The sequence below is a fragment of the Nonomuraea sp. 3N208 genome (assembly GCF_052245935.1).
Lineage (GTDB): Bacteria > Actinomycetota > Actinomycetes > Streptosporangiales > Streptosporangiaceae > Nonomuraea.
This window is the reverse complement of record NZ_JBQQBR010000020.1, coordinates 1-57,671: the sequence shown is the minus strand read 5'-3', so window position 1 is coordinate 57,671 and position 57,671 is coordinate 1. Positions and strand designations below refer to the sequence as shown.

Genomic DNA, 57,671 nt, shown 5'->3' with positions numbered 1-57,671 from the left:
GATCCCACCCTGGGGTCGAGATCGTCTGCCGCGACGGGTCGGGCGCGTACGGTGAGGCGGTTCGACGTGCTCTGCCGGATGCAGTGCAGGTCGGGGACAGGTGGCACCTGTGGGCGAATTTCTGCGACAAGACCCTCGCCGAGGTTCGCTCCCACAGCGCCTGCTGGGCCACGGTCAACCCGCCCCGGCCCGCCGGCGTCCACGAACAGACCACCCGTGAACGCTGGCAGCAGATCCACGACCTGCTGGACAAGGGCGTCGGCCTCCTGGAATGCGCCCGCCGCCTGAACCTGTCCCTGGGCACCGTCAAACGCTACGCCCGCACTCGCGAACCTGATGCCCTGCGCCGCGCTCCGCGCTACCGGCCCACTCTTGTCGATCCTTATCGCGATCACCTGCGAGAACGGCGCGCCGCCGACCCGGCCGTTCCTGTCCTGCAGTTGTTCCGCGAAATTAAAGAGCTCGGCTACACCGGCAGCCTCAACCTGCTCTACCGCTACATCACCCAAGGCCGAGCCGAAGGAGAACGGCCCGTCACCACCCCGCGCCGCCTGGCCCGTCTCCTGCTCACCCACCCCGACCGGTTACGCGAGAGCGACACCCAGCTGGTGCAGGAGCTCACGGCCGCCTGCCCCGAACTGACCGCCCTTGCCCGCCTGTCCGCGACTTCGCCGCACTCCTCACCCCAGCCGAAGGCAATGACGCCAAGCTCACCACCTGGATCACCACCGTCCGAGCCGAGGATCTGCCCCATCTGCATGGCTTCGCAGGCGGCCTCGAACTCGACCGCGACGCCGTGAACGCCGCCCTCACCCTCCCGCACCACAACGGCCGAACCGAAGGCGTCAACACCCGCACGAAGAGGATCATGCGCCAGATGCACGGCCGCGCCGGGTTCGACCTTCTGCGCCACCGCATCCTGCTTCAGTGAAGATCACTCAACGCCACCACCGATTACGGGCCAGAGCCGATCACTGGACAGACCCTGGTGTGGACCGACGAACGGGTCGCCCAGTTCACTACGGATCTGCAGCAGCAGCTGACCCTGGAACGGCAGCGGCGTGCTGGCGATCTCGGCCGCGCCGCCGAGGTCAACGTCTATGTGGCCACGCCCCGGCCGTCCCCGGTGATGGTCTGGACGCCTGCCCAGACCTCGGCCTTCCTCGCGCGCGCAGCATCACACCGGTTGTTCGCGCTGTACCGGCTGATCGCCTTGCGAGGACTGCGCCGAGGCGAAGGCGCCGGGCTGCGCTGGAGAGACGTCGATCTCGATGCCGGAAGTTCCGGAGTGCACTGGCAGATCACCCAACTCGGCTGGGAGACGATCCAAGGCAAGCCGAAGACCGACGCCAGCGACCGCGTCATTGCTCTCGACGCCGACACCGTCGCCGTCCTACGCGCACACAGGCGGAGCCAAGCGGCCGAACGGCTGGCGGCAGGGGAGGCGTGGGCCGACAGCGGCTTCGTCTTCACGGACAAGTCCGGCCAGCCGCTGCACCCTCAGCACATCAGCGATCAGTTCTATCGGCTGGCGTACGAGGCGGAATTGCCCCCGGTGCGATTGCACGACCTACGCCATGGAGCGGCTTCATTGATGCTGGCCGCTGGAGTCGACCTGAGAGTCGTCCAAGAGACTCTCGGGCACGTCTCGTCCACCTTCACCCGAGACACCTATACCAGCGTCTACCCGGAAGTGGCGCGGGCCGCTGCCGAGTCCACTGCCGCCCTCATAGAACCACGCCCACCAACCTTCGCCAGGCCCGGCTGATCACATTGCACGGCCGAAGCGCTCACACCGGCCTCTCGAACTGACGAGCCTGTCTGATCAGCAGTGTCGATGAACGACACACCGGGTCAACGTCGGCTGGGAAGCGGCATGGACATACGCCTCCTGATCCAGTCATGTCCCCCGCAGGACCACTCTTAATCAGCGGGTCCGGGGTTCGAGTCCCTGGCGGCGCACCACACAAAACCCCAGTTCCGGGCATCCGGGCTGGGGTTCTTTGTTTGTTGCCTCAACGTATTGGGCCCACCCTGCGGGCGCGCGGCAATTGGCCGCATCAGAACAGTACGAGCATCTCGGCCGCTTAGCTACGGCCCCGCGGTGGACGGACTCGACGCCGATCTCGCGTGTGCACTATCAAGGAGTCCGATCGCTGGATTCAGTGGAGCCACTCGTCATTCTGAACCGGGTGATACGGCTGATGGCTCACGTGGAGACCGGTCCCATCCGGCACGTGCACCTCCGGGTGGCCGCCGCTCTCCGCCTCGGCCTCGCGCAGTGACGCCCAGGAATCGTGGTACTTATGTGGAAATTATCCACCGTGCTCGTCGTCGGGGTCGGTCTCATCGGCACCTCGATCGCGCTCGCCCTGCGCGGCCACGGCGTGACGGTCGCGCTCTCCGACGTGGATGAGGATGCCGTACGCCTCGCACGGGAGCTCGGCGCCGGGCAGCCGTGGCGGGGTGAGCCCGCCGACCTTGGGGTGCTCGCGGTGCCTCCGGACCTGATCGCCGAGGTCCTCGCCGACCTGCAGAAGCGGGGCGCGGCCCGCGCGTACACCGACGTGGCCAGCGTCAAGGCGGAGCCAACGGCTGCGGCGGCCCGGCTCGGGTGTGATCTGACCACATTCGTCCCAGGTCATCCGCTGGCCGGGCGGGAGCGCTCCGGCCCGGCCGCCGCCCGCGCCGACCTCTTCTTGGGCCGTCCCTGGGCGCTCTGCCCGGGGCCGGAGACCTCCGCCGAGGCCGTACGGCTGGCGCGCGAGCTGATCTCACTGTGCGGCGGTCAGGAGATCGACGTCGGAGCGCGGGAGCACGACGAGGCGGTGGCCTTGGTGTCGCACGCCCCGCACGTCGTGTCCGCCGCCGTGGCCGCGGCGCTTGAGGGTGCGGGCGGGCAGGAGCCCGATCACCCCCGCGAGCGGTCCGTCGCCATGGAGCTGGCCGGCCAAGGGCTGCGCGACGTGACCCGGATCGCGGGCGGCGACGTGCGGCTGTGGCGGGCCATCCTCGCCGGGAACGCTCTCCCGGTCGCCGAAGCGGTCGATGGAATCGCCCAAGACCTCACCCTTGCGGCGGTCGCCCTGCGCATCGGTGACCTGGATGCGATAACCGACCTGTTGCAGCGGGGGATCTCCGGGCGGGGGAGGATCCCCGGCAAGCACGGCGGACCCGCCCGCGACTATGCCGTGCTCCAGGTGGTCCTGCAGGACCGCCCGGGCGAGCTTGGCCGGCTGTTCAACGCCTCAGGGCTCGCCGAGGTGAACATCGAAGACGTCCGCCTCGAGCACTCGCCCGGCTTGCCCGTCGCGGTGGCCGAGATCTCCGTGCGGCCGCAGGACTCCGAGCGCCTGACCGACGCGCTGCGGTTCCACGGCTGGCACGTGTCGGCGTTGTGGCCGGGTCGCTGTGACCTCGTTGTGACTGACGCCGGAGCAGGATAGAGCGATATGCGCGTGCTCGTTGTGGAAGATCAGGCCGAGCTGGCGGATTCGGTGGCCCGGGTGCTGCGCCGGGAGGGCATGGCAGTCGACGTCAGCTACGACGGTGACGATGCGCACGAGCGCCTCTTCGTGGTTGATTACGACGTGGTGGTCCTGGACCGGGACATCCCGGGAATGCACGGCGACGACCTGTGCCAAGAGCTCGCCGCGAGAGCCCGGCGGACGCGGGTGCTGATGCTCACCGCCTCCGGCACGATCGCCGACCGGGTCGCCGGTTTGAGCCTGGGCGCTGACGACTACCTGCCCAAGCCCTTCGCCTTCGCCGAGCTCGTGGCGCGGATCCGCGCGCTGGGCAGACGGGCCGCGCCGCCCACGCCGCCCATCCTGGTCAACGGCGATCTGCGGCTCGATCCGGCCGGGCGGGTGGCGACGAGAGCCGGCATGCGGCTGCCGCTGACCCCGAAGGAACTGGCCGTGCTGGAGTATCTGCTCGCCGCCCGCGGTCGCGTCGTACCGGCCGAAGAGCTGCTGGAACGGGTGTGGGACGAGGAGGCCGACCCGTTCACCACCACCGTCAAGGCGACGATCAACCGGCTTCGGTCGAAGCTGGGGCCGCCCCCGCTGATCGAGACCGTCCCCCGCGTGGGCTACCGGATCTGATCGTCGCTGACTGGCCGGTGCGTCACACCACGGTCACAACACGCCTGACGCCCCTGTCACCGCCCCTCCCGTAGACAGGTGCCGAGAAGCTCACCAGACAGGAGAAAGGCACCATGCGGACGGCAATCGTGGCACTGGCGGCGCTCGGCCTGATCATCGCAGGCTGCTCGACCGGAGCGGACCCACAGGACGCTGCCGGCGGGAATGGGACCGGCGCCGCCGACGGACAGGCGAAGGCGGTGAAGTTCGCCGAGTGCATGCGCAGCAACGGCCTCAAGGACTTCCCCGACCCGGTCGACGGTCAGTTCAACACCAACTTCAGGCGCGGCACCGTCCTGGACCCGAATTCGCCGCAGTGGAAGGCGGCCCTGGACAAGTGCAAGGATCTGCAGCCCGCCGGGTTCCTGGGCGGCGGTGGTCAGATGTCCGCCGAGCAGCAGCAGAAAATGATCAAGTATGCCGAGTGCATGCGGAAGAACGGCGTCCCGGATTTCCCCGACCCCGAAGGCGGCGCCCTGCTGAGCGGGAACGTCGATCAGAACTCACCGGAGTACAGAGCCGCGGCGGAAGCCTGCCGCAAGCTCAACCCCGGCGGGCTGATTGGCGGTCAGTGAATGCGGAGATCCCGGATCACAGGTCTCGCGGTGGCCGCCGCGGCCATCGTCGCCGCGGGGGTGGTCCTCCTGCCCATTCCCGATGGCACTACGTCGAGCGCGCGGGCCCTCCCACCGGAGATGGCGACGGTGACGAAGGGGCAGCTTGATTCCCAGATCACCGACGACGGGACGCTCGGGTACCGCAGGCGCCCCGACGGCTCGCCGTACTCCGCGATCAACCAGGCCCGCGGGATCTACACCCAGCTGCCGCAGGAAGGTGACAAGGTCGGCTGCGGGGAGACGTTCTACCGCGTCGACGATCGCCCGGTGCTGCTGCTGTGCGGGGACACGCCGGCCTACCGCGACCTGTCGATCGGCGCGAAGGGCAAGGACGTCCGGCAGCTCAATCAGAACCTGAAGGTGAGCGGCGACCGGTTCACCGCGAAAACGGCGCGGGCGCTGCGGAAGCTGCAGAAGCAGCGAGGGATGACAGTGACCGGCAAGCTCCCCCTGGGCGATGCGATCTTCATGCCCGTCTCCATCCGGGTGATCGGGGTCGCCGGCCGGCTCGGCACCATTGCCCGCGCCGGCGCCGAGGTCGTGCAGGCCTCGCTGGCGGAGCGCCAGGTGAGCGTCGACCTCAACGCCGCCCAGCAAAGCCTGGTCGAGGTGGGAGATCGTGTTCAGATCACGCTGCCGGACAACACGACGACCTCGGGCAAGGTCATCTGGGTCGGCGCCGTCGCCAGGCGGGGGGAGGGCGCGGGGTCCGGAACCACCGACACCACGATCCCGGTCCTCATCGCCTTGGACCGGCCGCAGGACGTGCGGAAGCTGGACAACGCCCCGGTCCGGGTGGAGATCACGGTCGGCGAGGTGAAGGACGCGCTGATCGTGCCGGTGACCTCGGTGATCGGCAGGGCCGCCGGCGGGTTCGCGGTGGAGCGGGTGCGCGCCGACGGGCGGCGGGAGATCGTCCCCGTGGAGCTCGGCCTGTTCGACAACGTCAGCGGGCGTGTCCAGGTCCAGGGGGCACTCACCGAGGGCGACAGAGTGGTGGTGCCGTCGATATGAGGCGCTCTGCCGATCCCGCTGCGCAAAACTCCTCCTCGGCCGCGCATCGGGACGAGGTCCTGGAGCTTGAGGAGGTCACCAAGGTCTACGGTGAGCAGCCGCCGGTGCCCGCACTGCGGGGGGTGAGTTTCACCGTGCGCCGCGGCGAGCTGACGGCGATCGTCGGCCCGTCCGGCTCGGGCAAGTCCACACTGTTGCATGTGATGGGGACGCTGGAGCGGCCCAGCGGCGGCACCGTGCGGATCGACGGCGTCGATGTGGCCGGGCTGTCCGACACGGAGCTGTCCCTCCTGCGGGCGCACCGCATCGGCTTCGTCTTCCAGCAGTTCTTCCTCTCCGAGTACGCCACCGTGGCGGAGAACGTCGCCGACGGGTTGTTGTACACCGGAGCCGGCCTGACCGAGCGCCGTGCGCGGGCCGAGGAGGCGCTCAAGCGGGTCGGCCTGGCGCACCGGGCAGGGTTCCGGCCGCCCAAGCTCTCCGGCGGTGAACGGCAGCGGGTGGCCATCGCCCGCGCCTTGATCGGCCGGCCGGCGATCGTCCTCGCCGACGAGCCGACCGGCAACCTGGACAGTGTCACCGGCACGTCGATCGTGGAGCTCCTGCACGAGCTGCATGCCGAAGGGGCGACGATCATCGTGGTCACGCACGATTTGGAGCTCGCCGCCGCCCTGCCGCGCCAGATCCGGATGCTCGACGGCCAGGTGATCTACGACTCGGCGGTGGGCAGCACGAACAGGACGGGGTCAGATGAGTACGGCAACGCATGAACGCCCCGGCGTCGGCCGCCGGGTCCGGCTGTCCTTCCGGGACAGCGCGAGGGTCGCCAACGTGGGGCTGCGCACGCGGCCGCTGCGTGCCGCCCTGTCGGCGCTGGGAATCGCCATCGGCACGGCCGCCATCGTCGGAGTTCTGGGTCTGTCCTCATCCTCACAGGCGGGCCTCCTCGCGGAGATCGACAGGCTCGGGACCAACCTGCTCAAGGTCGAGGCCGGGCGGAGCTTCGGCGGCCAGACCGCGGACCTCCCGATCGAGGCGCCCGCGCGGGTGTCGCACGTCCCCTACGTCCAGCACGTCGGGCACGCGGGATTGATCAAGGATGCGAAGGTGTACCGGAGCCCCATGGTCCCCCAGGCCAAGACGGGGGCCCTGCAGATTCGGGCGGCCAGTCTCAACCTGCCCTCGGTCCTGACCATCGGGGTGGATCGGGGGAGCTGGCTGAACGCGGGCACCGCCGCGGGCCCCGTCGCGGTGCTGGGGTCGGTGGCGGCGCAGCGGCTGGGGATCGACCGCGTCCATCCCGGCCTGCGTATCTGGGCCGGTGGCCAGTGGTTCCACATCGCGGGCATCCTGAAGCCGGCCACGCTGGCCCCGGAGATCGACGTAAGCGTGCTGATCGGCTACGAGGCGGCCCGCAAGTATCTGGGACACGTGAGCGTCTTCCGGGGTGAGCCGGCGGATGGCCCGCCCACCACGCTCTATGTGCGCGCGGATACCGATCACGTCGAGGAGGTCCAGGCCGTGCTGGCGCGGACCGCCAATCCCCAGGCCGCCAACGAGGTGAACGTCAGCCAGCCGTCCGACGCGCTGACCGCCCGGGCCGCGGCCGAAGGGGCGTTCAACAGCCTCTTCCTCGGCCTCGGAGCCGTGGCACTGGTGGTGGGCGCCGTCGGCGTCGCCAACATCATGATCATCTCGGTGCTTGAACGCCGCTCGGAGATCGGTCTGCGCCGCGCCCTCGGCGCCACAAAGGGGCAGATCCGCATGCAGTTCCTCGGTGAGGCGATTCTGCTCGCGGCACTCGGCGGCGTCGCGGGCGTGGCCGCCGGAGCGCTGGCCACGGCGGTCTACGCGGCCGGCCGGGGCTGGGCCGTCGTCATCCCCGTGCAGGCGTGGACGGGGGGCATCGCCGCCGCGCTGCTGATCGGCGCGGTCTCCGGGCTGCTGCCGGCCCTCCGCGCGGCCCGGATGTCGCCGACCGCCGCCCTCCGCACGGTGTGACCGGCAGCACCTTCATGCTCCATTCCGTGCGGCCAGGCCGGTCGCGAGGGGGAAGGAGACACGCACCGACAACCCGCCATCGGGCCGGGCCAGCGCGGAGAGCAGGGCGTCGTGGGCGGCGGCGATGGCGCGCACGATGGACAGGCCCAGCCCGTGGTGGCCGTTGCCGCGGACGGTGCGATCCAGTCGCTGGAAGGGCTGGAGCAGGCGTTCCACCTGGTCGGGCGGAATCACCGGCCCGGTGTTCAGCACCGAGACGACGGCCCAGCCATCGGTGATGCCGGTGGCGACCTCGACCCGGCCGCCGGGCACGTTGTACCGCACCGCGTTGTCGACGAGGTTGGCCACGAGGCGTTCGATCAACGCCGGGTCCCCCGAAGCCAGGGCGGGCGAGAGAGCAGGCAGGAGCCGCAGGTCGCCGGCGGCGGTCGCGCGTACCACCCGGTCGGCGACCGCCGCCAGATCGACGGGCTGCCGGTGGGCGAGCCCGCCCTCGCTCTCGGCCAGGGTGAGCAGCGACTCCAGCAGGCGCCCCTGCTGCTCGCTGATGGACAGCAGCCTGCCCATCGTGGAGCGCAGGGAGTCGGCGTCGGCGCCGGTGTCGAGCAAGGCCTCTTCCAGCAGCGCGTGCTCCACTGTGAGCGGCGTGCGCAGCTCGTGCGCCGCGTTGGCGACGAAATGCTTGTGCGCGTCCAGCGCGGCGTGCAGCCTGCCGAGCAACCCGTCGACGGTGTCGGCCAGATTCCGCAGCTCGTCGTGGGGACCTTGCAGGGCGAGCCGTTCATGGATGTTCCGTGCGGAGATCCGCCTGATGGTGTCGTTCATCGTGCGCAGCGGCCGCAGGACCCGCCCGGAGATCAGCCAGCCGATCGCGAACGAGATGATCGTCATGATGGCGAACGCGATCAACGACTGGATCAGCAGGTCCTGGATGAGGGCCTCGTTCTGCCGCTGCACGTACTCGCGGGCCTGCTCGGCGACGCTGAGCGGTGGGATGGGCCGGCCGGGCTCCAGGGTGCCGTAGCGCAGCGACGCGGCGTTGCGCCGGGAGTTCCAGACCAGCAGGAAGGTGATGGTGAGGAGCACCGCGCCTGACACGGCGAACAGCGCCCCGTACAGGAGGGTCAGGCGCAGCCGAACCGTCCGGGGGGAGGTGATGAACCGCAGGGAAGCCAGCATTTCCCCCATCGTAGGGACCTGCGGCGGACGACGCCCCGGTCGGGCATGTAGATCGGCTTGCGGGATGAGGACGGCGACACCGCCGTCCTCCAGGCATTCCCCTCCGCCGTCCGCGCGGCAGCGGTGTCCAAGTGCGGCGTCCGTGCGGTTGGACAACTCGTGGACAGAACGCGCTGCCGTGGACGATGGATGACGCCACGGACAACCGGCCATGGGGGGGACATGGGACAGGTCATGATGACGGCGGGACCAGGGGGGGTGATGGTGCGTGGCGGCGACGACGCGGAGACTGCCCGGATTCGCCCCGGGACGGCGCGCCGGATGCTTGCCTACCTGCGGCCATATGGCGGGTCGATCGCTGCCTTCGGCCTCATCGCCGTGGTGGAAGCGGTCATCGTCGTCGCGACGCCGTTGTTGCTGAAGGCGATCGTGGACAACGGGATCTTGAAGAACGACATGGCGGCGGTGGCCCGGCTGGCCGCCGCGGTCGCGGGGCTCGCCCTGATCGAGGCGCTGGCGCAGCTCGTGCTGAGCCGGATCTCCGGCCGGATCGGTCAGGGGGTCAGCCATGACCTGCGGGTTCAGGCCCACGACCACGTGCAGCGGCTGCCGCTGGCCTTCTTCACCCGCACCCAGACCGGGGTCCTGTCCAGCCGGATGCACACCGATATCGTGGTCGCCCAGCACGCGTTCACCCAGGTGCTCATGTCGGCGAGCGCCGCGGTCACGGTCGTTCTCGTGGCGGCCGAGCTGTTCTACCTGTCATGGCTGGTCGCGGTCGTCACCCTGCTGCTCATTCCGATCTTCATGGTGCCGTGGGCCTACGTGGGCCGGCGGCTGCAACGCCACCAGCGGCGGCAGATGGAGCTGCAGAGCGGCCTGGCCGGGCTCATCCACGAGCGGTTCAACGTGCAGGGCGCGATGCTCACCAAGCTCTTCGGCCGGCCCGCCGAGGAGCTGGCCGATTACGCGGACCGGTCCGAGCGGATCCGCCGGATCGGGGTGACCGTCACGGTGTACGGCCGGCTCGCGTTCATCATCATGGCGCTGCTGGCCTCGCTCGCCACCGCGGTGGTTTACGGCGTCGGTGGCGGGCTGGTGCTGGACGGCGCCTTCCAGCTCGGCACCCTGGTGGCGCTCGCCATCCTGCTGGGGCGGCTCTTCGGCCCGATCACCCAGCTCTCCGGCATGCAGGCGGGCGCGCTGAACGTGCTGGTCAGCTTCGACCGGGTGTTCGAGCTGCTCGACCTGAAGCCGTTGATCACCGAACGCCCCGGCGCGATCGCGCTGCCCCCCTCCGGCCCGGCGCCGGACATCGAGTTCGAGGACGTGTGGTTCCGCTACCCCCGGGCCGACGAGGTCTCCCTGGAGTCGCTCGAAGCGAACGCGCATGCCATCGCCGAGCGCGCGGACGACAGCCCGGAGGTGCTGCGCGGGGTCGGCTTCCGGGTTCCGGCCGGTACGGTCACCGCCCTGGTCGGTCCGTCCGGCGCGGGGAAGACCACGCTGACGCACCTGGTGTCCCGGTTGTACGACCCGACGTCGGGTGCCGTTCGCCTCGGCGGCCACGACGTCCGTGACCTGACCTTCGAATCGCTCCGCCGCACGGTCGGCGTGGTCTCGCAGGACTCCTACCTGTTCCACGACACCATCCGGGAGAACCTCCGCTACGCCCGGCCGGACGCCACCGAGCAGGAACTGGTCGAGGCCTGCGAGCGCGCGCAGATCTGGGATGTGATCAAGTCTCTGCCGCGCGGGCTGGACACCGTGGTCGGGGACCGCGGATACCGCATGTCGGGCGGGGAGAAGCAGCGGCTGGCCATCGCCCGGCTGCTGCTCAAGTCACCGTCGGTGGTCGTCCTCGACGAGGCCACCGCGCATCTGGACTCGGAGTCCGAGGCGGCGGTCCAGCGTGCCCTGGTGGCCGCGCTGCAAAGCCGTACCGCGCTGGTGATCGCGCATCGACTGTCCACCATCCGCGAGGCCGACCAGATCCTCGTCATCGACGACGGCGGGGTCCGCGAGCAGGGCACGCATGACGAGCTGCTCCGGGCCGGCGGTCTCTACGCGGGGCTGTACCACACCCAGCTGAACGGGAACGGGCCGGTGAACCACCAGGCGGTGGCAGTCGAGGAGACACGATGAGCGCGATACCTGTTGACGAGATCGAGGGGGTGCTGGCGGCTCAGCCCGGCGTACGGGAGGCCGCCGTGGGAGTGCGCGAGGGCCGCCTGATCGGTTATGTGGTCGCCCACGCGGAGCTGGATCCGGCACGGCTGCGCGACCGGCTGTCCGAAGTGCTGCCCGGCCACCTGGTTCCCACGGTGATCGTGCCGCTGGAGGTGCTCGATCGGCAGGCACTGCCCGAGCCCGACGCCCCCGGCGGCGGCGCGGCCCCGCAGGCGGCGGACCCGGACGTCGAGCGGGTCTTCCGTGAGCTGTTCGCGGAGGTTCTCGGGGTGCCCGGGATCGGGGCGGGCGAGCGCTTCCTCGAGCTGGGCGGCGACTCGATCCTGGCCATGCGCGTGGCGGCGCGGGCTACCCGGCATGGCCTGATGGTGACGCCGGCCCAGGTGATGACGGAGGGGACGGCGCAGCGACTGGCCGCCGTCGCCGGACGCCGGGAAACGACCCCGGCCGGGGTGCGGCCCCTGATCGAGCTGTCCGCCGAGGATGCGGCGGAGCTGGCGGCCGCCGTGCCCGACCTGGCCGAGCTCTGGCCGCTGTCCCCGTTACAGGAGGGCCTGCTGTTCCACTCCGAGAGCTCCGACGCCTACCAGGGCCAGTGGATCGTGGAGCTGCTCGGGCCCGTCGACGTGCCGCGGCTGCGCGCGTCGTGGGCGGAAGTCTTCGCGCGGCACGCGGCGCTGCGGGTGTCCTTCCACCGCCTGCCATCGGGGAGGGCCGTCCAGGCCGTGGCGGACGGCGTGGTCCCCGACTGGCGTGAGGTGGATCTGACCGGCGTGCGCGATCAGGACGCCGCGGTGGCCGAGGTGATCGCCAGGGAGCAGGCGGAGCTGCTGGACCTGTCGAAGGCGCCGCTGACCCGGCTGGTGCTGATCCGGCTGCGGGAAGATCTGCATCGGCTGCTCGTCGTGCACCATCACATCGTCACCGACGGCTGGTCGGTCGCAGGGGTGCTCAACGAGGCGGCCGAGGTGTACGCGGCCGGCGGCGACGCTTCGCGGCTCGGCCCGGTGACCTCCTACCGCGAGTATCTCGCCTGGCTGGCCGGCCGGGACGCCGACGCCGCACGGGACGCCTGGCGCGCCGAGCTGTCCGGCCTGGACGAGCCCACTCTGGCCGGCACCGGCGGCCCCGGCGGCGAGAGCGTCTACAGCGACATGGTCGTCCCCGCGGCACTGCATTCGGGTCTGCTGGACTTCGCCCGTACCCGCGGGCTCACCCTCGGCGTGATCATGCAAGGCGCCTGGGGGATCGTCCTGTCCCGGCTGGCCGGCCGGAACGACGTGGTCTTCGGCACGGTCGCGGCCATCCGTCCCCCCGAACTCCCCGGCGTGGAAGGGATGCTCGGGCTGATGATGAACACCGTGCCGGTCCGGGTACGGCTGCGCGGCGAGCAGCCAGTCGGCGAGCTGCTCGCGGAGCTGGCGGGACGGCAGGCGCAGCTGATGCCCCACCAGCACTTGGGCCTGGCCGAGGTCCAGCGGGCCGCCGGGCCGGCCGCGGGCTTCGACACCCTGCTGGTCATGGAGAATTACCCGCGCGACTTCACCGGTGCCTACAGGTATCTGGGCACGGTAGAGGCGACCCACTATCCGCTGACCATCGGCGTCGTGCCGGGTGAGGAGCTGACGCTGCGGCTCGCCTACCGAAAGGGGGCGTTCGACGCCGGTGTCGCCGGGTCCCTGCTGGGGCAGCTTCTCGGCGTGCTGGCCGGCATCGTGGCCGAGCCTCTGGTGGGCCGGCTCGGCTTGCCCGGGGCGCAGCCTCTTGATCAGCCGCTTGATGAGCCGCCTGCCGAACAGGCGGCGGCGCCGCTGCCGGTGCTGGTCGGCCGGGCGGTGGAGCGCGACCCCGGTGCGGTGGCCGTGACGGGCCGGGACGGCGAGCTGACCTACGCCGAGCTGTGGGATCGGGCGACGGCGCTGGCGAGGAGCCTGGTGGCGCGGGGAGTGGGCCCGGAGTGCCCGGTGGGCGTGGTCGCCGAGCGATCGCCGGAGCTGGTGGTGGGCCTGCTCGCCGTGGCCCTGGCGGGTGGCGCCTTCGTCCCGGTGGATCCGGAGTATCCGGCGCGGCGGGTGGCGGGCATGCTGGCGGACGTGCCGGTCGTGCTGTGCACCCCGGAGACGAGGGACGTGGTGCCGGCCGGGCCCGAGGTCATCGGGATCTACACTCGCGGGCCGGCTTGGGATGGGCCGCTGCCGCAGGCAGCCGGCGGGAACGCGGCCTACGTCATCTACACCTCCGGGTCGACCGGAACCCCGAAGGGGGTCACTGTCTCGCATGCGAGCCTGTCCCGCTTCATCGCCTTCCGCCGGGAGAGATACCGGATCGACGCGTCGAGCAGGGTGCTGCAGCTCTCGTCGCCGAGCTTCGATGTCGCGATGGGCGACATCTGGCCGACGTTGTGCGCCGGTGCGACCCTCGTGCTCGGGCCGGCCGGCCGGTTCTCCGGAGAGGAGCTCGCCGACGTGATCCGGGAGCGCCGGGTCACGCACGCGATCATGGTGGCCGGCATCCTGGCACAGCTCCCGGACAGCGACATTCCTGACCTGCGGGTCATCGTGATCGGCGGGGAGGGCGCGAGCGACACCGCACTGTGCCAGTGGTCGTCCAGGGTCGAGCTGGTCAACGAGTACGGCGTGACCGAGGCGACCATCACCTCCACGGTCACCGACGCGCTGACCGGTGCGCCCGCACCGCCGATCGGCCGCCCGATCCCGGGTTGCCGGGCCTACGTCCTCGACGCGTTCCTGCGGCCGCTACCCGCCGGGATCACCGGCGAGCTGTACCTTGCGGGGGCCGGTGTCGCCCGGGGTTACCGTGGGCGCGCCGCCCTGACCTCGGAGCGATTCGTGGCGGTGCCGGGCTCGCTTCCCGGGGCGGCCGCGGGTGAGCGGATGTACCGGACCGGGGACCTGGCCCACTGGACCCCGTCGGGCGAGTTGATGCACGCGGGCCGGGCCGACGGCCAGGTCAAGGTGCGCGGGCACCGGGTGGAGCCCGGTGAGATCGAGGCCGCGCTGATGACCCACGAGTCCGTCGGCGCGGCCGTGGTGACGGTGCGGGAGGTCCAGCCCGGCAGGCGGCACGTCATCGGCTACGTCGTCCCGGGGAGCGCGGCGCCGGACCCCGGCCTCCTGCGTGAGCACGTGGCCGGCAGGCTCCCGGAATTCATGATCCCGGCGGCGATCGTCGTGCTGGCCGAGCTGCCGCGGACGGCCAGCGGCAAGGTGGATCGGGAGGCGCTCCCCGCACCGGACTTCACCGGGTCGGCGTCCGGCCGCGAGCCCGCCACCGCGCTCGAACGCCTCCTGTGCCGGCTGTTCGCCGAGGTCCTCGGCCTGTCCAGGGTGGGCCCGGAGGACGGCTTCCTCGAGCTCGGCGGTGATTCGATCACCTCTATGCAGCTCGCGGCGCGCGCCCGCCGCGAGGGTCTCCTCTTCACCTCGGCGCAGGTCTTCACGGCGAAGACCCCGGAACGCCTGGCGCAGTTGATCGACGGCGACCCGTCCACGGCCCCGGCCGCCGAGCCGGCGGGCGCCGATGGTATCGGCGAGATCCCATCGACTCCGGTGATCCGGAGGTTCGGCGACGGAGCGCTGGGAACGAGGTTCGCGCAGTGGGTGGTGCTCGCCGCTCCCGGCGGCCTGACCCTCCCGGTGCTGACCCGCACGGTACGGGCGGTGCTGGCGACGCACGACATGTTGCGGGCCTCGGTGACGGACGGGCGCTTGGTGGTCCCCGCCGTCGGCGCCGTCGACGCGAGCGACCTCATCACCCGGATCGAAGCCGACGGAGATCTCGACGCCCGGACGGCGCAAGCCGTACGGGAGGCCCGCGATCGGCTGGCCCCGGAGCTCGGCCGGATGTTCCAGGTCGTGTGGGTGACGGGCGGACCTTCCCGGAGCAGGCTGGTGCTGGTGGCCCACCATCTGGTGATCGACGGAGTGTCCTGGCGCATTCTGCTGCCGGACCTGGCGGCGGCCTACGAAGCGGCCGCCGCCGGCCGGGAACCGGTGCTCGAGCCGCCGGCCATGTCCTTCCGGACCTGGTCCACCCTGCTGGCGCGGGAGGCGGGCAGTCCGGCGCGGGTGGGGGAGTTGGAGTCGTGGCGCGTCGTTCTCGATCACCCGGCTCCACCCCTGGGCGAGCCGGACGGGGTGAAGGACACCGGGTCGACGATGCGGTCGCGGTCGTGGACGCTTTCGGGAGAACGGGCGGTACGGCTGGCCGATCGCGCGCCGGCGCTCTTCCACTGCGGGATCCACGAAGTGCTGCTGGCCACGCTCGCGGGAGCCGTCGCCCGGTGCTGGGGGTCGTCCTCCGTGGTGCTGGAGGTGGAGGGGCACGGCAGGAAACCGCTCGCCCCCGAAATGGATCTGTCGCGCACGATCGGCTGGTTCACCAGCGTTCATCCGGTGCGGCTGTCGCTGACCGGCATCGACCTGGACGAGGCCGTGGCAGGTGGCCGGGCCGCCGGCCGGTTGTTGCTGACGGCCAAGGAGCAGGCGCGTGCCGTACCCGGCGACGGGCTGGGGTATGGGCTGCTGCGCCACCTCAACCCCGAGACCGCGCCGGTGCTGGCCGCCCTGCCGGCTCCCCGGATCGGCTTCAACTACCTGGGCAGGTTCGGCGGCTCGGGGCCCTGGCAGATGATCGGGGGCATCGGCGGATCCATGGATCCGGACACGCCGCTGCAACATGCGATCGAGGCCAACGTGATCGTACGGGACGGGCCGGAGTTCGACTTCATGGTGAGCTGGGCCGGCCGGCTCCTCGGCGGTGACGAGGTCGAGGCCCTCGGCCGCACCTGGCTCGACCTGCTGTCCGGGCTCGCCGACCACACGCGGGCGCCGGATGCCGGCGGCCGTTCCGCCTCCGACTTCGACCTCATCCCCCTCGACCAGGACGACGTGCGCGAGTTCGAGTCGATCGCGGCACGGCTGACGGGCGAGGCCCGATCCCGGGGCGTCTGCCCAACCGTGCGGAATCCGCAGTTGGACGCCCCGCTTGGTGACGGGGAGTAACTGGACAATTCTTGACGGTTTTGTATGGAGATACCTAATTTCGCGGTGTTTGCCAGCGCGCGACTGTACTGACTAGGGGGGACGTCGATGGCCGCGTCATCACAATCCGCCGGGCCGGCCCTGGCCGAGGTCTGGCCGCTGACACCGATGCAGGAGGGCATGCTCTTCGACAGCGCGCGGACCTCGCACACCGTGCCGGGCGCCGCTCCCGACATCTACGTCATCCAGCAGTCCCAGCTCATCGACGGAACTCTCGACGCGGCCCTGCTGCATATCTCCTGGCAGGCCTTGCTGTCCCGGCACGCGGCACTCCGGGCCTGCTTCCACCGCGGCAAGTCGGGCGCTCCCGCGCAGCTCATCCTGCGGGACGCCGAGCTGCCATGGAGCGAGCGGGACCTGTCCGGACTGCCGGAGGAGGCCGCGCGGGCCGAGGTGGCGGCGCTCGTGGAGAAGGAGCGGAGCGCGGGCTTCGACCTAGAGGTGCCGCCGCTGCTGCGCCTCCTGCTGATCAAGCTCGCTGAAGATCGTCATATCTTGGTGACGACCGGCCACCACCTGCTGATGGACGGCTGGTCGAAGGGCATCTTGCAGGCGGAGCTGCGGGCCGTCTACGAGGCCGGTGGCGATGCTGCGGTCTTGGCCCCGGCCGTGTCGTTCCGGGAGTACCTGGCCTGGCTGGGCCGGCAGGACAAGGAGGCGGCCCGGGCGGCGTGGCGGGCCGAGCTGGCGGGGTTCGACTCCTCGGGCTCCGCCGTGGGCGGCCTGGACGAATGGCCGCGGATGGAGCCGCCGGCCCAGGTGGAGGTACGACTCACGGCCGAGCGGACCGCGGCGCTGACCGAGCTCTCCCGGGCGGGCGGGCTGACGTTGAACACCCTGGTCCAGGGCGCGTGGGCGCTGGTGCTGGCGCGGCTGTCCGGGCGGACGGACGTGGTGTTCGGGACGGCGGTGTCGGGGCGCCCGCCGGAGTTGCCGGGTGTGGAGCGGATGGTGGGGATGTTCGTCACCACCGTGCCGGTGCGGGTGCGGCTGCGCGGCGAGCTCCCGTTCCTGGAGCTCCTGGCCGAGCTGCAGGAACGGCAGCAGGCGCTGTCGCCCCACCATCACCTCGGTCTCGCGGAGGTACAGCGGCTGACCGGAGTCACCATCGACACGCTGGTGGTGTTTGAGAACTACGCCGGTATGAAGGAGGGGCAAGCTCCGGTCGGCTCGCCGGGGTTCAGCTTGCTCGACGTCGATCAGGCCACGCCGTACCCGCTGACGCTGACCGTCCTGCCCGGCGAATGCCTGGAGTTCCAGGTGCAGTACCGGCCCGCCGCGATCGACGGCTCCATCGCGCGCGGCGCCCTCGGTGAGCTCGTCCGGGTCCTGGAGCACTTGGTGACGGATCCGCGTACTCCGGTGGGCCGGGTGGAAGCGATGACCGCTTCGGGCGATGGCGCGGAGAGCCGTGCTGTCGAACCGGCGTCGGTTGTGGAGTTGTTCGAGGATCGGGTGGATCGGGCGCCGGGTGCGGTGGCGGTGAGCTGGCGTGGGGGTTCGCTGACGTATGGGGAGTTGCGGGGGCGGGCGGGCCGGTTGGCGGGGGTGCTGGCGGCGCGGGGGGTGGGTCGCGGGGATCGGGTCGCGGTGGTGATGGATCGGTCGGTGGATCTGCTGGTGGCGTTCTTGGGGGTATGGCTGGCGGGGGCGGCGTATGTGCCGGTGGATCGGGCGTATCCGGCGGATCGGGTGCGGTTCATGCTGGCTGATTCGGGGGTGTCGCTGGCGTTGTGTGACGAGGCGGCGGCCGGGGTGGTGGAGGAGCTGTTGCCGGGGGGTGTGGAGTCGCTGGTCGTGGGCGCTCTTCCGGGTGGCGGCCTTCCGGGTGGCGGCGTGGGTGGGCTGGTGCGGCCGGGGCCGCTGGATGTGGCGTATGTGATGTATACGTCGGGGTCGACGGGGGTGCCGAAGGGGGTGGCGGTTCCGCACGGTGCGGTGGCGGCGCTGGTGGGCGATCCGGGGTTGGAGGTCGGGCCGGGGGATGCGGTGCTGATGCACGCCTCCCACGCCTTCGACGCCTCGCTGCACGATATCTGGGTGCCGCTGGCCTGCGGGGCGCGGGTGGTGATCGCGGAGCCGGGGGTGGTGGACGGCGAGCGGCTGGCCGCCTACGTGGCCGACGGAGTGACCGTGGCACAGCTGACGGCCGGGACCTTCCGCGTGGTGGCCGAGGAGGCGCCGGAGTCGTTCGCCGGCCTCCGCGAGGTCGCCGCAGGTGGTGACGTGGTTCCGCCGGCGGCGGTGGAGCGGGTGCGGGCGGCATGTCCGCAGCTGCGGGTCCGGCATACCTACGGACCCACGGAGTCCACGCTGTACACGACCTGGCACGTGATCGAGCCGGGTGCGGCGGTCGGTCCGGTGTTGCCGATCGGGGGTCCGGTGGCGGGGCGGCGGGCGTTCGTGCTGGATGCGTTTCTGCATCCGGTGCCGCCGGGGGTGGCCGGTGAGTTGTATGTGGCGGGTGCGGGTCTGGCGTTGGGGTATCTGGATCGGCCGGGGTTGACGGCGGAGCGGTTCGTGGCCTGCCCGTGGGGTGGGCGGATGTATCGGACGGGGGATCTGGCGTATTGGACGGCCGATGGTGAGTTGGTGTTCGTCGGGCGGGTCGATGCGCAGGTGAAGATCCGTGGGTATCGGGTGGAGCCGGGTGAGGTGGAGGCGGCCCTGGTGGCGCAGCCCGGGGTGGGTGAGGCGGTGGTGCTGGGGCGAGAGGGCCGGCTGATCGGTTATGTGGTGGCCGGTCGGGAGGTTGATGCGCAGGGGTTGCGTGAGCGGTTGGGGAGGGTGTTGCCGGAGTTCATGGTGCCGGCGGCGGTGGTGGTGCTGGATGAGTTGCCGTTGACGGTGAACGGCAAGGTGGATCGGGAGGCGTTGCCGGATCCGGACTTCGCCGCGGCGGGGGGCGGGCGGGAGCCTCGCAGCGCGGCCGAGCGGTTGTTGTGTGAGTTGTTCGCACAGGTGCTGGGGCTGGATCGGGTGGGGGTGGAGGACGGCTTCTTCGCGTTGGGGGGTGACTCGATCACCTCGATGCAGTTGGCCGCGCGGGCCCGCCGGGCGGGTATCGCGCTGACGCCGCGGCAGATCTTCGAGCAGAAGACCCCGGAACGACTCGCCGCACTGGCGGAGTGGGCGCCGGAGGCGGCACCCGGCCCTGACCCGAGGGACGTGGGTGCGGGTGAGGTGCCCTGGACGCCGGTGATGCTGGCGGCAGGGGAAGGCGCGCTGCGTCCCGGGTTCGCGCAATGGCTGACCGTGCGGGCCCCCACGGGGCTGACGCGCGAGGCACTGGTGAGCGGCCTCCAAGCGGTTCTGGACACGCACGACATGCTGCGGGCCCGGGTGGTCGGCGGGCGGCTGATCGTCGGCGAACGGGGATCGGTGGACGCGGCCGGTCTGGTGCGGATCGGCGAGGAGGCCCCCGGACTGCTGGACCCGATGGCGGGCAAGATGATCGAGATCTCCTGGCTGCCCGGCGAGGAGACCCCGGGGCAGCTGACGGTGGCCGGCCATCATCTGGTCGTCGACGGGGTGTCCTGGCGCATTCTGCTGCCGGATCTCCAGGCCGCCTGGGAGGCGGCCGTGGCCGGACGGCCTCCGGTGCTCGACCCGGTGCCGGCCTCGTTCCGGCGGTGGGCACACCTGCTGGCTGAGGAGGCGGCAAGCCCGCGGCGAGTCGCCGAGCTGGCGGAGTGGACGGCGCTCCTGGACGTCCCCGAGCCGCCGCTGGCGGCCCTCGATCCGGCGCGCGACACCTTCGCCGGCGCCCGCCAGGCTTCGTGGACGTTGCCGCGCCAGACGACCGCGGCGATCCTGGAGCAGGTCGCACCGGCCTACGGGTGCGGCGTCGACGACGTGCTGCTGGCCGCGCTCGCGGCTGCCGTGGCCGCCTGGCGGCCGGGCTGGACCGAACCGCTGGTGGACGTGGAGAGTCACGGCCGCCATGCGATCGGCGGGATGGACCTGACGCGGACGGTGGGCTGGTTCACCAGCGTCCATCCGGTGCGGCTGGACGTCGCCGGCCTCGATCCGGAGCAGGTGGCCGCGGGCGCCCCGGAGGCCGGGCGGCTGCTGAAGCGCGTCAAGGAGCAGGCGCGGGCCGTACCCGGTGATGGGCTGGGCCACGGACTGCTGCGCCACCTCAACCCCGAGACCGCGCAGCGGCTGGCGGCGCTGCACAAGCCGCGGATCGGCTTCAACTATCTCGGTCATTTCGCCGGGCACGGAGAGGTCATCGGCGGCTCCGCCGACCCCGGCATGCCGTTGCCCCATGTGCTGACCGCGGGCGCGGTCGTGTCCGGCCGCGGCGACCGATCCGAGCTGACGCTGGCCCTCACCTGGGCCGGGCGCCTGCTGCAGGACGCCGAGGCGCTCGGCACGGCATGGAAGGACATGCTGACCGGGCTCGCCAGGCACGCTAGTGAGCCTACGGCGGGCGGGCGCACCGCGTCCGACTTCGACCTGCTCACCCTCGACCAGGACGACATCGACGCTTTCGAAGCCGATTTCCCGGCTGACGTCGCTAACGACCGATAGTCCAGAACCGAGCGCAGGAGACATCCATGGTCCGGTCCCGTATGGAAGACGTATGGCCGCTGTCGCCGCTGCAGGAAGGCATGCTGTTCCACGCATCCTTCGACGACGGCGGCCCCGATGTGTACCAGAGCCAGCGGACCCTCGACCTGGACGGGCCACTGGACGCGGCCCGGTTGCGCGCGGCCTGGGAGGCCGTTGTGGCCCGGCACGCGTCGCTGCGGGCGTGCTTCCGGTGGCGCGGGTCCGGGCAGGCCGTGCAGATCATCGTCAGCGACGCCCGGCCGCGGTGGCGCGAGGAGGATCTGTCCGGCCGCGGCTCCGCCGATCAGGTGGCCCGCGCGGTCGAGGAGTTGGCCGCGGGTGAGCGGGAGCAGCGCTTCGACCTGACGCGGGCGCCGCTGCTGCGGCTGCTGCTGATCAGGCTGGCCGAGAACCTGCACGTCCTGGTCATCACGAGCCACCACCTCATCATCGACGGCTGGTCCATGCCGCTGATCTTCAACGAGGTGACCGCCGTCTACTCGGGCGCAGAGCTGCCGCCGGAGCATTCTTTCCGGGAGTACCTGGCCTGGCTGGGTCGGCAGGACAAGGCGGCGAGCCTGGCCGCCTGGCGGGCCGAACTCGCCGGCGCGGAAGAGCCCACCCTGGTCGCCCCGGCCGATCCCGCCCGGGTGGCCGCCTTGCCGGAGAGCGTGATCACAGAGTTGCCGGCGACCCTCGCCAAGCTGCTCGCCGAGCTCTGCCGCACCTTCGACCTGACGCTGAGCACGGTGTTCCAGGCCGCCTGGGCGCTGGTGCTGGCGCGGCTGTCCGGGCGGACGGACGTGGTGTTCGGGACGACCGTCGCGGGTCGGCCCGCGGACCTGCCGGGCGTGGAGCGGATGGTGGGGATGTTCATCAACACCGTCCCGGTGCGGGCTCGGCTCGAGGGCGGCCTCGCGGTGCTGGATCTGCTGAAGAACCTGCAGAAGCAGCAGGTCGCCCTCATGGATCATCAGTACCTCGGCCTGACGGAGATCCAGAAGGCGGCGGGGCAGGGAGCGGTCTTCGACACCCTGGTCGTCTACGAGAACTACCCGCATACCTCCGGCGAGTCCGTGTCGGGCTCCCTCACCGTGCGGGCGAACCCGGGCCTGGAGGTCGCGCACTATCCGCTGACGCTGGTGGTGGCCCCGGTGGAAACGGGCGAGGTGGTGCTCAAGCTCGACCACCTTCCAGAGATATTCAGCCGGGAGACCGCCACCGCCATCCTCGGGCGCTTGACACTAATGCTGGAACAGCTGGCCGACCCCGGGATCACCGTGGGCGCGGTGGGCGGCGTGGCGGCCCCCGAAGAGCTCGAGCGCCTCTCCGGCTGGGCGGGAGACGGCACCGTCGAGACCGGCGCGGCGTCGGTTGTGGAGTTGTTCGAGGATCGGGTGGATCGGGCGCCGGGTGCGGTGGCGGTGAGCTGGCGTGGGGGTTCGCTGACGTATGGGGAGTTGCGGGGGCGGGCGGGCCGGTTGGCGGGGGTGCTGGCGGCGCGGGGGGTGGGTCGCGGGGATCGGGTCGCGGTGGTGATGGATCGGTCGGTGGATCTGCTGGTGGCGTTCTTGGGGGTATGGCTGGCGGGGGCGGCGTATGTGCCGGTGGATCGGGCGTATCCGGCGGATCGGGTGCGGTTCATGCTGGCTGATTCGGGGGTGTCGCTGGCGTTGTGTGACGAGGCGGCGGCCGGGGTGGTGGAGGAGCTGTTGCCGGGGGGTGTGGAGTCGCTGGTCGTGGGCGCTCTTCCGGGTGGCGGCCTTCCGGGTGGCGGCGTGGGTGGGCTGGTGCGGCCGGGGCCGCTGGATGTGGCGTATGTGATGTATACGTCGGGGTCGACGGGGGTGCCGAAGGGGGTGGCGGTTCCGCACGGTGCGGTGGCGGCGCTGGTGGGCGATCCGGGGTTGGAGGTCGGGCCGGGGGATGCGGTGCTGATGCACGCCTCCCACGCCTTCGACGCCTCGCTGCACGATATCTGGGTGCCGCTGGCCTGCGGGGCGCGGGTGGTGATCGCGGAGCCGGGGGTGGTGGACGGCGAGCGGCTGGCCGCCTACGTGGCCGACGGAGTGACCGTGGCACAGCTGACGGCCGGGACCTTCCGCGTGGTGGCCGAGGAGGCGCCGGAGTCGTTCGCCGGCCTCCGCGAGGTCGCCGCAGGTGGTGACGTGGTTCCGCCGGCGGCGGTGGAGCGGGTGCGGGCGGCATGTCCGCAGCTGCGGGTCCGGCATACCTACGGACCCACGGAGTCCACGCTGTACACGACCTGGCACGTGATCGAGCCGGGTGCGGCGGTCGGTCCGGTGTTGCCGATCGGGGGTCCGGTGGCGGGGCGGCGGGCGTTCGTGCTGGATGCGTTTCTGCATCCGGTGCCGCCGGGGGTGGCCGGTGAGTTGTATGTGGCGGGTGCGGGTCTGGCGTTGGGGTATCTGGATCGGCCGGGGTTGACGGCGGAGCGGTTCGTGGCCTGCCCGTGGGGTGGGCGGATGTATCGGACGGGGGATCTGGCGTATTGGACGGCCGATGGTGAGTTGGTGTTCGTCGGGCGGGTCGATGCGCAGGTGAAGATCCGTGGGTATCGGGTGGAGCCGGGTGAGGTGGAGGCGGCCCTGGTGGCGCAGCCCGGGGTGGGTGAGGCGGTGGTGCTGGGGCGAGAGGGCCGGCTGATCGGTTATGTGGTGGCCGGTCGGGAGGTTGATGCGCAGGGGTTGCGTGAGCGGTTGGGGAGGGTGTTGCCGGAGTTCATGGTGCCGGCGGCGGTGGTGGTGCTGGATGAGTTGCCGTTGACGGTGAACGGCAAGGTGGATCGGGAGGCGTTGCCGGATCCGGACTTCGCCGCGGCGGGGGGCGGGCGGGAGCCTCGCAGCGCGGCCGAGCGGTTGTTGTGTGAGTTGTTCGCACAGGTGCTGGGGCTGGATCGGGTGGGGGTGGAGGACGGCTTCTTCGCGTTGGGGGGTGACTCGATCACCTCGATGCAGTTGGCCGCGCGGGCCCGCCGGGCGGGTATCGCGCTGACGCCGCGGCAGATCTTCGAGCAGAAGACCCCGGAACGACTCGCCGCACTGGCCGACGGACCTGCCGGAGAGGCCGCTTGCCCGGGCATCGACGGCGGCGAGATCGCCATCGAGCTGACCGACCGGGATCACGCGCGGCTCAAGGCCTCGGTGCCCGAGCCGACGCACGTCTGGCCGCTCTCCCCCCTTCAGAGCGGCATGTTGTTCCACCGCGCCCTCGACGAGCAGGGCCCGGACGTCTATCAGACCCAGCGCGTCGTGGACCTGGCCGGGCCGCTGGACGAAGCCCGGCTGCGTGACGCCTGGCAGACCGTGCTGGCCAGGCATGACGCGCTCCGGGCGAGCTTCCATCAGGTGGAGTCCGGTCAGACCGTGCAGGTGGTCGCCGCTCACGCCCCGCTGCCATGGCGGACAGCCGACCTGTCGGAGCTCGACGACGGCGACGCGCAGGCCGAGATGGACCGGCTCCTCGCGGCGGATCGTCACGATCGGCTCGACGTCGCCACGGCTCCGCTGCTGCGGCTCCTGCTGATTCGGCTGGGTGACGATCGGCACCGGCTGGTGCTGACCTCCCATCACGCTCTGCTGGACGGCTGGTCGACGCCGATCGTGCTGGGTGAGGCGGCCACGGCCTACGCGGGCGACCAGGCCCTGCCGGCACCGGTCTCCTTCGGCACCTATCTCGCCTGGCTGAGCAGGCAGGACGCGGCGGCCGCGCAGGAGGCGTGGCGGGCCGAGCTCGCCGGGCTGGACGAGCCGACCCTGGTCGCACCCGCGGCGCCGAAGGCCCCGGGGCCGTCCGAGCGCTACGAAGAGTTCCTGGCGCCGGAGACGACGCAGGCGTTGCGGGAATTCGCCCGCCGCCACGAGGTGACGCTCAACACCGTCATGCAGGCCGCGTGGGCCCTGGTCCTGGCGCGGCTCACGGGCCGGCGCGACGTGGTGTTCGGCGCCGCGGTGTCGGGTCGCCCGGCAGAGCTGCCGGACGCCGAGCGCGTGGTGGGGATGTTCCTCAACACCGTTCCGGTGCGGGTACGGCTCCATGGTGCGACGCCGTTCGTCACGCTGCTGGCAGAGCTGCAGGAGCGACAGGCGGCGTTGATGGCGCACCAGCATGCCGGCCTGTCGGAGATTCAGAAGGCGTCGGGTCCCGGCGCGACGTTCGACACCGTCTTGATGGTGGAGAACTACCCGCGCAACGCGCCCTCCTTCGGCGGCGTCACGATCAGCGGCATGGCCACGCGGGCCGGGACGAGCTTTCCGCTGACCCTCGGCGTCGCTCCCGGCGACCGCCTCGGCCTCCGCACGACCTACCGGCCCGACCTGTTCACCCGCGACGAGGCCGCCGAGATCATCCGTCAGCTGATCGGGGTGCTGGAGCGGATACTGGCGGATCCGGCCGTCCCGGTGGGGCGCATCGGCATGCTCGCCGGCGGAGCGGACCTCGGCACCACGGCGGCCGCCACGGCGACGCTCCCGCCGGTCCCCGTGCTGCTCCACCGGCAGGCCGAGCGGCATCCCGACGCCGTGGCGGTGACGGCGGACGGGCGCAGCCTCTCCTACGCCGAGCTCGATGAGTCCGCCGGCCGGCTGGCGGCGTATCTGGCGGGCCGGGGAGTGCGCCGGGGCGATCGGGTCGCGGTGGCGCTCGGGCGCTCGGCGGATCTCGTCGTCGCGTGGCTGGGCGTGTGGCGGGCGGGCGCCGTGTTCGTACCGATCGACCCGGAGTATCCCGCCGCACGCATCGAGTTCATGATCCGGGACTCCCGCCCGGCGGTGGTGCTCTGTTCCGGGCAGACCCGGGACCTGGTGCGGGACCGGGACCCGATCGTCGTGGACGACCCCGCGGTACGGGCGGCCGTCGCGCAGGCCGATCCGCTGTCGGTGCCATGCGGTGGCGACGACCTCGCCTACGTGATGTACACCTCGGGGTCGACGGGAACGCCGAAGGGCGTCGGCGTTTCGCACGGCGCCGTGGCCGCGCTGGTGGGCGAGCCGGGCTGGCACGTGGGGCCGGGCGACACCGTGCTGGCGCACGCTTCGCACTCCTTCGACATCTCCCTGTACGAGATCTGGGTGCCGCTCGCGGCCGCAGCCCGCATCCTGATCGCCGGACCGGGCGTGGTGGACGCGGGGCGGGTGCGTGACGCGGTCGTCCAAGGCGCCACAGCCGTGCACCTGACCGCCGGTGCGTTCCGCGTGCTGGCCGACGCCGCCCCGGACTGCTTCGCCGGCCTTCGCGAGGTCCTGACCGGCGGGGACGTGGTGCCGCTCGAGGCGGTCGAGCGGGTCCGGCTGACATGCCCCGCCGTACGCGTGCGGCACATGTACGGGCCGACGGAGACCACGCTCTGTGCCACCTGGCAGGTGATCGAGCCGGATGCGGAGACCGGCTCCGTGCTGCCGATCGGCAGGCCGCTCGCCGGCCGGCGAGCCGTGGTGCTGGACCCGTTCCTCAACCCGGTGCCGCCGGGCATGATCGGGGAGTTGTACCTCGGAGGCGTCGGCGTGGCCCATGGCTACCTGGGCCGCCCCGGGCTGACCGCCGAGCGGTTCGTCGCGGCCCCCGGCGGCCAGCGGCTGTACCGCACCGGTGACCTGGCGAAATGGACGCGCGGCGGGGAGCTGATCTTCGCGGGCAGGGCCGACGCACAGGTGAAGATCCGTGGCTATCGGGTGGAACCCGGTGAGGTGGAGGCGGTGCTGGCCGCCCACCCGGCCGTGCGCACGGCGGTGGTGGTGGCCGACGACGGCCGGCTGATCGCCTACGTCCTGCCGCGTGACCAGGAGGACTCCCCGATCACAACGGCGCTCCTCGAGCATGCGAGGAGGGAGCTGCCGGAGTACATGGTGCCGGCGGCGGTGGTCGTCCTGGACACCCTGCCGCTGACGGTCAACGGCAAGGTGGACCGCGCCGCGCTGCCCGCCCCCCGCTTCGCCGCGCAGGCCACCGGAGACCTGCCGGGACGCGCGTACGGCAACGAGACCGAGCGGGTGCTCTGCGAGCTGTTCGCCGAGGTCCTGGGCCTGCCCGCGGCGGTGGGAGCCGAGGACAGCTTCTTCACGCTGGGCGGCGACTCGATCACCTCGATGCAGCTCACCGCCCGCGCCCGCCGCGCCGGCCTGCTCCTGCGGGTGGAGGATGTCTTCGAGCACGCGACGCCCGCCGGGATCGCGGCCGCGGCGCGGCGGGCGGACGAGGGGGCCGGCGCCGTCGAGGACGGCGCCGGCGAGATCGCGTGGACCCCGGTGATGCTGGATCTGATGGAGCTCGACAAGGAGTCGGTGCTCCACGGCGAGCTCGCCCAATGGGCGGTCGTGCGGGTGCCGGCCGAGTTGACGCAGGACGTGCTCACCGACGGCTGGCAGGCGGTCCTGGACCGGCATGACATGTTGCGGTCGCGGGTGGAGCCGGACGGGCGGCTGGTGGCCGCGCCCGTGGAGGCGGTGGCCGCCTCGACGCAGATCGAGCGGATCGAGGTGGACGCCGCCGTGACGGGCGACGACCTCGACGCCCATGCGCGCCGGCAGGCCCATGAGGCCACCGGCCGACTGGACCCGGCGGCCGGGGTCATGGCTCAGCTCGTCTGGACCGTGGGTGCGGCGGGGCGGGAAACGCGGCTGGCCATCGCGGTGCATCACCTGGCCGTCGACGGAGTCTCGTGGCAGATTCTGCTGCCCGACCTGCGTGCCGCGTGTGAGTCCCGGCAGGCCGGGCGGGCGCCGGACCTGGCGCCCGTGCCGACGTCGTTCCGCCGGTGGGCCCGGCTGCTGACCGACCAGGCGACCGAACGGGCCGGCGAGCTGGAGGCGTGGCGGTCGATCCTGGCGGACACGGACTCGCCGCTTGGCCGGAGGGCGCCGGAGCCCGGCCGCGACACGGCCGCCACCGCGCGGCGCCACTCGTGGACCGTCTCGGGACCGGAGGCGGTGAGTCTCGTCGACACCGCGACGGCGGCCTTCCACTGCGGCGTCCACGAGGTGCTGCTCGCCGCTTTCGCCGGCGCGGTGGCCATGGTGCGGGGCGCCGCGGTCACGGTGGAGGTGGAGGGGCACGGCCGCCGGCCCGCCGACGAGGCGGACCTGACCAGGACCGTGGGCTGGTTCACCAGCGTGCATCCGGTCCGGCTGGATGCCACCGGCCTCGATTACGGCCAGGCACAGGCCGGGGGCGCGGCGGCCGGGCAGCTGCTGAAGACGGTCAAGGAGCAGGTCCGGGCGTTCCCCGGAGACGGACTGGGATTCGGGCTGCTACGTCACCTGAACCCCGAGACCGCCCCGGTGCTGGCCGCCCTGCCGAGGCCACGGGTCGCGTTCAACTACATGGGACGATCCGCGGCGGCGAAGGCCGGAATGTGGCAGCCGGTGGACGCGATCGGCGGCAACGCCCACCAGGACATGCCCCTCCGGCATGTCCTGGACGTCGGCGCGGCCGTACGGGATGGCGTGGACGGACCCACCATGCACCTCACGTTGACCTGGGCAGGCGACATTTTGGAGGAGGCCGAGGCGCGGGCCCTGGGGCAGGCGTGGCTGAGCCTGCTGTCCGGCATCGCCGCCCACGCGGTCGCCCCGGGCGCCGGCGGGCACACCCCATCCGACTTCACACTGGTCGAGCTGGAGCAGGCCGAGGTGGACGAGGTGAGCGGGCCTGCCCTCGCGGACATCTGGCCGCTCTCGCCGCTGCAGGAGGGCCTGCTCTTTCACGCTGCCTACGACGCGAGCGGACGCGACGTCTACGAGAGCCAGCGGGTGCTGGACCTGACCGGCCCGCTGGACGCCGCCCGGCTGCGGGCGGCCTGGGAGAGCGTCCTGGCCCGGCACGACGCGCTGCGGGCGAGCTTCCATCAGCTCGGCTCCGGTACGGCGGTGCAGGTGGTGGCCGACCGCGTTGAGCTGCCCTGGCGCACCGTGGACGCGGGCAGCCTCGCCGAGGCGGAGCTGGCGGCGGCCGAGGAGCTGACGGAACGGCTCGATCTCGGCAACGCGCCGCTGCTGCGGGTGCTGCTGATCCGCCTGGCCGAACGGTGGCACCGCCTGGTGGTCACCAGCCACCACATCATCGCGGACGGATGGTCGCTGCCCGTGCTCTTCGGCGAGGTCAAGGCGGCCTACGACGATCCGGGTACGGCGCGGCCGGCGGCGTCCTACCGGACGTACCTGGAGTGGCTGGAGCGCCAGGACGTCGAGGCGGCCAGGGCCGCGTGGCGGGACGAGCTCGGGGATCTGGACGAGCCGACCCGCGTCTCGGCCGGCGAGACGGCGACGGTCGCGGCGCGCCCCGAGCGGCTGCGCTACGAGCTGACCGGGGAGCTGTCCGGCGCCATGAGCCGCCTCGCGCAGGCTCAGGGCGTCACCATGAACACCGTCCTGCAGGCGGCGTGGGCGCTGGTGCTGGCTCGGCTGACCCGGCGCACCGACGTGGTGTTCGGGATGACGACCGCCGGCCGCCCGGCGGAGTTGCCGGCAGTGGAACGCATGGTGGGCCTGTTCATCAACATGGTGCCGGTGCGGGTCAGGCTGCGTGGCACGACCACGGTCGCGCGGCTGCTGACGGAGGTGCGGGAGCGGCAGATCGCGCTCATGCCGCACCAGCATCTCGGGCTCGCCGAGATCCAGCGGACCGCGGGTCCCGGCGCGAGCTTCGACAGCACCGTGGTGTATGAGAACTATCCCCGCCCGCCGCTGGACTCTCCCGAACCGGACGGTCTGACGATGCGGCCGGCCGGCGTGCCGGAGGACGCCGGGCATTACCCGCTGACGCTGGTGGCCGCCTTCGACGACGGGCGGGTGGTCGGCGACCTGATCTACCGCCCGGACGCGTTCGGCCGGGAGCGTGCCGAGCTGGTCATGACGGCGCTGGTGCGGGTCTTGGAGCAGATGACCGCCGATCCGGCCGGCGCGGTGAGCCGGATCGGCCTGGACGGGCCGGGCGTGGATCCCGCCTGGACCTCGGGCGGCCCGCGGGCCGCGGGCGAGGCCCCGCTGGGTGAGCTGATCCGGCGGATCGCGATGGAGCGGCCGGAGGCCATCGCGGTGGTCGACGGCGACGGAGAGCTGACCTACGCCGAGCTCTTGGCCCGGGCGACCGGCCTGGCCGGGCATCTCGTCCGGCGCGGCGCCGGGCCGGAGCGGCGAGTCGGCGTGCTGGTGGAACGCGGCGCCGCCTGGGTCACGGCGGTGCTGGGCGTGTCGCTGGCGGGCAGCGCGGCGGTGCTGGTGGAGCCGAGCTACCCGCCCGAACGGCTCGACTGGATGATGTCCGACTCGGCGCCCACGGTGGTGGTGTGCTCCACCGCGACCCGGTTCCGGGTGCCCGCCGGCGTCGACACGGTGGTCGTCGACGCGGGCGTCGCGGACGGCCTCACCAGCGAGGTGCAGCTACCGGCGGTGACGCCGGAGCACGCCGCCTACGTGGTCTACACCTCGGGTTCGACGGGGCTGCCGAAGGGCGTCGTGGTCTCGCACGCCGGCCTGGGGAATCTCGCGACGGCGCAGATCGACCGCTTCGGGGTGACTCCATCGTCGCGCGTGCTGCTGATGGCGGCGCTGGGCTTCGACGCGGTCATGTCGGAGCTGCTGATGGCGCTGCTGTCGGGTGGCACGGTCGTAGCGCTGCCCGGGTACGAGTTGCCGCCCAAGACCGGACTCGCCGAGACCCTCCTCCGATGGGGGATAACGCACGTCACCGTGCCACCGAGCGTGCTGGCCACCGTGGTGGAGGAGTTGCCCGATGCGGTGGAGACGATCGTGGTGGCCGGCGAGGCGTGCGGGCCCGATCTAGTGGAGCGCTTCTCCCCGCGGCATCGCATGGTCAACGCCTACGGGCCGAGCGAGGCGACCGTCTGCTCGACAATGAGCAGGCCGCTCCCGCCGGGGGCGGAGGTGCCGATCGGCACGCCCATCGCCGGTGGCCGGTGCGAGGTGCTCGATCAGTTCCTGCGGCCGCTGCCGCCCGGCGTGACCGGGGAGCTGTACGTGGCCGGCGCGGGGCTGGCGCGCGGATATCTGAACCGCCCGGGGCTGACCAGCGCCCGGTTCGTGGCGGCCGCGGACGGGCAGCGCAGATACCGCACGGGCGACCTGGCGTACTGGACTCCCGGCGGTGAGCTGGTCTTCGTGGGCCGGGCCGATGAGCAGGTCAAGGTCCGCGGGTTCCGGGTGGAGCCGGGGGAGATCGAGGCCGCCATGACCGCGCACCCCCACGCTGCCCAGGCGGCCGTGGTGATGTGGCGGGGGCGGCTGGTGGGCTACGTGGTCCCGGCTCCCGGCGGTATCACCGTCGATGAGGTGCGCGAGCACCTCGCCGCCCGGCTGCCCGGGCACATGGTGCCGGCCGTGATCATGGTGCTCGAAGCCCTTCCCCTGACCCCCAACGGCAAGGTGGACCGCAAGGCTCTCCCGGAGCCGGAGTTCGCCGCCGGAGGCGAGGACGCGGAGCGAGCGACGGGCGCGCCGGTCACCGAGACCGAGCGGGCGCTGTGTGACCTGTTCGCGGAGGCGCTCGGGGTCGATCGGGTCGGTGCGGACGACAACTTCTTCGACCTCGGCGGCGATTCGATCATCTCGATGCGGCTGGCCGCCCGGGCACGCCGCTCGGGGTTGACGATCAGCCCTCGGCAGGTGTTCGAGGAGAAGACTCCAAGGAGGCTCGCCGCGCTGATCGACGCGGCCCCACCGCCTCCCGCACCCGATGCCGGCGCGGCGGCCGTGCCGTCTGGCGCCCCGCTCGTGGATCTCACCGGGGACCAGCTGGCCGAGCTCGAGGCCGCACTGGGCGCGGGGCCCAACCATGACGACGCACCGGGCGCGGGGCCCAACCATGACGACGCACCTGACGAGGGAGCACAGCGATGAGCAGAATCGAGGACGTCTGGCCGTTGTCGCCGCTGCAGGAGGGCATGCTGTTCCATGCGGCCCTCGGCGCACCGGACGAGGGCGCCGATGTCTACACCGTGCAGACGGCCTTGGAGATCGACGGTCCGCTGGACGCGGAGCGGCTGCGTGAAACGTGGCAGGCCCTGGTCGCCCGGCACCCCGCCCTGCGAGCCTGCTTCCGCTACGTCAGCGGAGCGCAACTCGTCCAGGTCGTGGCGCGCGAGGTCAAGATTCCCTGGCGCGAGAGCGATGTGGTGGGAGAGGACGAGCCCGAGCGGGCCGCTGACCGGATCGCCCGCGAGGAGCTGGACCGGCGGCTCGATCTGACCGTCGCCCCGCTGCTGCGGCTGGCGCTGATCCGCTTCGGTCCCGAGCGGCATCGGCTGGTCATCACCAACCATCACGTGCTGCTCGACGGGTGGTCGATGCCGATCATCTTCGGCGAGATGGCCATGATCTACCGGGCCGGAGGGGACGCCTCCGGATTGCCGCCGGCCGCCTCCTACCGGGACTATCTTGACTGGCTCTCCCGGCAGGACAAGAACGCGGCCCGGGCCGCTTGGGCGGAGGAGTTCGCCGGTGCCGATGAGCCGACGCTGGTGGCGCCGGTGGATCGCATCCGTGTTCCGCGCAGCGACACCGTCGTCACCCATGTGTCCGGCGAGCTCACCGGTTCGCTGTCCGCGCTGGCACGCGGCCTTGAGGTGACCGTGAACACCGTCGTCCAGGGCGCCTGGGCGATGTTGCTGGCGCAACTCGCCGGCCGTACCGACGTGGTGTTCGGCGCGACCACCTCCGGGCGCCCGGCGGAGTTGCCCGGGGTGGAGCAGATGGTCGGCATGCTGCTGGGCACGGTGCCGGTGCGGGTCCGGCTGCGCGGCGCCACCCCCATCGCGGAGCTGCTCAAGAGCCTGCAGGGACGGCAGACGGCGCTGATGGACCATCAGCATCTGGGACTCGCGGAGGTGCAGCGGGTCGTCGGCCCGGGCGCGGACTTCGACACGCTCGTGGTCTTCGAGAACTTCCCGCACGACGGCCCGGATCCGGACCCGGGCCCGGATCGGCGCGGCGATGTCGTCTTCCGCCCCTCCGCCACCGGCCGGAACACCTCTCACTATCCGCTGACGCTGGTGGCGGCGCCGGGGGAGCCGATGCTCGTACGGCTGGAATACCAGACCGGGGTGATCGATCGCGGTACGGCGATCTCGCTGCTCGACCGATTCGTCGCCATGCTGGAACGAATGGCCGCCGATCCGTCGGCACCGCTGGCCCGCCTGGACACGGCCGGTCACCTGTCGCGCGGCGGGACGGTCCCCGAGCGGATCCGAAGGCGGGCGGAGATCCAGCCCGACGAGATCGCGGTGCGCGACGGGGATCGCCGGCTGACCTACGCGGAGCTGGAGCAGGAGTCCGGCCGGCTGGCCGGCTACCTGGCCGGGCTGGAGGTGACCCGCGGTGACCGGATCGGCGTGGTGATGGAGCGGAGTGCGGACCTGCTCGTGACGTTCCTGGGCGTGTGGCGGGCCGGGGCGGCCTTCGTCCCGATCGACGTGGGCTATCCCGCGGATCGAATCGCCCTGCTGCTGCGGGATTCCGGGGCCTCACTGGTGATCGGCACCCGGGACGCCCGCAATGTCCTGCCGCCCGGGAGTGACGCCCTGACCATGGACACCCCGCAGGTGCGGGCGGCGGTCGCGGCCTCCGAGCCGGTGACGGTAGGGGTCGGGCCGGACGATCTGGCCTACGTCATGTACACGTCGGGATCGACCGGCACCCCGAAGGGCGTGGCGGTCCCGCACGGCGCCGTGGCCGCCCTGGCCGCGGATCCGGGCTGGTCGCTGGGCCCGGGCGACCAGGTGCTCATGCACGCCTCGCACGCCTTCGACGCCTCGCTGTACGAGACCTGGGTACCGCTGGTCGCCGGCGCCCAGGTGGTGATCGCGGAGCCGGGCCCGGTGGACGCCGCGCGGCTGCGCGCCGCGGTGGCCGAGGGCGTGACCGCCGCGCACCTCACCGCCGGGGTTTTCCGGGTGCTCGCCGAGACCACGCCGGAGTGCTTCACGGGCCTGCGTGAGCTGCTGACCGGCGGGGACGTGGTGCCGCCTGGCGCGGTCGCCCAGCTGCGGCGCGCCTGCCCCGAGGTCCGGCTCCGGCACCTGTACGGTCCGACGGAGACGACGCTCTGCGCCACCTGGCACGTGATCGAACCGGGCGAACCGGTGGGCGGCACGCTGCCAATCGGGCGTCCGCTCCAGGGCCGCCGGGCCTATGTCCTGGACGCGTTCCTGCGGCCGGTGCCGCCGGGCTTCACCGGTGAGCTCTACCTGGCCGGAGCCGGGCTCGCCTGCGGCTACCTCGGCCGCGCGGCCGCCAGCGCCGAGCGCTTCGTGGCGGTGCCCGCCTCGCTTCCCGCCGCGTCCGCGGGTGAGCGGATGTACCGGACCGGGGATCTGGCCAGGGTGACGGCCGGTGGCGAGCTGGTCTTCGCCGGCCGCGCCGACAACCAGCTGAAGATCCGTGGCTACCGGGTGGAGCCCGAGGAGATCGAGGCCGCCCTCACCGCCGAGCCCTCGGTCGCCGAGGCGCTCGTACTCGCCCGGGATGACCTCGGTGAGCGCCGCCTGGTCGGGTACGTCGTGCCAGCCGGAGGCGAGGTGCCCGTCGAGGAGATCCGGGGCAGGCTCGCGGAGCGTCTTCCCGCTTACCTGGTCCCGTCGGCGATCGTCGTCGTCGCGGCCTGGCCGGTCACCGCGCACGGCAAGGTCGACCGGCGGGCGCTGCCGGCCCCGGGCCCCGGCGAGCGGGCCGCCGGGCGGGACCCCGTCGGCGAGGTCGAGGAGCGGCTGTGCGCGCTGTTCGGCGACACCCTCGGCGTGGCGGACATCGGCGTCACGGACAACTTCCTGGAGCTGGGCGGCACCTCCACCCTCGCCATGCGCCTGGTCGCGCGGATCCGGGAGGAGCTCGGCGCCGAGCTGCCGATCCGGCAGCTGTTCTCGACGCCGACACCGGCCGGTCTCGCGCGGGCGATGGCCGCCAAGTCGCGTCCGGTGCTCGGGCCGGGCCGGCGCGCGGACCTGGACCCGGATGGCCCGCTGCCGGTCACGGCGCGGCAGCGCCGCATGTGGCTGCTCTCCCGGATCGGCGATGAGGCCGAGGGGCTGCACGTGCGCGTCGCCCTGCGGTTGCGGGGCCGGCTCGACCGCGATGCCCTCGCGGGCGCGCTGGGCGATGTCGGCGGGCGACATGAGATCCTCCGGACCCGGTTCCCCGGCTCGCGGCGGGACGTGCGTCAGGAGATCCTGGACGCCGAGACCGGCCGCCCGCCGCTGGAGATCTGCCCCGCCACCGAAGACGAGCTGCCCGGACTGCTGGCGGATCGCGTCGGCCGCCACTTCGACCTGACCGGCGAGGTGCCCTGGCGCGCGCACCTGTTCTCGCTCACCGACCGGGAGCAGGTCCTGCTGGTGGTGGCACACCGGATCGCCGCCGACGAGGAGTCGGTGGACGTCCTCGTCCGCGACCTGGCCGCGGCGTACGGCGCACGCCGGGAAGGGCGGATCCCGGAACGGGCCCCGCTGGCTCTGCAGTTCGCCGACTACGCGCTCTGGGAGCGGGAACTGCTCGCCGGAGCGGACGAGCGGGACAGCCTGATCTGGGACCAGATCGAGTTCTGGCGGGACAAACTCGCCGACGGTGACGCCGATCCGGCGGACACGAGCTCGCCGCTGGCCGGACGGGCTCGGCCCATGCTGCCCTCACGCCGGGCCGGCTCGGTGCCGCTGCGGTTGCCCGCCGACTCCCATGCCCGGCTGCTGCAGGCGGCGCGGTCGGCCGGCGCGACCATGTTCGCCGCGGTCCACGCCGCCCTGGCGATGCTGCTGTCGCGCCTGGGCGGAAGAAAGTCGGTCACGATCGGCACCCGGTTGCCGCGCGATGAGGAACAGACCGGCCTGGTGCCCATGGTCGGGCCGTTCTCGCGGTGGCTCGCCCTGCCCGTCGACCTGTCGGGGGATCCCGCCTTCACCGAGCTCCTCGGCCGGGCGCGGGACGTGAGTGAGGATGCCCATCGCCATCAGGACCTGCCGTTCGAACGGCTCGCCGAGCTCATGGTGCCGGTCCCGTCGATCACTCGGCACCCGATCTTCCAGGTGGCGCTGCAGCTCGACGAGGACGACGTCCGGCCGGAGGACTCCTGGGCACTGCCGGGGCTGCGGACGTCGCTGATGCCGATGCCCGAGGAGGCGATGGAGCTCGATCTCTGGCTCAAGCTCCTCGACTGCCGGACCGACGAGGGGGACGCGGACGGCCTGGTGGGCTCCCTCGTCTACGCGGAGGATCGCTTCGACCGGGCCACCGCCGAGGCGCTCACCCAGCGGCTCGTCGCCCTGCTTGAACAGGTCGGCGCCGCACCGGAGGTCCGCTTGTCCCAGGTCGACGTGCCCGGATCGGAACGGCCCGCCGTGTCGGGCGCGGCCGATCCGCAATCGGCCAGGCGCTGGACCGCCGCCGCGAGCTCCCGGACGCAGGACCTGGAGATGCTCCTGCCCTTGCGTGCGGGCGGCGCGGGTGAGGGAGCCGGGAACGGCCGGCGCCCCTTGTTCTGCGTGCACCCCAGCATCGGCTTGAGCTGGGCGTACACCCCGCTCCTCAGGCATCTGCCGGCGAACCTGCCCGTCTACGGCATCCAGGCGCGCGGCATCGCGCGAGAGGAGCCGTTGCCGCGCAGCGTCGAGGAGATGGCGGCCGACTACGTCGAGCTGATCCGCGGCGTCCAGCCGTCCGGACCCTACCAGCTGCTCGGCTGGTCCTTCGGCGGCAAGGTCGCCCAGGCGATGGCGACCCGCCTGGAGGAAGAGGGGGCGGAGGTGAGCCTGCTCGCGCTGCTCGACGCCTATCCCGTATCCGTGGGTCAGTCGCCGCTGGGCGGTCTTGATTCCCCGCCGGGCGACCGTCCGGCCGGCGATGACGCGCACGCCCTCGCGGAGCACCTGGGCGCGGCCCTCGGCGCCGAGGTGCGGGCGCGGCTGCGCCGGGTGATGGGCAACATGGGAGAGATCTCGCAAAGCTACCGGCCGCGTGCGTCGCGCGGGGATCTGCTGCTGTTCGCGGCCACTGCCGGCCGGCCCGCCGGATCGGCCGAGGAGGCCTGGAAACCCCTGGTGGGGGGCGCGGTCGAGACGCACCGCGTCGCCGCCGACCACTACACCATGCTGGAGCCGGCGTCGCTCGCCGAGATCGGCCGCGTCGTCGCCCAGAAGATCGAGAGATGAGGAGAGCACCATGACCAACCCGTTCGATGACGTGGACGGCACCTTCTTCGTGCTGGTCAACGATGAGGGGCAGCACTCCCTGTGGCCGGTCTTCGCCGAGATCCCCCAGGGGTGGACGGCGGTGTACGGCGAGGCCGGCAGGCAGGAGTGCCTGCAGTACGTCGAGGAGCACTGGACCGACATGCGGCCCAAGAGCCTCGTCGCGCAGATGGACGGGCGTTCGCCGGACGCCCGGGCCTGAGTCGGCCGCGGCGTGGCGCGGCACCGCGACCTGCGGTCCAAGTGCGCGTCATCGCCGGTTGGACACCTTGAGAGTGGGGAACCCCCCGGAAAGCATGGCACCCATGGTCGCGCCGGAGCACAGAGTCCTGCATCTGAGAGACCGACTTGATCTGGCCGCCGAGCTGAAGCTGTTGTGCGAGAGGGGTCCGCTGGTCCGGATCCCTCTCGAGGACGGGTCGGCGGTCCACTGGTTCGCGCTGGGTTATGAGGTGGTGCGCGAGGTCCTGGGGTCGGAGAAGTTCGACAAGCGGGTGATCGGCACCCATTTCAACCACCAGGAGATGGCCCTGCCGGGCAATCTCCTGCAGCTCGACCCGCCGGAGCACACGCGGCTGCGGCGGATGGTGGCGCCCGCCTACAGCGTCCGCCGGATGCAGGCGCTGGAGCCGCGGGTTCAGGCGATCGTCGACGACCATCTGGACACGATGGCGGGCACGGGTCCGCCGGTCGAGTTCCTCAGGGAGGTGGCGGGGCCCCTGGCCTCCCGCGTCGCCTGCGAGTTCCTCGGCATACCCCTCGACGATCGCGGCGAGCTGATCCGGCTCACCGCACACCGGGGAGGCAAGCGGCGGCGGGTGCTCAACGGGCACGCGTACCTGGCCTACATGCGGGAGCTGGCGGCCCGGCTCCGCCGCGACCCGGGGGAGGGGATGCTGGGGGTGGTGGCACGGGATCACGGCGCGGACATCTCCGACGAGGAGCTCGCCGGACTCTGCGCGGTGGTCATGAACTCCAGCGTCGAGCAGACCGAGAGTTGCCTGGCGGCGGGGACGCTGCTCCTCCTGGAGCATCCCGAGCAGTTCGTCCTGCTGCGGGAGAGGCCCGAGCTGGGCGAGCAGGCGGTTGAGGAAATCGTCCGGTATCTGTCCGTCTTCGAGGGGCTCGACCCGCGGACGGCCACCGAGGACGTCGAGATCGGCGGTCAGGTGATCAAGAAGGGTGAGGCGGTGTTCTGCTCACTGCTGGCCGCCAACCGGGCGGACGCGGCCCGGGACGGGTTCGACATCACGCGGAAGGAATCCCGGCACGTGGCCTTCGGCCACGGCATCCATCACTGCCTCGGCGCGCCGCTGGCGCGGATGGAGTTGCGGATCGCCTTCACGACGCTGGTGAGGCGCTTCCCCTCCCTGCGGACGGCCGTGCCGGCGGAGGAGATCAGGTTCCGCCCGCCGAGCTCGAACGTCTTCACGCTGCTGGAACTGCCGTTGACCTGGTGAACGGCGCCGTCCGCAATGGGCGGACGCGTACGGAAAGTTGCCCGAGAACCTCTGTGAAGGAGCTGTGATGACGGATGTGACGCCAGGCTTTGTGGTCGATGAGGCGACACAGGTGGTGACCCCGGAGCCGGACTTCATCATCACCAGGAAGCACCTGGAACCGACGGATAGCTTGCGGGCGCTACGGAAGAGGGGAGCGCTGTTGAAGATCAACGGCCATGCCCTCGGCTCGCTGGACGTGGACGGGACGGCCTACATCTGGCTGGCCACCGGGTACGACGTGGTGCGGCGGATCCTCGGGGACTACGAGAACTTCAGCACCCGCCGCCGCCTGACCGCCGGCGAGCCCATCGACGGCACCGGCGTGACCCCGGTCAAGGAGCTCGTCGGGCACCTGATGAACCTCGACCCGCCCGAGCACACGCGGCTGCGGCGGATGCTGACGCCGGAGTTCACGCTCCGCCGGATCCGGCGGCTGGAACCGGTGATCAGCGAGATCATCGAGGATCACCTGAACCTCATCGAAGATGCCGGGCCGCCCGCCGACCTGCAGAGCATGTACGCCGAGCCGGTTGGCGGCGCGACGCTCTGCGAGCTGATCGGGGTGCCGCGCGACGACCGCGCCGAGTTCCTCCGCCGCTGCGGCCTGCACCTCGACATGAGCCGCGGCAGCAAACGGCGCGCGGCCGACAGCATGGCGTTCAACGGCTATCTCGACCATCTGATCGGGCTTCAGCGCAAGCAGCCCGACGACGGCTTCATCGGCATGCTGGTGCAGGAGCACGGCGATGACGTCACCGACGACGAGCTGCGTGGCATGATCACCGTGGTGCTGCTCGCCGGCCTGGACAACATCTCGGGGATGCTCGGACTCGGGGTGCTGGCGCTGCTGGAGCACCCCGAGCAGATTCCGGTCATCTTCGAGGATCGGGCCGTCACGGACCGGGCGGTCGACGAGCTGACGCGCTACCTGTCGATCACCTTCCAGCCGACGCCGCGGATGGCGCTGAACGACGTGGTCGTGGACGGTCAGACGATCAAGGCTGGTGAGATCGTCGTCTGCTCGCTGCCCATGGCCAACCGCGACGAGGCCCTTATCCCGGACCCTGACGTCCTTGATCTCAGGAGGCAGATCGCCGGGCATGTCGGCTTCGGGCACGGCGTGCACCACTGCCTGGGCTCGTCGATCTCGCGGGTGGTGCTGCGACTGGCCTACCAGGCGCTCTGGCGGCGCTTCCCGGACCTGCGGCTGGCCGTGCCCGCGGAAGACATCGTGTTCCGCAAGGCGATCACCCACGGGGCGAAGCGGCTCCCGGTCACCTGGGGGCCGTCAGCCGCGACCTGACGAGCGCGGCGAGCCGTGCCACGCCCTCCTCGATCAGCTCCGGGGTGAGCAGGCTGATCGACAGCCGCAGCTGATTGATCCCGCCGGCAGCCGAGTCGAGGCCGCCGTAGAAGTGATGCATCGGCGTGAACAGGACGCCGAAGTCTCTGGCCGCGTGTTCGAGCAGTGCGTCGTCGACGGCGAACGGCACCGTGACGGTGATGAAGAACCCGCCGGTGGGGGAGTTCCAGCTGACCCCGGGGCAGTCGCCGAGCCGGCGGGTGAGCGCGTCAAGCGTGTGGCCGAGGTTGCGCCGGTAGACGGCGGCCTCCCTGGCGTTGGCCCGGGCGAGGCTGTGGTCGTGCAGCAGCAGCTTCCCTCCGATCACGGCTTGGGCGATGGGGGAGGTGTTGACGGTGAGCATGCCCTTGAGCTTGGACAGCGCGTCGGCGAATCCGCCGACGTCGGAACCGCTCGAGGTCAGCGGCTGGTCCGCGACGACGTATCCGACGCGGGCGCCGGGCATGCCGGACTTGGCGAAGGAGCCGAGGTACACGACGCGGTTGGCCCGATCCAGAGCCTTGAGCGCCGGGAGCCGCTCCTCCCCGAACAGCCCGTAGGCGTTGTCCTCCAACAGCAACAGGCCGGTCGCCTCGGCGATCTCCAGCAGCCGGTGCCGGGTGGCCAGATCCAGGCTGACGCCCGTGGGGTTGGCGAAGTTCGGCGTCAGGTAACAGCCCCGGACGCGCAGCCCCTGCTCCCTGGCGACCTTCACCTGTTCGAGGAGGTGGTCGGTGTCTATGCCGTGCTCCGTCGACCGCACGGGCCACACCGGCATCTCGGCGAGCAGTGCCGCGCCGCTGAGGCCGACGTAGGTGGGGGCGGGCGCCAGCAGCACGTCACGCTCGCTTGCCCGGAGCGCTCGCAGCACCAGGAAGATCCCCTCCTGGAAACCCACCGTGACCACCACGGACGCCGGGTCGATGTGGATGTCCTCGTCTTCGGAGAGGTGGCGGGCGATGAGATCGCCGATCACTCCCTTGGTCGTGCCGTACTGGAAGAGGGTGCGGGTGACGCCGGCGTCGTCCATCCCCCGATCCCGCCGCAAATGGTCGCAGAAGGCGTCCAGGTATTCATGTATCAGTTTGACGTCGAAGAATTCTTCGTACGGTCGTCCGGCGGCCATCGAAATGGCTTGGGGATACTTATCGGCGATCTCGTTCAGCAAGTTCATGGACGCGATCGAGGGATCGGTGAGTGAATTGTGCAGCGTTTCCATGCCCAATTTGCCTTTTGAAAATGATTCGGTGGCCATGGTGCCCGAGAATCCACTCCGGGCGTTCCAGCTGTCAAGTCCGGCCTATTGACGATGACCGCCGGAATTCCATGAATGGAAATAACATCCGCTACTGCCGCGAAGGGTGAGATCCATGCCCGCGTCACAGGTCAAGCAGGTACTCAGAAGCAAGCTCAGGACATGGGGGTGGATGTACCGATGACGGCCGTAGCCGAGCGCCCCGCACCCGCCGTGTCGACCGGGATCACCGCGATCACGGGGGTGGGCACCGCCACCAGCGGCACCTCCTACACCCAGGCCGAGCTCCTGGACCTCCTCGGCGTCGAAGACCCGAAGATGAGGTCTCTCTTCCTGAACAGCGCCATCGAGCGACGGCATCTCACACTCCCGCCGCCGGCCGCCGGCGGGGGCCGGGCGGCGGAATCGCAGGGCGACCTGCTGGAAAAACACAAGCGGGTCGCCGTCGAAATGGGCTGCGAGGCCTTGGAATCCTGCCTGAAATCGGCGGGGGCGACCCTCGCCGACCTGCGCCACCTGTGCTGCGTCACCTCGACGGGATTCCTCACCCCCGGACTGTCCGCCCTGATCATCCGCAGGCTCGGCATAGACCCCCACTGCAGCCGCGCCGACATTGTCGGCATGGGTTGTAACGCCGGCCTGAATGCGCTGGGAGTGGTCTCGGGCTGGTCCGCCGCCCATCCGGGCGAGCTGGGCGTGGTGCTGTGCAGCGAGGCGTGCTCCGCCGCGTACGCCCTCGACGGCACGATGCGCACCGCCGTGGTGAACAGCCTGTTCGGCGACGGGGCCGCGGCCCTAGCGGTGGTCGCCGGCGACGGTCCCGCCCAGGGGCCGCGTGTGCTGAAGTTCGAAAGCATCATCATCACCGACGCGGTCGATGCGATGCGCTATGACTGGGATTCGGCCGGGGGCCGGTTCAGCTTCTTCCTCGACCCGCAGATCCCCTATGTGGTGGGTGCGCACGCCGAGCTCGTCGTCGACCGCCTGCTGTCCGGCACGGGCCTGCGCCGGGGCGACATCGGCCATTGGCTGGTGCACTCCGGCGGCAAGAAGGTCATCGATGCGATCGTCATCAATCTCGGCCTCACCAGGCACGACGTGCGGCACACCACCGGAGTGCTGCGGGACTACGGCAACCTGTCCAGCGGCTCCTTCCTGTTCTCCTACGAGCGGCTCGCCGAGGAAGGCGTGACCCGCCCGGGGGACTACGGCGTCATGATGACCATGGGGCCCGGCTCCACTATCGAAACGGCGTTGATCCAATGGTGAGCCGGGGAATGGGCGATGCCCTGACACTGTGTGTCGACGGCGGCCGTCCGCTGATGGCCGCCACGATCCTGGACCTGGATGCCCTGTGTGACCGCGCCGAGGCCGACGTTCAGCCAGAGGGGTCCGGCCTGGTCACGGTCTATGCCACGGGCGTCCCACAGGCCGGCTGGGCAGCGGAGCTGACGGTCGGCCTGGTGACCAAGTGGGAACGGGCGGTTCGCCGCTTTGAGCGGCTCGGCCGGCTCACTACGGCGGTGGTGTCCGGCGACTGCGCGGGCCCGGCCCTGGACGTTCTCCTCGCCGCCGACGTCCGGATCGCCGCCCCGGAGGCCCGGCTGTTGCTCCCGACGGGGCACGACGCCACCTGGCCGGGCATGGCCGTGCACCGGCTCGCCCAGCAGGCGGGCAGCGCCGCCATCCGGCGGGCGGTCCTGCTCGGCACGCCGATCGAGGCGAACCGGGGGCTCGCACTCGGGCTGCTGGACGAGGTGCGCGAGGACCCCGCCGCGGCGCTCGTGGAGCTCGCGGAATCCGGCCGCGCCTTCGCCGCTCCGGAGATCGCGATTCGGCGGCGGCTGATCCTCGACGCCGTCTCGACCGGCTTCGAGGAGGCCGTCGGCGCGCACCTGGCCGCGGCGGACCGCTTCCTCAGAAGGGAGGCCACGCCGTGACCGCCGACCCGGCCTCCTTGACCTCCCTGACCGACCTGGAGCAGGACGCCCGGCAGCTGGACCACCTGCTTGCCGCCATGCCGTCGCCGACGATACGGACCTCGGCGCAGCGCGCGACCGCCACCGCGGCGATGGACGTCCTCAGGGCGCGGCGCAGCCAGATCATGGCGGCGCACGCGGAGGCGATCTATGACCGCCTCACCGACGGCCGAACCCGGTACCTGCGCATTGACGAGCTCCTCGCCGCCGCCGCGGCCGGCTATCCGGGGCTGGTGCCCCTGGAGACGCAGATGGCGGCGGAATCCACCCGGGAACAGGCGGACAAGGAGGGGTACGAGATCGACCAGGCGATCTTCCTCCGCGGTATCCTGCGCTCTCCGGTCGCCGCTCCGCATCTGCTGGACGCCATGCTCCGCCCCACCGCCCGCGCCCTGGGCCTGCTGCCCGGATTCGCCCGGTCGGGGATCGCGGAGATGGAATCGGTCCGAGTGGAGCGCCGAGACGGGGTGGCACACCTGACCCTGTGCCGGGACGACTGCCTGAACGCCGAGGACGAGCGCCAGGTCGACGATCTGGAGACGGCGGTCGACCTGGCGCTGCTGGACCCGTCCGTGCGGGTGGGACTGCTGCGCGGCGGGCCGATGAGCCATCCCCGGTACGCCGGCCGGCGGGTGTTCTGCGCGGGCATCAACCTGAAGAAGCTGAGCTCGGGCGACATCCCGCTGGTGGACTTCCTGCTGCGGCGGGAGCTGGGTTATATACACAAACTCCTCCGCGGCGTGCTCGTGGGGAATTCGTGGCACTCCCCCTATCTCGACAAGCCGTGGGTGGGGGCCGTCGATGCCTTCGCCATCGGCGGCGGGGCACAGCTCCTGCTCGTTCTCGATCACGTGCTGGCGGCGTCGGACGCCTACCTCAGCCTTCCCGCCGCCAGTGAGGGCATCGTCCCGGGGGTCGCGAACCTCCGGCTCACCCGGTTCACCGGGCCACGGCTGGCCCGGCAGATGATCCTCGGCGGCCGGGCGATCAAAGCGGGCGAGCCTGAGGCCCGGTTGCTGGTCGACGAGGTCGTCGCACCGGAGGAGATGGACGCGGCGATCGCGCGGGCCGTGGACCGGCTCGGCGGCGAAGCCGTGCCGACCAACCGGCGCATGCTCAATCACGCCGAGGAATCACCCGCGGAGTTCGCTCGCTACCTGGCCGAGTTCGCGCTGCAACAGGCGCTGCGCGTGCACGACGCCGATGTGATCGGCAACGCCCGCGCCTTCGCGCGGAGGCGGGCATGAGCGTGGGCGCCGGCCGCCGATTCGAGCGGGTGCGCTACGACAAGCGAGACCACATCGCCCGGGTGACCATGGATCGGCCTGAGGTGCTGAACGCCATGGACCGGCGGATGCACGAGGAACTGGCCGAGGTGTGGGACGACGTCGAGGCCGACGACGAGATCAGGGTGGTCGTGCTGGCGGGCGCGGGAGACCGCGCGTTCTCCGTCGGTGAGGACCTCAAGGAGCGGGCCCGGCTGACCGAGGCGGAGCCGCTCCCCACGACGTTCGGCAGCCGCGGCCGGCCGGGCCATCCACGGCTGACCGACCGGTTCTCCCTGTCGAAACCGGTGGTCGCCCGGGTGCATGGGTACGCGTTGGGCGGCGGATTCGAGCTGGTGCTCGCCTGCGACATCGCCGTCGCCTCCACCGAGGCGGTCTTCGGCCTGCCCGAGGTACGGCTCGGCCTGGTTCCCGGGGCGGGCGGGGTGTTCCGGCTTCCGCGCCAGCTGCCGCAGAAGGTGGCACTGGGGTATCTGCTGACCGGCCGCCGGATGGATGCCGCGACGGCGCTGAAGTACGGGCTGGTCAACGAGGTCGTGCCGGTGGCGGAGCTGGACGGATGCGTGGCCGGGTGGGCGGATGACCTGCTCCGTGGGGCGCCGCTGGCACTGCGGGCGATCAAACAGGCCGCGATGCGGTCGCTCGACATGCCGATCGAGGAGGCGTTCACGGCGTCGTACCCGTGGGAGGAGCGGCGCCGGCACAGCGCGGACAGCGTCGAGGGAGTCCGCGCCTTCGCCGAGAAGCGCGACCCCGTCTGGACGGGGCGATGAGGGAGTGTCCACGCCGCCCCGCTGTCGCGTGCGGCCGGGGCGGTGCAGGGTTGAAGCAGGAGATCACCGAGGAGCAGCGAGGAGCGAAGTGATGGCTATCGAAGACTTCGACGTGGTGGTGGCGGGCGGCGGGCCGGCCGGATCGACGCTGGCGGCGCTCACCGCCATGCGCGGGCACAAGGTGCTGGTGCTGGAGAAGGAGCGTTTCCCCCGTTACCAGATTGGCGAGTCCCTGCTGCCCAGCACCGTGCACGGGGTCTGCCGGCTCCTCGGGCTCACCGATGAGCTCGCCGAGGCCGGGTTCACGGTGAAGCGCGGCGGCACCTTCCGGTGGGGAGCGACGCCCGAGCCTTGGACGTTCTCCTTCTCCGTCTCGCCGCACATCTCCGGGCCGACGTCCTTCGCCTACCAGGTGGAACGCTCCCGCTTCGATGAGCTCCTGCTGAACAACGCCCGGCGCAGGGGCGCCGAGGTCCGTGAGGAGTGCGCGGTGACCGCGGTGATCGAAGGGGAGGAGGGGCGGGCGGCCGGGGTCAGGTACACCGCCGCCGACGGCGCCGAGCACGAGGTGCGGGCCCAGTTCGTGGTCGACGCCTCGGGCAACAGGAGCCGCCTCCACTCCAAGGTCGGCGGGGAGCGGAAGTACTCCGACTTCTTCCGCAGCCTGGCGCTCTTCGGCTACTTCGAGGGCGGAAAGCGGCTGGCCGCCCCCAACTCCGGCAACATCCTCAGCGTCGCCTTCGACTCCGGCTGGTTCTGGTACATCCCGCTCAGCCCCACGTTGACCAGCGTCGGCGCCGTGGTCCGGCGGGAGCTGGCGGAGAAGATCCAGGGCGATCGGGAGAAGGCCCTGACCGCTCTCATCGCCGAGTGCCCCCTGATCTCGGAGTATCTGGCGGACGCGACCCGGGTGACCTCCGGCCAGTACGGCGAGCTGCGTATTCGCAAGGATTACTCCTATCACCAGACCTCCTTCTGGCGGCCCGGCATGATCTTGATTGGGGACGCCGCCTGCTTCGTCGACCCGGTGTTCTCCTCCGGCGTGCACCTGGCGACGTACAGCGGGTTGCTCGCCGCCCGCTCCATCAACAGTGTCCTGTCCGGCGATCTGGACGAGAAGGCGGCACTGACGGAGTTCGAGGCGCGGTACCGGCGTGAGTACGGGGTCTTCTACGAGTTCCTGGTCTCCTTCTACGAGATGCACCGGGACGAGGAGTCGTACTTCTGGCAGGCGAAGAAGGTCACCCGCAACAACCACACCGAGCTCGAATCGTTCGTCGACCTGGTGGGTGGCGTGTCATCCGGGGAGCAGGCCCTGACGAGCTCGACGAGCGGCCGGCTGCGGTCGCGCTCGGCGGAGTTCGCGGCCGCCGTGGAGGAGGTCGCCGCGAGTGACGACGGCAACATGGTGCCGATGTTCAAGTCCACGGTGGTCAAGCAGGTGATGGCCGAGGGGGGCCAGGTCCAGATGCGGGCGATGCTCGGCCAGGACGCGGAGCCGGAGGTGCCCCTGTTCCCGGGGGGCCTGGTGGCCTCGCCGGACGGGATGTCCTGGCAGCCGTACCGGCCCGCATGAACCACCCCCCTCCCGCGCTCGGGGCCGGCCCCCTGTTGCTCTTCCTCCTCCAGCTCGGCGCCCTGCTGGTGGTGGCGCTGCTGCTGGGCCGCGCGGCGGCGGCGCTGCGGATGCCGACGGTGGTGGGCGAGCTCGCCGCCGGCCTGGTTCTCGGCCCGCTGGGCCGGCTGTTCCCGCCGGACCCCGCGCAGTTCCACATGGTCGACGCCGTCGCGCAGGTCGGGGTGCTGCTGCTGGTGGGCCTGACCGGCGCACACCTGGATCTGCGGCTGATCCGCCGGCAGGGCGCGACGATCGCGCGGCTGAGCGTTTTCGGGCTGGTCATCCCGCTGGCGATGGGGGTCGCGGCCGGGTTGATGCTGCCGGTCTCGATCCGGGGGCCCGCCGATTCAACCGTGTTCGCGCTCTTCCTCGGCGTGGCCATGTGCGTCAGCGCGATCCCTGTGATCGCCAAGACGCTCCACGACATGAACCTCCTGCACCGCAACGTCGGGCAGCTGACTCTCACGGCCGGAATGATCGATGACGCGTTCGGCTGGCTGATGTTGTCGGTGGTGTCGGGGATGGCCACCCTTGGGGTGCGCGCAGGGGCCGTGGCGGCTTCCGTGGCGGCCCTGGCCGGGGTGCTGCTGCTCGCCGCCGTGGTCGGCCGGCCCCTGGTGCGCGCCGCGTTCTGGCTGACCGGGAAGTGCCAGGACAACTCGCCCACGATGATCGCGACTGTGGTGATCGTGCTGCTGTCCGCCGCCGGGACGCACGCCCTCGGGATGGAGCCGGTCCTCGGCGCCTTCGTCGCCGGCCTGCTGATCAGCGCCGCGGCACCGGACCCGGCGCGGCTCGCGCCGCTGCGGACGGTGGTGCTGGGACTACTGGCCCCGCTCTATTTCGCCACCGTCGGTCTGCGCATGGACCTGGCCGCGCTGACCCGGCCGGAGATGTTCTGGGTCGCGGTGGTCATGGTGTTCGTGGCGTTCGCGGGGAAATTCCTCGGGGCCTTCCTCGGCGCCTGGACCAGCCGGATGAACCGGTGGGAGGCGCTGGCCCTGGGAGCGGGCATGAACGCCCGGGGCGTCGTCCAGGTGATCGTGGCGACGGTCGGGCTGCGACTGGGTGTCCTCACCGTGGAGCTGTATACGATCATCATCCTCGTTGCCATGATCACTTCGGTGCTGGCGCCGCCCGTTCTCCGCCTGGCGATGGCGCGGGTCGAGCAGACGGCCGAGGAGCGGGCCCGCCGGATGGCGCAGGGCCTCGCGCCGGCCCGCGAAGTTTCCTGAAACAGCGCTGACGGGAAATGCGGCGGCTGTCCAGGCTGCCCTAACTCATTTCGTTTGTCGGTCCATTCCGGTGTCAAAGGCAATGTCGTTGACGTATGCCACCGAATACCGGAAATCTGTAAGAAAGAAATCAAGCTGCGGAGGCCTGATATGAATTCGGATGCGCCATTCTCTGACCTTTCAATTGACTACCTGGAAATGTATGTCGGCAACCTGGAGGTAGCGGCCTTCACCTGGGTGGACAAGTACGCATTCACCGTCGTCGGCACCGGCGGTTCGGCGGAGCACCGCAGCGTCGCACTGCGAAACGGGCCGGTGCTCCTGGTCATCACCGAGGCGATCTCGGACCGGCACCCCGCCGCGGCCTACGTACAGACCCACGGTGACGGCGTGGCCGACGTCGCATTGCGTACCCGGGACGTCGGCGCCGTCTTCGAGGTCGCCGTGGCGGCGGGCGCGACACCGGTGCACGAACCGGCCCGGCACGCGCCGGCGGAGGGTGGCGGGGGCGGCACCGTCACGGCGACGATCGAGGGGTTCGGCGACGTCGTCCACACCCTGGTCCAGCGCGATCCCGGCGACGAATCCGGCTTGCCGGCCGGCTTCGTCCCCGCACCGCGCTCAACCGGGGCCGGAGCGGGCGAAGCCGCGCTGCTCGCCATCGACCACCTCGCCATCTGCCTTCCCGCCGGCGAACTGGGCCCCACCGTGGATCACTACGTGCGGACCCTCGGCTTCCGGGACATCTTCCAGGAACGCATCGTGGTGGGGGCGCAGGCGATGGAGTCCCAGGTCGTGCAGAGCGTGTCCGGCGGGGTGACGCTGACGCTGATCGAGCCCGACCCGAGCACCGAGCCGGGCCAGATCGATGACTTCCTCAAGGGCCACCACGGTCACGGCGTGCAGCACGTGGCGTTCGCCAGCGACGACGCGGTCCGCGCGGTGCGCAGTCTGTCGGCGCGGGGGGTCGACTTCCTCACCACCCCGGACGCCTATTACGACCTGCTCGCGGAGCGGATCACCCCCAAGACGCACCCGATCAAGGATCTACGGGAGACCGGCCTGTTGATCGACGAGGATCACAGCGGTCAGCTGTTCCAGATCTTCACCCGTTCGACGCACCCGCGTCGCACCCTGTTCTTCGAGATCATCGAGAGACGGGGTGCGGAGACCTTCGGCAGCGCCAACATCAAGGCGCTGTACGAGGCCGTGGAGCTGGAGCGGGCCGGATGACCCTGAGCTGCGTGGCCGACTACGAAAGTGCCGCCCGCCGCGCCCTCCCTCCCGAGACCTGGGACTTCGTCGCGGGAGGGAGCGGTGCGGAGAGCACGATGCGGGCGAACCTCGCCGCGTTCGAGTCGGTCTTCGTCATCCCCAGAGCGCTGCGCGACGTGACGGAGTGCTCCACCGCTTCCAGCCTGCTCGGCAGCCCGGTGTCGATGCCCCTGGCGGCCGCCCCGATCGCCTACCAGCGGCTGCTGCATCCGGAAGGGGAGCTCGCCGCGGCGCGTGCGGCGAAGACGGCGGAGGTTCCGTTCACCGTGAGCACGATGAGCAGCGTCGCGCTGGAAGAGGTCGCCGCCGTGGGGGGCACGACCTGGTTCCAGCTGTACCGGTTGCGTGACGAGCGGCGTTGCCTGGAGCTGGTGGAGCGCGCCGAAGCCGCCGGGTGCAAGGCGATCATGGTCACGGTGGACGTGCCCTGGATGGGACGGCGGCTGCGGGACGTGCGCAACCGGTTCGCACTGCCGGAGTCGGTGACGGCGGCCAACCTCGGCGGGAGGGGTGCGGCTCACCGGCGGCCGGCCGCCGATGTCCCGGCCGCCTCGGCGGTCGCCGTGCACACGGCGCTCGAGTTCGCCCCGGTCACCTGGGCGTGGGTGGACATGCTGCGCGGGCGCACCCGCCTGCCGCTGGTGCTCAAGGGAATCCTGGACATGGAGGACGCGCGGCGCGCGGCGGAGGCGGGCATCGACGGGATCGTGGTGTCCAACCACGGGGGGCGTCAGTTGGACGGTGCCATACCGAGCATCGACGTGTTACCGGAGATCGCCGCCGCGGTGGCAGGCTCCTGCGAGATCCTGCTCGACAGCGGAGTTCGCCGCGGTGAGGACATCGTGAAGGCGATCGCACTGGGCGCCTCGGGGGTGCTCGTGGGCCGCCCGCTCATGTACGGCCTGGCCGTCGACGGTGAGGACGGCGCCCGGGACGTGCTGGGGCTGCTCGCGACCGAGTTCCGCGGGGCCCTGGGACTCGCCGGTTGCGGTTCGCCGGAGGAAACGCCTCTACTACGGACGACGTTCGCGCGCAATCCCATTCGCGCCGGAATAGGGGTGGGCGCTGCCCGGATTAGGGGCGGTGCGGCCGGGCGCGATTAGGCCGGACTTTCGCCGTCAAGGCCCCAGGGTGGGGCCGTGGCCTGGCATTACGGAATCCCCGGCCGCTGCCGTTCTGTCGGCAACGCGTTGCCTGGCGGGAATGCATTCGGCGATAGCAGGTCGCGATCTGCTGCGTGTCAATTTCTGGACAGACAGAAAGAATGGACGGCGCCAGTCTTTCTACAGATCAGAGCGTTGCGACCTCGGCTAAGGACACGAAAGTTCGGATTAGGGGGTGGTTTGGCGAAGGGGGGACATTTACGCTTTTTGAGGGGGAAGCTCGGGGAGCGCCGACACCGGGAGGTGGCATGCGGGCAACCGCGGAGATGGCACGAGCACATTTCAACGGGGACGTGACCGGGGTTACTGAAGGTCGCGGCGGAGTTCGGCCAGAACGGCAATTGACCGGCCACGATATGAGCGGGGGCGAAGCCGTGGATCCGACCGGCATGAACATCAATGGCTTGCCGATCGTCGAGGTTGAGCTGGAGCGTCTGTCGGGTGCCCTCTCGCCGCGAATCGCCGGCGAGGATCCGGAGCACCTGGAGGCGCTGTTGTACGCCCAGGGGCAAATACCACCCATTTTGGTGCACTTCCCATCGATGTGGGTCATCGACGGGCTGCACCGGCTGAGCGCGGCCCGCCTACGGGGTCAGCGCACCATCGCCGCGCGGTTCTTTGAGGGCAGTGAGGCCGACGCGTTCGTCCTGGCGGTTCGCATGAACATCGAACACGGCCTGCCGCTCACGCTCGCCGATCGGCGACGCGCTGCCCGGCGCATTATCGAGAGCCATCCGGAGTGGTCCGATCGGATGGTCGCCTCGGTCGCTGGGCTGTCTGCCCGGACCGTCTCGGATCTGCGCGGGAGCCGGGTGGAGGGCGAGACGCGGATTGGGCGGGATGGCCGGGTCCGGCCCGTGGACGGCACTGCGGAGCGCAGGCAGGCGGCCGAACTCATCCGCAGCAATCCCACCCTCTCGCTTCGGCAGATCGCCAGAGAGGTAGGACTATCCCCGGAGACGGTCCGGGATGTGAGGGGTCGGCTTGAACGTGGGGAGAGTCCCATACCGGCGGGTCGCAGGAGATCCCATATGCAGCCGGCTGGGCCGTCCACCCGCAACGGAGGCGATTCCGGCGGGGGGTTTCGACTCGCTGCGGATCAGAACCGCCTGGCCATATTGAACCGGCTGACGGCTGATCCCGCGCTCCGGCTCACGGAGACCGGGCGGAGCCTGCTGCGCCTGCTCACCCTGCACGCGATCCCCGGCCAAGACTGGGACCGCATCCTGATGAACGTCCCTCCGCATTGGGCTTCCAACGTCACCGATTTGGCACGAGCACACGCTGCGATCTGGACGGAGTTCGCCGATCGGCTGGAGGGAAGGTTCACGGGACTTGCCGCCGAGCGGGCGGTCGCGACGTGATTCCGAAATTGGCTCTCCCCGCAGGGGCCGGAAACCCTCGGGGAGGGCCGCGACGCTGATCACCGTAGGCGTCGGCCCGGATGGTCGCGGTGTAGATCCGCGGCCATGCGCGGGCGCAGGTCTGTTGCCGACCGCGCCCCTCAACAGGGCACGATGTCGTCCTCCGCGAAAGGGAGCGCGGCGGCGAGACGGCCGAGGTCTTCCTTGGTGCGCACCTGTAGTTTGCGATAGATCCGGGTGAGATGCTGCTCGACTGTGCTCCGGGTGATGTAGAGCTCTTCGGCGATCTCGCGATTCGTGCGCCCCTGGGCCGCGCGTACGGCCACGCGACGCTCGGCCTCGCTCAGCAACTCGGCCCGTCTTCTGAGGTCGCTCTCCCGGGTGTCCTCGCCGGACCTTTTCCCGACAGGCGGAGCCTGACCGTTCACGGTGACGGTGCGTTGTTCCGCCGTCACGCCATCGGCATGTTTCGGGTCCGTCGAGCGTGTGCTTCGTTCCACCTGGCCCCTGGCCGTCGCCGGCATCTTGCCGCAGCCCGGGTACGGGGTGCCGTGCCAACCCTGCCTGGGAGCCCGGGCCGTGGCGGCAGGCCGGCCTCGCCACGAGAGCCGGCGGCACATGTCGGCGGCGAGCGGCTCGGGCAACCGATCGAGGAGCAGCTCCGACAGGTGGAGGCCGGCGTCAGCGGAAGTGGGGCATCCTTCCGCCTGGGCGGATAGGGCCTTTCTGATCATGCGTTCCGCATCCGCGGAACCCGACGCGAGGGCCAGTTCGAAGCATCTCACCGCGACAACGGGCGCCTCGTCGTGCAGGTGCTGCCGGCCGGCGGTGACCAGCACCCGCGCGGCCCAATTCTCCGCGGACCAGCCCGCCGTCAGCAGGCAGGCGGCCACGTCGGTGACCGGGCGACCCGCGATATGGAGGAGTTGCGCGGCAAGCCGATGCATCTGCGTACGGCGGGTGGCCGACATGCGGTCGATCACCGCGCGGCGCCCGACCTCATGGCCGAATCGGCCGTCGGTGAGCACGCCGGCCCGCTCCAGCCGCCTGGTCACCCGCTCGGCCTGGTGATCCCCGACGCTCGCGAGCTCACTCACCATGTCGGTGCTCGCGTGCGCTCCCAGCACGGCGATGGCTTCCGCCACCCGGATCACCGTCGCCCCACACCGGTGAACGCAGGCCGCGACGGCATCGCCGAAGGCGGCACCGGCCTCGCCCCGGTCCTCCAAATCCTTCATGATCGCCCTGACCAACAGCGGACTTCCCCCGGTCAGCCGGTGGGTGTCACCGGCGAGTTGGTCGGCGAGCTGCCGTCCCATGCGCTCGGCGATCAGGTCTCGAACCATCGCCGGAGACAGGGGAGCCAACTCGACGCGCCGGTTGTACGGCCGGTGCAACAATTCCTCGGCCGCCGATACAGGACTGAACGGCCGTCGGTCGGGGCTGGTCGTCATCGCGACCAGAAGTCTCGCGGTTCGCAACCGCCGCACTACGGATAGGAGGATTTCCAGCGAGGTATCGTCGGCCCAGTCCACATCATCGATCGCAAGTACGGTCGGCACGTCCTGGGCCATCTCCAGTAGGTCCGGCCACCCTCGCGATCCGGGTTGGCCCATCGCGCCCAGAAGTTGACCGACGACGCCGCCTGCCAGGTAGCGCTCTGCCGGTGAGCATTCGGCGTAGAGAACGCGGGCGCCGGCCTGCCCCGCAAGCCGGCCGAACTCATGGAGGAGCACTGTCCGGCCGCTCCCCACGGGACCACTGATCACCGCGACCCCGCCCCGGCCCAGCATCGCAGACTCGAACACCTCGGTAAGTTCTCCCAGCTCGCGCTCTCGCCCCGCAAGCACCATCAATCTCTTACCCCGTCGTTGTAGGACAACGCCCCCTGCGGGGATGCCCGATCGGTCTGGTCGGTCGCTCACGGCCCCAGCAGGTCCGGCTCGCGGCTGCCCACCTGGGCTACATCGGCACCGAGATCCCCATCACGTGCCAGTACATCTGACCTTCGGTCACAGGAAGGTCACATCATTGGTTACCGAGGTGTGTCAGAGAAAATGCACCAGATCGGGCCGGAAATATCCATCAGCCGCGAGAGGGGTTATGGGGGATCTTGGCGTAGTTGGCGTCGAGTCGCAACCCGGGCTTCGTGGGCGGTCTTCAGCCCGGCGCAGCGGGCGGCGCGGATCGCCTCGCCGCGGCCGTGGTGCTCGTCGTCGGGCGTGACGTAGCCGATGCCCTCGTGCAGCCGCACCTCGTTGTAGAACGTGCGAATCGCGTCCAGTTCGGCCTCCAGCTCGCCCAGGTCGGTGATGTTGTCCAGGTGCGGGTGCTCGTCCTTGACGTGGCCGAACAGCGACTCGATCCAGGCCTGGTCATTCGGGGCGCCGGGCCGGCCGAAGTGCTGGGCGATGCGCGCGCCGGCCATGAATATCCTCGTGGCCGAGGAGGTCATCTGCGGCCCGTTGTCCGACAGGGCGAGCAGCACCGGGAAGGCGTCGTGGTCGGGCACCTGCCCGCCGCGCGGCTCCGCCAGGAACGCCTCGTCATCGAGCAGATGGGCCTTGCCGAGCACCTGTAGGGCCCGGGTGTAGGCCACCTCGACCTGGGTCGAGATCTCCTCCGGCGAGACCACGGTGGCCAGCCAATACCGCGACACCACGTCCATCACCGCGACCACGCACCAGCGCGGCAGGCCACGGAAATGGGTGAAGTCGTAGATCGTGATGACGCCCGGCACCAGCTCGGCCCAGCCGGGCAGCTCCCGGCGCGGCCGACGCTCCCGACGAGGCCGTTCGACGACCGTGATCCCGGCCGCCTGCAGCACCCGCAGCACCGTCGACTCCGAGGCGTAGAAGGCCTCCAGCCGTGAACCGCGGTGAGCAGAGCAGCGCCGTCCCGGTCAGCGGAGTAATACCGGCTGTGTCGTCCATTCTCGTCGTACATAGCAATCTCGGGTTCGGCTGAATGCGGCCTCCCTCAGGCGACGCGGCACTGCTTCGTTCACGGTCGGCCATCAGGGCTCCTTCGGGTGTGGACACTTCACCCAGGCGTGGGGTGGGTGGGGCGGGAGGACCTGCGCAGTGCTTACCGCACGCCAACGGCGTGGTCCACGTTCTTAACGGTGACGGTGTACGCGGCGAGTCTCGTCATCACCAAGGGCACCTTCCAGGAAACCTATGAGGCGAGACCAATACCCCAAATTCGATCAAATCGGAATGGTCAAGGCCACGCAATCACGCCGTCGGTTGCTCGATGGTTGCTCTTCGGCTAACGGCACCCTGAAACACCAAGCGACATTTTCGGACATTCTTGAAACAGGCATTTCTGTATGGAGCGACGCGTCGGGCACATTGCGTAAGCATCCGACACAAGAGCCACTGAGCAGATGATGGCCCTGGCGGACCGCGAGCGGATTCTCGTCGCGTACCCCGACAACGGGGGCAGTGCTGGCGCGCGGTCTTCCATCACCCCCGAGCACGACCAGAGGTGGCGGCGGTGACGCCGACATCGTGGCCGGCCATTTCCGACCTGGACGCCCCGACGTACGCACCAGCGGCTGTCGCGCAAATGGGGCCGAGGGCGCGGGTGATGCCTTTCTTCACCATCGGTGGTACCAATGACGTCCTCGGGGAGCAGCCCGCGCCAGGAGGGTGCGTCCGACGCGCCGAACTGGCGAGAACTGCGCGAGGCGCAGGAAGCCGCCGTCGCGCCCGTCCTCGCGGGCGATCGGGACGTGCTCATCGCCGCCGCCACCGCCTCCGGCAAGACCGAAGCGGCGTTGCTGCCGATCTGCTCGGTCCTGACGGAGCAGCCGGACACCGCGGGGTTCGCCGCCGTCTACATCAGCCCGCTCAAAGCCCTCATCAACGACCAGTACGGCCGTCTCGACCCGCTCTGCGACCACCTCGGCATCACGGTCTCCCGCTGGCACGGCGACGTTGCCTCGTCATCCAAGAGCAAGCTGCTCGACCGCCCGCACGGCATCCTGCTGATCACCCCGGAGTCGCTGGAGGCGATGTTCCTCCTGCGCGGCTGGAAGATCCGCGACCTGATGGCGTCCGCCCGCTACCTTGTCATCGACGAGCTGCACTCCTTCATCGGCACCGAACGCGGCGCCCAGCTGCAGTCCCTCATGCACCGCCTCGACCTGGCGGCCCGCCGCCGCATCCCCCGCATCGGCCTCTCGGCGACCCTCGGCGACATGGCCAAAGCCGCCGACTTCCTACGCCCGCGGGCCGGCGACGACGTCACCGTGATCGTCTCCAGCAGCGACGCGTAGGAGCTCCGCCTGCAGATCCGCGGCTACGTCCAGACCGCCCCCATGATCGACCCGCGCGCCCGCGCCGCCCACAAAGCGCTCGGCGAGGAGGTCAGCGCCGACGACGTCGCCACCGGCGACCGGCTCGCCATCGCCGACCACCTGTTCGCCACGCTGCGCGGCTCCCACCACCTTGTCTTCGCCAACTCCCGCGCCGCCGTCGAGGACTACACCGATCTGCTCAACCGCCGCTGCGAGAACGCCCGCGTACCGGAGGAGTTCGTCCCGCATCACGGCAACCTGTCCAAAGACATCCGCGAGCACGCCGAAGCCCGCCTCAAGGACCGCACCCGCCCGGCCACCGCCGTCTGCACCTCCACCCTGGAGATGGGCATCGACATCGGCTCCGTCACCTCCATCGCCCAGATCGGCGCCCCACCCAGCGTCGCCGCCCTGCGGCAACGCCTCGGCCGCTCCGGACGCCGCGGCGGACCGGCCATCCTGCGCCTGTACGTCAGCGAACCCGAAGCCACCCCGGCCATCCACCCGGCCGACGAACTACGAGCCCAGCTCGTGCAAGCCATCGCCACCATCGAGCTGCTCCTGCAACGCTGGTACGAGCCCCCGGCCGCCGAAGCCCTGCACCTATCCACCCTCACCCAGCAATTCCTGTCCCTCATCGCCCAGCACGGCGGCATCACCCCCGCCGACGCCTACCGCACCCTCTGCGCGCAAGGCCCCTTCCGCACTGTCGACAGCCCCACCTTCGCCACGCTGCTGCGCGACCTCGCCGCCGCCGACCTCATCCGCCAGGAGAACGACGGACTCCTGCTGCCCGCCGAGACGGGGGAGCGGCTGATCAACCACCACACCTTCTACGCCGCCTTCGCCGCCCCCACCGAATACCGCATCGTCACCGAGGGCCGCACGCTCGGCAGCCTGCCCATCGAACAGCCGCTCCCGGAAGGCAGCCTGATCATCTTCGCCGGCGGCCGCTGGCGCATCTCGACCATCGACACCCACGCCAAGCTCATCGAGGTCACCCGCGCCTCCGGCGGCCGCCCGCCCCGCTTCACCAGCGCTGGCCCGCTCGTCCACGACCGCATCCGCACCACCATGCGGCGCCTGTATGAGGAGACCACGGTGCCGGCCTACCTGGACGCCACCGCCCAGAGCCTGCTGGCCGAGGGCCGCGCCGCCTACCGCCGCCTCGGCCTGCACGACACCCCGCTCGTCGGCTACGGCAACGACACCCTGCTGTTCCCCTTCCGCGGCGACGCCATCATGACCACTCTCGGCCTGGCCCTGCACGCCTACGGCGTCGACGTCGTCCGGTACGGAGTCGCGCTGCTGATCAGCGACACCTCTCCGCAAGCCGCCGTCGGCCTCCTGGCCGACCTGGCCGCAGAGGGCGTGCCCGACGCCCTCGCCCTGGCCGCGCTGATCCCTGACAAGCGCGTCGACAAGTACGACGACGTCATCGGTGAGGAACTGCTCACCCTCTCCTACGCGCGCCCCGAGTTGGCTCAATTTAGTGCGCACCTTGCCGGCCGTGGATCTGGTTGAGCGCGTCGCGTAGGTCGGTGGGCAGGGGGTCGGCTGCGGTGAGGTGGTGGCGGCCGGCTCGGATGTGGACGGTGCGGTAGCG

The 57,671-nt window shown here is 71.0% G+C and carries 30 protein-coding genes and 2 pseudogenes (1 of these 32 running past the window's edge); 28 read left to right on the top strand and 4 right to left on the bottom strand.

Features of this window, described 5'->3' with window-relative positions:
- From ACTWPT_RS28845 to ACTWPT_RS28805, 9 genes and pseudogenes are all read left to right on the top strand, one after another.
- A pseudogene (locus ACTWPT_RS28845) lies at positions 1-931 on the top strand (ISL3 family transposase) (it extends 619 nt beyond the left edge of the window).
- Between the two features lie 57 nt (positions 932-988).
- Positions 989-1,768, top strand: coding sequence for a site-specific integrase (locus ACTWPT_RS28840; protein ID WP_443180605.1), 780 nt, complete (start codon positions 989-991; stop codon positions 1,766-1,768).
- A 415-nt stretch (positions 1,769-2,183) separates the two neighbouring features.
- Positions 2,184-2,285: pseudogene (locus ACTWPT_RS28835) on the top strand (chorismate mutase); the annotation flags it as partial.
- 21 nt (positions 2,286-2,306) lie between these two features.
- Positions 2,307-3,446 (top strand): prephenate dehydrogenase, encoded by a 1,140-nt coding sequence (locus ACTWPT_RS28830; RefSeq protein ID WP_443180604.1) that lies wholly within the window; start codon positions 2,307-2,309, stop codon positions 3,444-3,446.
- A gap of 6 nt (positions 3,447-3,452) precedes the next feature.
- Positions 3,453-4,106, top strand: a complete 654-nt coding sequence (locus ACTWPT_RS28825; protein WP_443180603.1) for a response regulator transcription factor — start codon at positions 3,453-3,455, stop codon at positions 4,104-4,106.
- Positions 4,107-4,234: 128 nt separating this feature from the next.
- Positions 4,235-4,720, top strand: a complete 486-nt coding sequence (locus ACTWPT_RS28820; RefSeq protein WP_443180602.1) for a hypothetical protein — start codon at positions 4,235-4,237, stop codon at positions 4,718-4,720.
- Positions 4,721-5,776: a hypothetical protein gene (locus tag ACTWPT_RS28815; protein WP_443180601.1), complete on the top strand. Its 1,056-nt coding sequence runs from the start codon at positions 4,721-4,723 to the stop codon at positions 5,774-5,776.
- Positions 5,773-6,546, top strand: coding sequence for an ABC transporter ATP-binding protein (locus ACTWPT_RS28810; protein ID WP_443180600.1), 774 nt, complete (start codon positions 5,773-5,775; stop codon positions 6,544-6,546). The genes ACTWPT_RS28815 and ACTWPT_RS28810 overlap by 4 nt, the downstream gene beginning before the upstream one ends.
- Entirely contained in the window at positions 6,527-7,777 is a 1,251-nt protein-coding gene (locus ACTWPT_RS28805; RefSeq protein ID WP_443180599.1) for an ABC transporter permease, read from the top strand. The genes ACTWPT_RS28810 and ACTWPT_RS28805 overlap by 20 nt, the downstream gene beginning before the upstream one ends.
- A 12-nt stretch (positions 7,778-7,789) precedes the next feature.
- On the opposite strand, the gene ACTWPT_RS28800 is transcribed toward ACTWPT_RS28805, so the two are convergent.
- The gene (locus ACTWPT_RS28800; RefSeq protein WP_443180598.1) at positions 7,790-8,956 is read right to left on the bottom strand and encodes a sensor histidine kinase; all 1,167 of its coding nucleotides are present in this window, start codon (positions 8,954-8,956) and stop codon (positions 7,790-7,792) included.
- A gap of 234 nt (positions 8,957-9,190) precedes the next feature.
- On the opposite strand from ACTWPT_RS28800, the gene ACTWPT_RS28795 reads away from it, so the two are divergent.
- The 8 genes from ACTWPT_RS28795 (at position 9,191) to ACTWPT_RS28760 (ending at position 39,775) form a co-directional block, all read left to right on the top strand.
- Positions 9,191-11,101: an ABC transporter ATP-binding protein gene (locus ACTWPT_RS28795; protein ID WP_443180749.1), complete on the top strand. Its 1,911-nt coding sequence runs from the start codon at positions 9,191-9,193 to the stop codon at positions 11,099-11,101.
- The gene (locus ACTWPT_RS28790) at positions 11,098-16,170 is read left to right on the top strand and encodes an amino acid adenylation domain-containing protein (RefSeq protein ID WP_443180597.1); all 5,073 of its coding nucleotides are present in this window, start codon (positions 11,098-11,100) and stop codon (positions 16,168-16,170) included. Before ACTWPT_RS28795 ends, ACTWPT_RS28790 begins: the two co-directional genes overlap by 4 nt.
- Positions 16,171-16,257: 87 nt before the next feature.
- Positions 16,258-20,745 (top strand): amino acid adenylation domain-containing protein, encoded by a 4,488-nt coding sequence (locus ACTWPT_RS28785; protein ID WP_443180596.1) that lies wholly within the window; start codon positions 16,258-16,260, stop codon positions 20,743-20,745.
- A 26-nt stretch (positions 20,746-20,771) separates the two neighbouring features.
- Entirely contained in the window at positions 20,772-31,637 is a 10,866-nt protein-coding gene (locus ACTWPT_RS28780; protein ID WP_443180595.1) for an amino acid adenylation domain-containing protein, read from the top strand.
- A complete protein-coding gene (locus ACTWPT_RS28775) occupies positions 31,634-36,931 on the top strand; it encodes an amino acid adenylation domain-containing protein (protein WP_443180594.1) in 5,298 nt (1,765 codons plus the stop codon). The genes ACTWPT_RS28780 and ACTWPT_RS28775 overlap by 4 nt, the downstream gene beginning before the upstream one ends.
- Before the next feature lie 10 nt (positions 36,932-36,941).
- Complete coding sequence (locus tag ACTWPT_RS28770) at positions 36,942-37,172, top strand: MbtH family protein (RefSeq protein WP_080045619.1); 231 nt, start codon at positions 36,942-36,944, stop codon at positions 37,170-37,172.
- 103 nt (positions 37,173-37,275) lie between these two features.
- A complete protein-coding gene (locus tag ACTWPT_RS28765; RefSeq protein ID WP_443180593.1) occupies positions 37,276-38,430 on the top strand; it encodes a cytochrome P450 in 1,155 nt (384 codons plus the stop codon).
- Positions 38,431-38,497: 67 nt separating this feature from the next.
- Positions 38,498-39,775: a cytochrome P450 gene (locus ACTWPT_RS28760; protein WP_443180592.1), complete on the top strand. Its 1,278-nt coding sequence runs from the start codon at positions 38,498-38,500 to the stop codon at positions 39,773-39,775.
- Here the strand turns inward: ACTWPT_RS28760 and ACTWPT_RS28755 are convergent.
- Positions 39,747-40,988, bottom strand: a complete 1,242-nt coding sequence (locus tag ACTWPT_RS28755) for an aminotransferase-like domain-containing protein (protein ID WP_443180591.1) — start codon at positions 40,986-40,988, stop codon at positions 39,747-39,749. The genes ACTWPT_RS28760 and ACTWPT_RS28755 overlap by 29 nt on opposite strands.
- Before the next feature lie 261 nt (positions 40,989-41,249).
- Between ACTWPT_RS28755 and dpgA the strand changes: the two genes are divergently transcribed.
- The 9 genes from dpgA to ACTWPT_RS28710 all read left to right on the top strand — a co-directional run bounded on the left by dpgA (position 41,250) and on the right by ACTWPT_RS28710 (position 51,762).
- Positions 41,250-42,338, top strand: coding sequence for a 3,5-dihydroxyphenylacetyl-CoA synthase DpgA (gene dpgA / locus ACTWPT_RS28750; protein ID WP_443180590.1), 1,089 nt, complete (start codon positions 41,250-41,252; stop codon positions 42,336-42,338).
- A gap of 8 nt (positions 42,339-42,346) precedes the next feature.
- Complete coding sequence (gene dpgB / locus ACTWPT_RS28745) at positions 42,347-43,009, top strand: enoyl-CoA-hydratase DpgB (protein ID WP_443180589.1); 663 nt, start codon at positions 42,347-42,349, stop codon at positions 43,007-43,009.
- Entirely contained in the window at positions 43,006-44,295 is a 1,290-nt protein-coding gene (gene dpgC / locus ACTWPT_RS28740; RefSeq protein ID WP_443180588.1) for a (3,5-dihydroxyphenyl)acetyl-CoA 1,2-dioxygenase DpgC, read from the top strand. The genes dpgB and dpgC overlap by 4 nt, the downstream gene beginning before the upstream one ends.
- Positions 44,292-45,107 (top strand): enoyl-CoA-hydratase DpgD, encoded by an 816-nt coding sequence (gene dpgD, locus ACTWPT_RS28735; RefSeq protein WP_443180587.1) that lies wholly within the window; start codon positions 44,292-44,294, stop codon positions 45,105-45,107. The genes dpgC and dpgD overlap by 4 nt, the downstream gene beginning before the upstream one ends.
- A gap of 91 nt (positions 45,108-45,198) precedes the next feature.
- A complete protein-coding gene (locus tag ACTWPT_RS28730) occupies positions 45,199-46,683 on the top strand; it encodes a tryptophan 7-halogenase (RefSeq protein WP_443180586.1) in 1,485 nt (494 codons plus the stop codon).
- Positions 46,680-47,960 carry a cation:proton antiporter gene (locus tag ACTWPT_RS28725; RefSeq protein WP_443180585.1) on the top strand — a complete coding sequence of 427 codons (1,281 nt, stop codon included), beginning with the start codon at positions 46,680-46,682 and terminating at the stop codon, positions 47,958-47,960. The genes ACTWPT_RS28730 and ACTWPT_RS28725 overlap by 4 nt, the downstream gene beginning before the upstream one ends.
- A 150-nt stretch (positions 47,961-48,110) precedes the next feature.
- Complete coding sequence (gene hppD / locus ACTWPT_RS28720; protein ID WP_443180584.1) at positions 48,111-49,193, top strand: 4-hydroxyphenylpyruvate dioxygenase; 1,083 nt, start codon at positions 48,111-48,113, stop codon at positions 49,191-49,193.
- Between the two features lie 11 nt (positions 49,194-49,204).
- Complete coding sequence (locus ACTWPT_RS28715) at positions 49,205-50,338, top strand: alpha-hydroxy acid oxidase (RefSeq protein WP_443180583.1); 1,134 nt, start codon at positions 49,205-49,207, stop codon at positions 50,336-50,338.
- A gap of 308 nt (positions 50,339-50,646) precedes the next feature.
- Entirely contained in the window at positions 50,647-51,762 is a 1,116-nt protein-coding gene (locus ACTWPT_RS28710) for a winged helix-turn-helix transcriptional regulator (protein WP_443180582.1), read from the top strand.
- A 140-nt stretch (positions 51,763-51,902) separates the two neighbouring features.
- Here the strand turns inward: ACTWPT_RS28710 and ACTWPT_RS28705 are convergent, their stop codons facing one another.
- Complete coding sequence (locus tag ACTWPT_RS28705) at positions 51,903-53,615, bottom strand: AAA family ATPase (RefSeq protein WP_443180581.1); 1,713 nt, start codon at positions 53,613-53,615, stop codon at positions 51,903-51,905.
- 248 nt (positions 53,616-53,863) lie between these two features.
- On the bottom strand, positions 53,864-54,598 hold the full coding sequence (locus ACTWPT_RS28700) for a transposase (protein WP_443180580.1): 735 nt from the start codon (positions 54,596-54,598) through the stop codon (positions 53,864-53,866).
- Positions 54,599-55,381: 783 nt separating this feature from the next.
- Between ACTWPT_RS28700 and ACTWPT_RS28695 the strand changes: the two genes are divergently transcribed.
- Positions 55,382-56,044, top strand: coding sequence for a DEAD/DEAH box helicase (locus tag ACTWPT_RS28695; protein ID WP_443180579.1), 663 nt, complete (start codon positions 55,382-55,384; stop codon positions 56,042-56,044).
- 42 nt (positions 56,045-56,086) lie between these two features.
- Entirely contained in the window at positions 56,087-57,589 is a 1,503-nt protein-coding gene (locus ACTWPT_RS28690; protein ID WP_443180578.1) for a helicase-related protein, read from the top strand.
- The last annotated feature ends 82 nt before the right edge of the window (positions 57,590-57,671 follow it).

Excerpts from the sequence above, each read along its gene's own strand:
- dpgD (WP_443180587.1), top strand. The coding sequence starts at position 44,292 with ATGAGCGTGGGCGCCGGCCGCCGATTCGAGCGGGTGCGCTACGACAAG.
- ACTWPT_RS28730 (WP_443180586.1), top strand. The coding sequence starts at position 45,199 with ATGGCTATCGAAGACTTCGACGTGGTGGTGGCGGGCGGCGGGCCGGCC.
- dpgB (WP_443180589.1), top strand. The coding sequence starts at position 42,347 with ATGGGCGATGCCCTGACACTGTGTGTCGACGGCGGCCGTCCGCTGATG.
- ACTWPT_RS28765 (WP_443180593.1), top strand. The coding sequence starts at position 37,276 with ATGGTCGCGCCGGAGCACAGAGTCCTGCATCTGAGAGACCGACTTGAT.
- ACTWPT_RS28775 (WP_443180594.1), top strand. The coding sequence starts at position 31,634 with ATGAGCAGAATCGAGGACGTCTGGCCGTTGTCGCCGCTGCAGGAGGGC.
- ACTWPT_RS28800 (WP_443180598.1), bottom strand. The coding sequence starts at position 8,956 with ATGCTGGCTTCCCTGCGGTTCATCACCTCCCCCCGGACGGTTCGGCTG.
- ACTWPT_RS28815 (WP_443180601.1), top strand. The coding sequence starts at position 4,721 with ATGCGGAGATCCCGGATCACAGGTCTCGCGGTGGCCGCCGCGGCCATC.
- ACTWPT_RS28830 (WP_443180604.1), top strand. The coding sequence starts at position 2,307 with ATGTGGAAATTATCCACCGTGCTCGTCGTCGGGGTCGGTCTCATCGGC.
- ACTWPT_RS28790 (WP_443180597.1), top strand. The coding sequence starts at position 11,098 with ATGAGCGCGATACCTGTTGACGAGATCGAGGGGGTGCTGGCGGCTCAG.
- ACTWPT_RS28825 (WP_443180603.1), top strand. The coding sequence starts at position 3,453 with ATGCGCGTGCTCGTTGTGGAAGATCAGGCCGAGCTGGCGGATTCGGTG.
- ACTWPT_RS28770 (WP_080045619.1), top strand. The coding sequence starts at position 36,942 with ATGACCAACCCGTTCGATGACGTGGACGGCACCTTCTTCGTGCTGGTC.
- ACTWPT_RS28710 (WP_443180582.1), top strand. The coding sequence starts at position 50,647 with ATGCGGGCAACCGCGGAGATGGCACGAGCACATTTCAACGGGGACGTG.
- ACTWPT_RS28755 (WP_443180591.1), bottom strand. The coding sequence starts at position 40,988 with ATGAACTTGCTGAACGAGATCGCCGATAAGTATCCCCAAGCCATTTCG.
- ACTWPT_RS28805 (WP_443180599.1), top strand. The coding sequence starts at position 6,527 with ATGAGTACGGCAACGCATGAACGCCCCGGCGTCGGCCGCCGGGTCCGG.
- ACTWPT_RS28695 (WP_443180579.1), top strand. The coding sequence starts at position 55,382 with ATGACGTCCTCGGGGAGCAGCCCGCGCCAGGAGGGTGCGTCCGACGCG.
- ACTWPT_RS28760 (WP_443180592.1), top strand. The coding sequence starts at position 38,498 with ATGACGGATGTGACGCCAGGCTTTGTGGTCGATGAGGCGACACAGGTG.
- ACTWPT_RS28780 (WP_443180595.1), top strand. The coding sequence starts at position 20,772 with ATGGTCCGGTCCCGTATGGAAGACGTATGGCCGCTGTCGCCGCTGCAG.
- ACTWPT_RS28725 (WP_443180585.1), top strand. The coding sequence starts at position 46,680 with ATGAACCACCCCCCTCCCGCGCTCGGGGCCGGCCCCCTGTTGCTCTTC.
- ACTWPT_RS28705 (WP_443180581.1), bottom strand. The coding sequence starts at position 53,615 with ATGGTGCTTGCGGGGCGAGAGCGCGAGCTGGGAGAACTTACCGAGGTG.
- dpgA (WP_443180590.1), top strand. The coding sequence starts at position 41,250 with ATGACGGCCGTAGCCGAGCGCCCCGCACCCGCCGTGTCGACCGGGATC.
- ACTWPT_RS28810 (WP_443180600.1), top strand. The coding sequence starts at position 5,773 with ATGAGGCGCTCTGCCGATCCCGCTGCGCAAAACTCCTCCTCGGCCGCG.
- ACTWPT_RS28785 (WP_443180596.1), top strand. The coding sequence starts at position 16,258 with ATGGCCGCGTCATCACAATCCGCCGGGCCGGCCCTGGCCGAGGTCTGG.
- ACTWPT_RS28690 (WP_443180578.1), top strand. The coding sequence starts at position 56,087 with ATGATCGACCCGCGCGCCCGCGCCGCCCACAAAGCGCTCGGCGAGGAG.
- ACTWPT_RS28795 (WP_443180749.1), top strand. The coding sequence starts at position 9,191 with ATGATGACGGCGGGACCAGGGGGGGTGATGGTGCGTGGCGGCGACGAC.
- hppD (WP_443180584.1), top strand. The coding sequence starts at position 48,111 with ATGAATTCGGATGCGCCATTCTCTGACCTTTCAATTGACTACCTGGAA.